We start from the raw sequence: 56,325 nt of genomic DNA, 5'->3' as shown, positions 1-56,325 counted from the left end.
TGATAGACCGCGATCGGCGGCGCATCGAGCGGCAGCGCGTTGTGCGCAATCGATATCCCGAGCGCCTCGCACAACTTGCCCGGCCCCGAACACAGCAGGCGCTCGTCGTGCAGCCCGCGCCGCCGCCGCATCGCCGGAATGCCATGGGTCGGTTGCAGGGCGCGGATCAAAACGGCGGCTGCGGAGCCGTTCTTTTCGCACACAAAGTTCATGCACCAGTGGATTCCGTAGGAGCGATAGACGTAGGTAAAGCCGGGCGGACCGAACATCACCATATTCCGCGGCGTCGGGCCCCGATGGGAATGCGCCGCCGGCTCCGTATGGTGATAGGCCTCCACCTCGACGATGATGCCGCCGACCCCGTCGACCAGCAGCGTCGCGCCGATCAGGTCGGGCGCGACGTCATGCACGCTGCGCGCGAAAAACGAGGGCTTGAGCGGCTTGCCGAGAATAGGCGGGTTCGGGGTGTCGGATGTCTGGCTCGAAGTCATTTTTCAGGCGGCAATCGGGGGCGGGCGGGGCGCTTTGGGATATGTTACACATCTGACTGATATGGCGAAGCGGGTTGCAGCGCTCCGCCGGGCAGATTACCTAACACCTCCTGTACAACGGATCATTCATGGTCGTCGTCCTCGATACTGTTTCCGCCAATCCTGTCCGGCCCCGCCATCCGGAAAAGGTCAACCGGCCCGATGCGCTGTCGCCGCCGAAACCGGATTGGATCCGCGTGCGTGCGCCGAACACACGCGGCTATGCGGATACGCGCCGGATCGTCAAGGAGAATGGCCTGGTCACGGTCTGCGAGGAGGCGGGCTGCCCGAATATCGGCGAGTGCTGGGACAAAAAGCACGCCACCTTCATGATCATGGGCGACACCTGCACCCGCGCCTGCGCCTTCTGCAACGTCAAGACCGGAATGCCCGGCGCGCTTGAACCGTCCGAACCCGAATATGTGGCCGAAGCGACGCGAAAGCTTGGGCTGGCGCACGTCGTCGTTACTTCTGTCGATCGCGACGATCTCGACGACGGCGGAGCGGAGCATTTTGCGCAGACCATTCGCGCGATCCGCGAGCGCTGTCCCGCGACGACCATCGAAATCCTGACGCCGGATTTTTTGCGCAAGGATGGCGCGCTTGAGAAAGTCGTTGCTGCCAGGCCCGACGTCTTCAACCACAATCTCGAAACCGTGCCGTCGCGCTACCTGACGGTACGGCCCGGCGCGCGCTATTTCCACTCCATCCGTCTTTTGCAGCGAGTGAAGGAGATCGATCCGACGATCTTCACCAAGTCCGGGATCATGGTCGGGCTCGGCGAGGAGCGTCACGAAGTCTTGCAGGTGATGGACGACCTGCGCTCGGCGGACGTCGACTTTCTCACCATCGGGCAATACCTGCAGCCGACCCGCAAACATCATGCCGTGATGCGCTATGTGACGCCGGAAAAGTTTTCCGGCTACGAGACCGTCGCCTACACCAAGGGCTTTCTGATGGTGTCGGCGAGCCCGCTGACGCGCTCGTCGCATCATGCCGGCGAGGATTTTGCCAGGCTGCAGGCCGCGCGCGCCGCGCTGGTGCGCTAGTCGCGCGTTTTATGCAACGCATCCTCGTCATGGGATCGTCAGGGGCCGGCAAATCCACATTCGCGCGCAAACTCGCCGCGATCACGGGTATTCCCGCGATTTCTCTGGACGCCATGTACTGGAAGCCCGGATGGATGCCCTCCGAGGACACCGAATTCGATGCGCGCGTGACCGATGCGGCGAATACGCCGCGCTGGATCATCGACGGCAACTATCTCTCGCATGCCGGCAGCTTGCGGCGGGATCTCGCCGACACTGTGATCTGGTTCGATCTGCCGCGTAGGACCTGTATGATCGGCGTCATGATCAGAATCATGACCAGCTACGGGCGGGTGCGGCCAGAGATGGCGCCGAAGTGTCCGGAAAGGCTCGATGCCGAATTCCTCCATTATGTCTGGACCTTTCGTCGGAAACAGCGGCCACGGTTGGCTGATTTTCTTGAAGCCTTGCGATTCGATCAGACCCTGACGCGCTTCATGCGCCGCTCTGATGCGGATCGTTATCTGCATGATCTTTCCGCATCAGGGAGCCTTCACTGATGCCGACGTTCTCCAGCAAGCGCCGCGTGCGATACAGTTCGGAACAGATGTTCGATCTTGTCGCGGATGTCGAACGCTATCCGGAATTCGTACCGTTGTGTCAGTCGCTGAAGGTGCGGCAGCGGACGTCTGCGCCGGATGGCAAGGAAGTCGTGGTCGCCGATATGACCGTGTCGTTCAAGCTGGTGCGCGAGAGCTTCACGAGCAAGGTGACGCTCGATCGGCCGAACCTCAAAATTCTTGTCGAGTATCTCCGGGGGCCGTTCAGCCATATGGAAAATCGCTGGACCTTCGAGCCGAAGGCGGACCAGTCCTGCGATGTCGGATTCTTCATCAGCTATGATTTCAAAAGCCGGATGCTGGCGATGCTGATGGGTGCGATGTTCGATGCTGCGTTCCAGCGCTTTGCGTCGGCATTCGAAAAGCGCGCAGACGCCGTTTACGGAACACCCCGCACCGCGGGATAATGCAACGTCTGTTCAGCTTGTCTTCGGAGGGGTTTTTCGCGGCCCTGTGGAGTGCCGCCGCTCGCCGGTCCGGCGCAACGGTAGCCGCGCCTTGCGTGGATGCAGGCGACTGGCGCTTTCGCGCCGGACTTTTGCGGGTGGCTTTGGACCACGCGCCAGTTCCATCAGCATCCGCAGGGCCTCAATGACCGAACGTTGTCGCACCGAACTGCGGCCGATCGCGCCGAAGCGGCATTCGCGATGAGTCAGGCGACCGTCCCGCGCTGCGGCCGCGAAATGAACAAGGCCCACGGGCTTGCCCGGCGTCGCGCCTCCTGGTCCTGCGATTCCGGTAATGGCGACGGCCAGATCGGTGTCGGCGCGTTCCAGCGCGCCAATTGCCATGGCGGTTGCGGTTTCCTTGCTGACCGCGCCGAAACTGTCCAGCGTGCTGGCCTTGACGCCCAGCATCGCGCGCTTGGCGTCGTTGGAATAAGTGACGAAACCTCGATCGATCACATCGGAGGAGCCGGGAATATCGGTCAACGCGCCGGCCACCAATCCGCCGGTGCAGGATTCGGCTGTCGCAATGGTAAGCTTGCGCATCCGGCAAAGATCGAGCAGCGAACGCGAGAGCGCGCGAACGTCGCTGCCGCCCATGTCAGGCGCCCCCGCTTTTTTCGTTCCAGGGCAGGCGAATAGTCGCGCTAGCCGTCGCAGCGATTCCTTCCTCGCGTCCGGTGAAACCGAGACGCTCGCTTGTGGTCGCCTTCACGGCCACACGCGAGATCGCGACGCCGGTAATTTCCGCGATGCGTGCCCGCATCGTTTCGCGTAGAGGGCCGATCTTGGGCCGCTCGCAGATCATCGTGACTTCGAGATTGGCGACGCGGCCGCCACGCGCCGCGACGCGTTCGATGGCATACTTCAGAAATTTGTCGGATGCCGCGCCCTTCCATTGCGGATCGCTCGGAGGGAAATGCGATCCGATGTCGCCATCCGCGAGCGCGCCGAGAATGGCATCGACCAGCGCGTGCAGGCCCACGTCGCCATCGGAATGGGCGAGGAAACCGCGATTGTGCGGGACCTTCACGCCGCACAGCATGACGTGATCGCCGTCGCCGAACGCGTGGACGTCGTAGCCGGTGCCGGTCCTGATATCGCCGAGCGCGGCTGCGAGGCGCGCTTCCTCGCGCACGAAATCTTCCGGAGTCGTCAGTTTCATGTTGGCAGCATCGCCTTCAAATGTCGCAACCGTCAATCCCACCCATTCCGCAAGCGCGGCGTCGTCGGTGAAATCGTCGCGGCCCTCGCGCGCGGCGCGGCGATGCGCATCGAGGATCACATCGAAACGGAACGCCTGCGGCGTCTGCGCGATCCGCAACGTCGCGCGATCCGGAGTCGCGTTGACGGCGCCGGACGCATCGACCTGCTTGATGGTGTCGGTCACGGGAATGACGGGCACCGCCGCGCCGGTGATGTTGGCGGCCTCGATCGCACGCCTGATAAGTGCCTGCGTCGCGAATGGCCGGGCGGCATCGTGAATCAGCACGATGTCCGGCGCGTCGACGGCCAGCGCCTCGAGGCCGGCATGGACGGAGGCCTGGCGCGTGGCGCCGCCATTCGCCGGAGGCCGGTAGCGAAACCCGGCGACGGCCTGATTGAACATCTCGGTATCGTCGGGGTTCAGCACCGGCTGGACTGCGAAGACGTCGGGGTGTCCGCAGAACGCCTCCATTGCCCGCGAAATCACGGTCCGTCCGCCGACGGTCCGGTATTGCTTGGGGCCGCCGGCGCCGGCGCGAAGTCCGCGGCCTGCTGCAACAATGATGGCGGCGGTTCGTAGGGAGGTCGGCATTGGAATCGACAGGCACAAATGACGTTGTGGGACGGAAATTCCGTTCAGGTCACTGCCCTTACCATGCTTGGAACAAAATCAGCAGGTTTCCCAATGGGTCGTCCCGGAATATTTGTGTTGCAGCGCACTTGCAACATGCAAGAAATTGGCTAAACTGTAGGCATTAGATATTTTTGCCCAAATAATTGACAATTTCAGGGCGGCTGCAACAGCTTCAAAAGCTTATGACATCCAACCCGATCCGCCCCGCATCAGATCAAAAGCCGCTCATGATCGGGAATATTCCAGTCGCCAGTCGGGTCTTTCTCGCGCCGATGTCGGGCATTACTGACCGGCCGTTCCGCCGTCTTGCGGAATCGCTGGGAGCGGGCCTCGTGGTTTCCGAGATGACTGCCAGCGACGATCTCGTGCGCGGGCGACCGATGTCCGTGCTCCGCTGCGAAGCGACGGAATGCGGACCCCACGTCGTTCAGCTCGCGGGCTGCGAGACGCACTGGATGGCGGAAGGCGCGCGCATCGCCGAGGCAGCGGGCGCCGATATCATCGACATCAACATGGGTTGCCCCGCCCGTCACGTGACAGGCGGCCAATCGGGTTCGGCGCTGATGCGCGATCTCGACCACGCCTTGCGGCTGATCGAGGTGACGGTCGGCGCTGTGAAAGTGCCGGTCACGCTCAAGATGCGGCTCGGGTGGGACGATCGCTCGCTCAATGCGCCGGCGCTCGCACGGCGCGCCGAATCCGCCGGCGTGCAGATGATTACAGTTCACGGCCGCACGCGTTGCCAGTTCTACAAGGGTCGCGCCGACTGGCAGGCGGTGCGGGCGGTGAAACAGGCGGTCCGCATTCCTGTTGTGGTCAACGGCGACATTACCTCGTTCGAAGCGGCCGTCGCGGCGCTGCAGGAATCGACGGCCGATGCCGTCATGGTGGGGCGTGGTGCGCAGGGCCAGCCCTGGATGCCGGGTCAGATCGGACGCCGGTTGGAGACGGGCGTTGCCGAACCGCCGCCGTCGCTCGCGGACCAGTTGGCGTATATCCGCGCGCTTTATGACGATCTGCTTCGGCACTATGGCCTCCGCATCGGGCTTCGTCATGCGCGAAAACATCTCGGCTGGGCACTCGGGATCGCGGCGGCGGACGGAAACGTTTCCACGTCCGTCCTCAACACATGGCGGGAGAAAATTCTGACCGCCGACGATCCAGCCGGCGTGCAACGCTCTCTTGTCGATGCATTCGAGGATTTTGCATGGAGTGCCGCGGCATGACATCGCTTGCGGAGAGTGCGCGGACCGCGCCATCCGACGGCGAGGCTGTTCTCAACGCGCTCCCGAACCCGGTGCTGCTGGTCGCGCCTGATGGCCGGATCGTCGAAGCCAACGCGGCCGCGGAATCTTTCTTTGAAATGTCGGCGCAGTTCCTGCAGCGGCAGCCGCTGAAGGAGGTGGTCCCGTTCGGCAGCCCGCTGCTGACGCTGATCGATCAGGTGCGAAACACCGGCTCGCCGGTGAACGAGTTCAGGGTCGATCTCGGCACGCCGCGGATCGGCCGCGACCGCCAGGTCGATCTGCACGTCGCGCCGCTGACGGAACGGCCCGGCAACGTCGTGGTGATGATTCAGGAGCGCACCATGGCCGACAAGATGGATCGCCAGTTGACCCATCGCAGCGCGGCGCGCTCGGTGACGGCGCTCGCGGCCATGCTCGCGCACGAAATCAAGAACCCACTTTCCGGCATTCGAGGTGCGGCGCAGCTTCTCGAGCAGGGAGCAACGTCGGAAGACCGGATTCTGACCCGCCTGATCTGCGACGAAGCTGACCGCATCGTCACGCTGGTTGACAGCATGGAAGTGTTTGGCGACGAACGGCCGGTGACGCGAGGTCCGGTCAACATTCACTCGGTGCTCGATCATGTCAAACGGCTTGCGCAGTCCGGCTTCGCGCGGAACCTCAGGTTTGCTGAAGATTACGATCCGTCACTGCCGCCGGTTCTCGCCGATCGGGATCAACTGATTCAGGTTTTTTTGAACCTGGTCAAGAATGCCGCGGAAGCCGTTGCCGATCTGGGAGGCGAGGGAGAAATCCAGTTCACGACCGCATTCCGTCCCGGCCTCCGTCTGTCGGTGCCCGGCAACAAGTCACGCGTGTCGCTGCCGCTGGAATTTTGCGTCAAGGACAACGGCGTCGGCGTAGCTGAGGACCTGTTGCCCCACCTGTTCGATCCGTTCGTAACCACAAAGCCGGCCGGAAGCGGGCTCGGACTTGCGCTGGTCGCCAAGATCGTTCGCGATCACGGCGGCATCGTCGAGTGCGAATCCCAACCACGCAAAACCATCTTCCGCATCCTGCTGCCAATGTTCGACACCGGTTCAAAACACGGGCCAGGCGACGATGCTGCCGTGCCGGACATGTCGTCATGTGCCTCACGCGATCCATGAGGATGAAAGATGCCCGCAGCCCACATACTTGTCGCAGACGATGACGCGGCCATCCGCACCGTACTCAATCAGGCGCTGTCGCGTGCCGGATATGAAGTGCGCCTCACAGGCAACGCGGCGACGCTGTGGCGATGGGTCAGTCAGGGCGAGGGGGACATTGTCATCACCGATGTCGTGATGCCGGACGAGAACGCCTTCGACCTGCTGCCGCGCATCAAGAAGATGCGGCCGAACCTGCCGGTCATCGTGATGAGCGCGCAAAACACGTTCATGACTGCGATCCGTGCCTCCGAGCGCGGCGCGTATGAATATCTTCCGAAACCGTTCGACCTCAAGGAACTGGTCGCGATCGTCGGCCGCGCGCTCGCCGAGCCCAAGGAGCGCGCCGCTAGCCGCGGCGGCGAGAACGAGTTCGATTCCATTCCGCTGATCGGACGCTCGCCCGCCATGCAGGACATCTATCGCGTGCTGGCGCGGCTGATGCAGACTGACCTGACGGTCATGATTTCCGGCGAATCCGGCACCGGCAAGGAACTGGTCGCGCGCGCGCTTCACGAATACGGCAAGCGGCGCAACGGTCCGTTCGTCGCCGTCAACATGGCGGCGATCCCCCGCGACCTCATCGAATCGGAGTTGTTCGGCCATGAGCGCGGCGCCTTCACAGGCGCCAATACCCGCGCTTCCGGTCGTTTCGAGCAGGCCGAAGGAGGGACCCTGTTTCTCGACGAAATCGGCGACATGCCGATGGAGGCGCAGACGCGTCTGCTGCGCGTGCTTCAGCAGGGAGAATACACCGCTGTCGGCGGACGCACCGCGATCAAGACCGATGTCCGCATCGTCGCAGCAAGCAACAAGGATCTTCGCGTCCTGATCCAGCAGGGATTGTTTCGCGAGGACCTGTTTTTCCGCCTCAACGTGGTGCCGCTGCGCCTGCCGCCGTTGCGCGAACGCATCGATGACCTGCCGGATCTGATCCGGCACTTCTTCGCCCTGGCCGAAAAGGATGGCCTGCCGCCCAAGAAGCTCGACGCCCTTGCGCTGGAGCGCCTGAAGCGCCATCGCTGGCCCGGCAACGTCCGTGAACTGGAAAATCTGGCGCGCAGGCTCGCGGCGCTCTATCCGCAGGACGTCATTACCGGACAGGTGATCGACGGCGAACTTGCGTCGCCTCCCGTCGTCTCTAGCAGCAGCGGGCGCCCGGGCGTCGACAGCCTCGGGGGAGCTGTCGAGATGTACCTGTCGACCCATTTCTCGGGCTTCCCGAATGGCGTTCCGCCGCCGGGCCTGTATCATCGCGTCTTGCGGGAAATCGAAGTGCCGCTTCTCACCGCAGCTCTGGCCGCGACCCGCGGCAATCAGATCCGGGCGGCTGACCTTTTGGGTCTGAACCGCAATACGCTGCGCAAGAAAATCCGCGATCTGGATATCCAGGTTTACCGGACCGGCGGATAGCAGCGGCCGCATTCAGCCGATTCGCTTATGGTTGTTGTCGAATTGGCGACTTATCCAAAGCTTATCCACCGCGCGCAAAGAAATGCGCCGCGGAAATGTCTCAATTGCGCAACAATGTTGTATGATTGCATCAGGTTCGCTCTCGGATATCGGCCGGATTAGCCAGCGAGCCTTCGAAAGCTCAAACCATTTCCCAGGATGACTAGCGCAGACACGCGGGCCCCATCCCACGATCCGTCATTTGCCGAGCCGCGCGGCTGGACCCTGCGCCGGCTGCTGGCCGCGGTTGCGATCGGCCTGGCGTTGCTGTCTGCGTTCCTGACCTTCGTCGTTCTGGTCGGTCTCACGCCGATCGAGCCGAACCACCGGGTCGTCGTCACCTTCCTGCTGATCGACGCCGGCGCCATCCTTCTGCTCGTGGTCATCATCGCCGGCGAAGTCTGGCAAGTGGTTCAGGCGCGCCGGCGCGGCCGCGCCGCAGCGAAACTTCATATCCAGATTGTGAGTCTGTTCTCGGTGATCGCGGTACTGCCGGCGGTCCTGGTCTCTGTCGTCGCCAACGTCACCATCGATCGGGGCCTCGATCGGCTATTTTCCGGTCCGACCAAGGAGGTTATCCAGAACTCGCTGATCGTGGCCAATGCCTATCTGCACGAGCACGCCCAGCTCATCCGCGGCGATATCATCGGCATGGCCAACGATATCTCCAACGCGCGGCCGTTGTACGATCAGGACCGGGCGACATTCATGCAACTCCTGACGTCGAATGCGAAAGCCCGCAACCTCCCGGGCGCGATGCTCATTGACAAGGACGGCAACGCGCTGGTGTCTGCGCAAACCGGCATCGAGCGGACCTACACCACGCCCAATCCGGATTTTCTCAAGGACGTCGGGGAGGACGAACCGCAGATCGCCGTCTTTCCGGAGGCGAACTATGTCGCCGCCGTCATCCGGCTTCGCGCGTTCGACGATAAATTTCTTTATGTCGCGCGCCTGCTCGATCCTCATGTCGTCGCGCAACTGAAACAGACCGAGGCGAGCGTGGCCGAATATGCCACGATCGAGGCTCGACGCCTCGGCATTCAGGTGGCGTTCGCGCTGATGTTCGCGGTGATTGCGCTGACGATCCTGATGGCGTCGGTTCTGCTGGGTCTGAATTTCGCCGACCGCTTCGTCGCACCCGTCCGTCGGTTGATGAACGCAGCCAATGTTGTGTCCACCGGCGACCTGAACGTGCAGGTGCCCGTCCTCAAATCTGAAGGAGATCTCGCCCAGCTTGGTGAAACCTTCAACAAGATGACGGCCGAGCTGCGCACCCAACGCGACGAACTCGTCAGTGCTAGTGGCCTGATCGACAGCCGGCGTCGCTTTATCGAGGCCGTGCTGTCGTCGGCAAGCGCCGGCATCATCGGCGTCGACGGTGCCAACGCCATTGGGGTCCTCAACCGTTCGGCAGAGAAATTGATCGGGCATTCTGAATCGGAAACGCTGGGGCATCCGCTGTCCGAGGTGATTCCGGAACTGAACGATCTCATGCGGTCCGCGAGGGAAGGGACCCAGCGGCTGGTGCAGGGGCAGATCACCATCAACCGAGATGGTAACGAGCGCAACATTTCGGTACGCGTCAGCGCCGAGCAAACCAGCCAATCGCGCGACAGCTATATCGTCACGCTGGACGACATCACCGAACTCGTGACCGCGCAGCGCACCTCGGCATGGGGCGACGTGGCCCGGCGGATCGCTCATGAAATCAAAAATCCGCTGACACCGATCCAGCTTTCTGCCGAGCGCATTCGACGCAAATTCGGCAAGGCGATCACCGACGACAAGCCGATCTTTGAGCAGTGCACCGATACGATCGTGCGCCAGGTCGAGGACATCAGGCGTATGGTCGACGAATTCTCGCGTTTTGCGCGGATGCCGAAGCCGGTGATGGAAGGCGAGGACGTCGCCGATACGGTTCGTCAGGCCGTGTTCCTCATGCGCGTCGGGCATCCCGAAATCGACATCGAGGCCGATATCAAACACGATCCGATGCGCGCCCAGTTCGACCGGCGGCTGATCTCGCAGGCGCTGACCAATATCATCAAGAACGCGGCCGAAGCCATCGAGGCAGTTCCCCCCGAGACATTAGGGAAAGGACGGATCGACGTTATCGCCGCGCGCGATGGCGACAACATCGTCATCGACGTCATCGACAACGGCATCGGCCTGCCGAAAGTTGCACGTTCGCGGCTGCTTGAGCCGTACGTCACCACGCGTGAAAAGGGCACCGGCCTCGGCCTCGCGATCGTGGGGCGCGTGCTGGAAGATCACGGCGGAAAACTCGAACTCAACGACGCTTCCGCCATAAGACCGGGAGCGCGCGGAGCCTGGATACGATTGCGGTTTGCCGTATCCGGGCGCGCGAACGACGACGCCAACGAGGGCGACGGAGCGGCTGGCGCCGATACGTCGACCGGCGATGAAGCGAAAGCACAGGTTGCAAGCGGAAACTGACTAGGCGGATCCAATCCATGGCACACGACATTCTGATAGTGGACGACGAGGCGGATATTCGCGACCTCGTTGCTGGTATCCTGGAAGACGAGGGCTTCACGACTCGAACCGCACGCAACAGCGATGAGGCGCTCGCGGAGGTGTCAAGCCGCCGTCCGCACATGGTGTTCCTCGATATCTGGCTGCAAGGCAGCAAGCTCGACGGACTACAACTGCTTGAGATGATCAAGCAGGATAGTCCCGACATGCCGGTAGTCATGATCTCCGGCCACGGCAACATTGAAACGGCCGTCGCGGCGATCAAGCGCGGCGCCTATGATTTCATTGAAAAGCCGTTCAAGTCCGATCGTCTGATTCTGGTGGCGACGCGCGCGCTCGAAACCTCGCGTCTCAAGCGCGAGGTCAGGGAATTGAAGCAACTCGCACCGGCGGCAGGTACGCTCGTCGGCCGTTCCCCGTGCATGAACCAGCTTCGGCAAACCATCGAGCGGGCAGCGAAAGCGAACAGCCGGATCATGATCGTCGGCCCGTCCGGATCCGGCAAGGAACTGGCTGCGCGAACGCTTCACAATCAGTCAAGCCGCTCGGAGGGACCGTTCGTCGTCATCAACGCAGCGGCGATTACGCCGGAGCGAATGGAATTCGAACTATTCGGGATAGAACAGACGGACGGCCAGCAGCCTCGCAAGACAGGAGCGCTGGAAGAAGCGCACGGCGGAACGCTGTTCATTGACGAGATCGGCGACATGCCGCGCGAGACCCAGAACAAGATCATGCGCGTCCTGGTCGATCAGACCTTTCAGCGCTCCGGCGGGGTGAACAAGATCAAGGTCGATGTGCGCATCATTTCGTCGACGGCGCGAAACCTGGAGGAGGAAATCGCCGCCGGGCGTTTCCGGGAAGATCTCTATCATCGGCTGTCGGTCGTGCCGATCCGGGTTCCGCCGCTATCCGAACGCCGCGAGGATATTCCCGAACTGATCGAATTTTTCATGGACCATATCTCTGCCACGAGTGGGCTGCCCAAGCGCAGGATCGGCGATGACGCCATGGCCGTGCTGCAATCGCACGTCTGGCCGGGCAACGTCCGGCAGCTTCGGAACAACGTCGAGCGGGTCATGATTCTGGCCGGCGGTGGACCGGAGGTGATCATCACCGCCGATATGCTGCCACAGGATGTCGGCTCGATGGTTCCGGCGATGCCGACCGGCATCAACGGCGAGCATATCATGGGCCTGCCGTTGCGCGAGGCTCGCGAGGTGTTCGAGCGTGACTACCTGATCGCCCAGATCAGCCGCTTCTCCAACAACATCTCGCGGACAGCGGAATTCGTCGGCATGGAGCGCTCGGCGCTGCATCGCAAGCTCAAGGCGCTCGGCGTCAGCTAGATGTCGCGCATTGCTTACGTCAACGGCCGCTATCGCAATCTGCGCGAGGCCTGCGTCAACGTCGAGGATCGCGGCTATCAGTTCGCGGACGGCGTTTATGAAGTCTGCGAAGTGCGCGGACGAAAGCTGGTGGATTTTCCCCGGCACATGACGCGGTTGCAGCGATCGTTGCGCGAATTGCGGATCGTTGAGCCGATGCCGCTCTCGGCGCTCGGCGTCGTCATGCGCGAGGTCGTACGACGCAACCGCGTGACCTATGGGCTGGTTTATTTGCAGGTGACCCGTGGCGTGGCGCGGCGCGATCATGCGTTTCCGCCGACTACAGTGGAGCCGAGCGTCGTCGTCACGGCGCGTGCGCTCAACTACGCGAAAAATCAGCAGACAGCAGCTAACGGCATCAAGGTCGTCACCGTGCCTGAAAATCGCTGGCCTCGGGTGGACATCAAGTCGGTATCGCTATTGCCCAATGTGCTGGCAAAGCAGGAAGCGCGCGAGAAGGGTGCTTACGAGGCCTGGTACATCGGAAGCGACGGTTTCATCACCGAGGGCGCCTCGAGCAACGCCTGGATCGTGACCAAAGACGGCCGGGTCGTCACCCGTTCCGCCGAGAGCGGCATTCTTGCTGGCATCACCCGAGCAGTGCTCATGGAGGTCATGGCGGCGCTTCAGATCAGGCTGGAGGAGCGTCCGTTCACGCCGGCGGAAGCGCGCGATGCCGCGGAGGCTTTCCTCACCTCGGCCTCACAGATCGTCATGCCCGTCGTGGCGATCGACGGTCAGATCGTGGGAAATGGCCGCCCGGGTGGCGTTGCCAGGCGGCTGCGGGAAGAATTTCACCGTTTTTCAGCATTTTCCTGATGGTTTTTGCCTATCCGGGCGAACCCGCGGCCCGAACCGGCTTGCCTAACCTCATGCTCTGTCTTCTAATCAAAAGCGCCGGGTCCACGGAGGATCTCAGAGGGTCCCGGCGGCCAGGAGACGCTCCGGGGAGAGCTGTGTTCCGGTTCCCAAAGAACAAAACGAAACTGCGGGATAATAAAAATGGCGATAGACCGCGCACAAAACCTTCAGGACACCTTCCTCAATCACGTTCGAAAGACCAAGACGCCCTTGACGATCTTTCTGGTGAATGGCGTCAAGTTGCAGGGAATTGTCACCTGGTTCGACAATTTCTGCCTGTTGCTCAGGCGGGACGGTCATTCGCAGCTTGTTTACAAACACGCGATTTCGACCATCATGCCGGGCGCTCCGATCCAGCTATTCGAAGGCGGCGAGGACGCTCCGCTTTGAACAATATGAAAGTTTCCTGATTGGAACCCCGGCATCCCGAGGGGAGCATCGACCGTTCAGGGCCGATGCAGGGTAAAGCGACCGGGCGGGCGATTGTCATAGGCCCTTATCTGCGGATACGGCGCGCTGACGCTGACATGCCGCAGGCGGGGCATGCCACGCGCGATACCGATGCCCGGCTGGACGAAGCCGCCGGCCTCGCGCGCGCGATCGACCTCGACGTCGCCAAGGCGATCATCGCGCCGGTCAACCAGATCAGACCTGCGACATTTCTCGGCAAGGGCAAGGTCGAGGAATTTACCGGCTTGATTACCGCCGAAGGCGCCGATCTCGTGGTGATGGATTGCGCGCTGTCGCCGATCCAGCAGCGCAATCTGGAAAAGGCCTGGAGCACCAAGGTGCTCGACCGGACCGGGCTGATCCTCGAAATTTTCGGTCGCCGCGCCAAGACGAAAGAGGGCGCGCTGCAGGTCGAACTTGCCCACCTCAACTACCAGCGCAGTCGTCTCGTACGCTCTTGGACTCACCTTGAACGACAGCGCGGCGGCTTCGGCTTCATGGGCGGTCCCGGCGAAACCCAGATCGAGGCCGACCGCCGCCTGATCGGCGACCGCATCACGCGGCTGGAGAACGAACTGAAGAAGGTGCAGGCGACGCGGCGGCTGCATCGCGCCGGGCGAAAGCGCGTGCCTTATCGCGTGGTCGCGCTGGTCGGCTATACCAATGCCGGAAAATCGACGCTGTTCAACCGGCTGACGCGCGCCGACGTACAGGCCGCCGACATGCTGTTCGCAACCCTCGACCCAACGCTCCGCGCGCTGACGCTGCCCCATGGCGGCAAGGCGATGCTGTCGGACACCGTGGGTTTCATATCCAATCTGCCGACCCAGCTTGTCGCCGCGTTTCGCGCGACGCTCGAAGAGGTGATGGAGGCAGACGTTATCCTCCATGTTCGCGACATTTCACACGAAGATGCGGAGGCACAGCAGCACGATGTCGAGGCCGTGCTGCGTCAGCTCGGCATCGATCCCGGACAAGGAGCTCGTATTCTCGAAGTCTGGAACAAGATCGATCGCTTCGACGCGGATCAGCGAGAAAATCTGGAAAACATCGCGGCGCGCCGCTCGGCTGAAGTGCCGTGCTTCCTTGTCTCCGCCGAAACCGGCGAAGGGCTCGATAGGCTGCTGGCGGCGATCGAAGACCGGCTCGCGGCGACCCGAACCACGCTGGACCTGTCGGTCGATGCCTCCGACGGCGCGGCGATCAGTTGGCTGCACCGCAATTCCGAGGTGCTCGCCAAGGAACTGCGCGACGGCCGTTATGACATGACCGTCCGCGTCGACGAGACCAAACGCGACATTCTCGTCAACCGATACGCCGCGATACCGCACCCTCTTTGATGAGCTGCGTAGTCCCGCCACTCCCGCAAGACCGGCCCGCGCCGGACGGACTTGACCGGCAAGGTGGCGCATTATTCGATGCGACTTAAATCATCGCAGGAAACTCTCAGGAGAGGCCCGTGAGCTATCAGAACACATCGCTGCTGATCGACGGCAAATGGCGTCCCAGTGCATCCGGAAGAACCCTCGCTGTGCTCAACCCTGCTACCGAGGAACAGATTGGCACGGTGGCCCACGCCGATCGTTCCGATCTCGATGAAGCTCTCGCCGCGGCCGAGAAGGGCTTCAAGGTCTGGCGTGCGGTCGCGCCTTTCGAGCGCGGCAAGATCATGCGAAAGGCGGCGGCCTTGATGCGGGAGCGCGCCGACAATATCGCAACGCTGATGACGATGGAGCAGGGCAAGGTCCTCGCCGAGGCCAGAATCGAGACGCTGGTGGCGGCCGACGTCATCGAATGGTTCGCCGAAGAGTCCCGTCGCGCCTATGGCCGGGTAATTCCGGCGCGCGGTCCCGGCATCTACCAGATCGCGATCAAGGAGCCGGTCGGGCCGGTGGCTGCTTTCACGCCGTGGAATTTCCCGATCAATCAGGTCTGCCGCAAGCTCTCGGCCGCGCTTGCCGCCGGCTGCTCGATTATCGTCAAGGCTCCAGAGGAAACGCCGGCGTCTCCCGCCGAACTGCTGCGCGCGTTCGTCGATGCGGGCGTGCCCGATGGCGTCATCAATCTCGTGTTCGGCGTGCCCGCCGAAATCTCCGAATATCTGATCCCGCATCCGGTCATCAGGAAAATATCGTTTACCGGCTCGACTGTGGTCGGCAAGCAGCTCGCCGCACTCGCCGGTCAGCACATGAAGCGCGCAACCATGGAACTTGGCGGCCACGCGCCAGCCATTGTGTTCAACGATGCCGATATCGCAGGCGCGGTGAAGATCATCGCCGGCGCCAAGTTTCGCAACGCTGGTCAGGTCTGCATCGCACCGACGCGGCTTCTGGTGCAGGACAAGGTATACAAGGATTTTGTCGGCAAATTCACCGAAGCCGCCAAGGCGATCAAGGTCGGCAACGGACTCGATGCCGATTCAAAAATGGGCTCGCTCGCGAACGCGCGCCGCGTCGCCGCTGTCGAGGGCTTTGTGCAGGACGCCATCGGCAAAGGAGCCAAGCTCGCGGCTGGCGGACATCGCATCGGCAACAAGGGTTACTTCTTCGAGCCGACTGTGGTGACCGACGTGTCGAAGGACGCCCGCGCCATGAACGAGGAGCCGTTCGGCCCGCTGGCGCTGATCTCGCAGTTCTCGACCTTCGACGAGGCCGCGAAGGAGGCGAACCGCCTGCCGTATGGGCTCGCGTCCTATGCCTTCACAAGTTCGACCAAGACCGCGACCGCGATTGGTGCAGAGATCGAGAGCGGTATGGTAGCGATCAACAATGTCGGGCTCGCTTTGCCGGAAAACCCGTTCGGAGGCGTCAAGGATTCCGGCTACGGCTCCGAAGGTGGCATCGAGGCGATGGAGACCTATCTCATCACCAAGTTCATCAGCCAGACCGGCGTGTGAACGGGGCCTTAGCTCTAACTGCTTAAACCCTTTTCCTGAGCTTTGGCCTCATTCCATAATGCATCCATCTCGGCGAGAGACGCATCCTCCAGCGAGCGGCCCTTCGCGACAAGAGTCTGTTCGATATAAGCGAAGCGCCGCTCGAATTTCGCATTGGCTCCGCGAAGCGCCATTTCAGGGTCGGCATCGATATGACGCGCGAGGTTGACCAGCGCGAACATCAGATCGCCGGTCTCAGACGCGATGTCGGATTTGTCGCCGCGATCCAGCGCCGCCTCGATCTCGTCGGCTTCCTCGCGGATCTTGGCGAGTACGGCCCGAGGATCGTTCCAGTCGAATCCGACAGTAGAGGCCTTCCACTGCAGAGCCATTGCGCGCGCCAGCGCGGGCTGTCCGGCCTTGAGGCCCGCGAGCAGACCTGAGGCCGGCGTTTCCTTCAGCGTTTTGCGCGCGGCGCGTTCGGCTTTTTCTTCCGCCTTGATGCGTTCCCATGTTCCCTTGACGTCCGACGGCGCGATGTATCCTGAACTGTCGGGAAATACATGCGGATGCCGTCGGATCATCTTGCGCGTGATCGCTTCGACCACATCACCGAACGAAAAGGCGTTTTGCTCCTCGGCCATGCGCGCGTGCAAGACCACCTGCAACAGCAGATCGCCGAGTTCGTCACAGAGATCGACCAGATCGTTGCGCCCGATCGCCTCCGCCACCTCATAGGCTTCTTCGATGGTGTAGGGCGCGATGGTTGCGAACGTCTGTTCGAGATCCCACGGGCAGCCGGTGCCGGGCGTTCTCAGTTGCGCCATGATTTCGATCAGGCGTGAAATATCGCGGGAAGGGGTCATCAAGTCACCGACAGCGAGGAATGTGCATCCTCTATGCCGTAACCCACGCCGCCGTCCCAGCAAAAAGCAGACGACCGGCCGCGCAATCCCCGCTGATTGGCGCGTGAAGGCGAGGAGTGCTATTGGCTTTGCCATGACCGATCAGCCCGCCTCCCGCACCGCGCTGGTGCTGTTTTCCGGAGGACAGGACTCCGCGACCTGTCTCGCCTGGGCGCTGCACCGTTTCGCGCGGGTCGAGACGCTGGGGTTCGATTACGGCCAGCGCCACGTCATCGAACTCCAATGCCGGGACAACCTGCTTGCAGGCATGAGATCGCTGCGTCCGGACTGGACCGGGAAGTTCGGCGAAATCCATACGCTTGCCATTCCGACGCTCGCGGAGATTTCCGACACGGCGCTGACCCGCAACGTCGCGATCGAAATGGGCGAGGGCGGATTGCCGAATACATTCGTGCCCGGCCGCAATCTCGTATTCCTGACTTTCGCGGCGGCGCTGGCCTACCGGCGCGGCATCTCCGATATCGTCGGTGGCATGTGCGAGACAGATTATTCGGGCTATCCGGATTGCCGCGACGATACCATCAAGGCGCTGCAAACCGCGCTCAGTCTCGGGATGGACAGGCAGTTCGAACTGCACACGCCCTTGATGTGGCTTGACAAGGCCGCGACCTGGTCGCTGGCGCATGAACTCGGCGGGGCAGGGCTGGTCGATCTGATTCGCGAGCACTCGCATACCTGTTATCTCGGTGAGCGCGGTGCGCGGCATGACTGGGGCTATGGCTGTGGCGAGTGCCCGGCGTGCCGACTGCGCGCAAAAGGCTGGCACGAATATGCGGGGCGGACGGCTTGATGGAACTCTCCAGGCGGACATGGCGGTGGGCACATATTATCGTCGCAGCGACCGGCCTGTCCTCCTCGTGAAACCGCAGGCCGTGTTATAGTGTTGCAGTCGACTCGATATGCGCAGGCGTGTTAAACAGATATCGCTGGCTTGGGACGAAGTAGGCCATTGACCTTCACTTCTATCAACGATCGATCTGTTCGCCTGCGCGCCGCGCGCAGCAGGATCGCAGTCGTGTTTCTGATCGTGGCTTATTTGTTGTCGGGCGCCTTGCATCAATGCTTCGACATCGACGTGACCGCTCCCGAAGGCCGGATCGTCGTCTCGATGACACCGGACCATGCGGATACGAATGGACCCGGAATGGTCGCAGACCATCACTGTCACGGTTGCTTTCCTGTTTCGTTGCCCAGTCCGCCGTTGCTCGCTGTCACCATTGCACCTGAAGGTGCCGCGATTCCGAAGGTGCTTTCGCACGCTTCCGATCTCGTTCCCGGCATCGACACTCCGCCACCAAAACGCCTGACCTGAACGTGTTCGCGGGCGCATTGACGCCCTGATTCCGCCGTTCGTCAGGATCTTCCATGCTATCGAAATCCGTCGCGCGTCTTGCGGGGGCGATGACACTGTTGATCAGCCCGTGGCTGATGGTGCCGTCGCATTCGCAAACGCTCACGCTGAAGACCGCGCTTCAACGCGCGCTTGCCGCCAATCCGCGCCTGACCGCCGCCGAGCGCGATGTCGGAATCGCAACTGGCCAGCGCATTCAGGCTGGCGCGCTGATCAATCCCGAAGTGTCCTATGAGCAGGACAACTCGTTCGGCTCAGGGCGTTATCGCGGGACGAAATCGGCGGAGAGCACGCTCCAGATCAGCCAGCTCTTTGAACTTTTCGGCAAGCGCGATGCGCGAATTGCCGTCGGACAGGCCGGCATCGAGGCCGCTGCCATCCAGCGCAAAGCCGTGCGTCTCGAAGTTCTGTCGGAGACGGCCGTCGCCTTCCTGAGTGTCCTCGGTGCACAACGTCGGATCCGAATTCTGGACGAGCAGATCGCCGCAATCGACAAGCTGACGCCATTGCTGCACCGGCGGGTAGACGCCGGCGCTTCGTCACCCGCCGAAGTCGGCCGGGCGGAAGTCGCGTCCGCACTGGTGAAGGCGGATCGCGAGCGAGTCAGTTCGACCCTCGCCAGCGCCCGGCGCGAACTGGCGGTGCTGATGGGTGACATCGCTGCGAAATTCTCGGCGGTTTCCGGGCGGCTGGATGATCTGGGGCGGCCTCCGTCCTTTCAGGTCGTCGTCACCGCGATCGATTCGAATCCGCAACTGATGCGCTGGACCGCCGTCTACGCGCAGCGCAACGCCGAACTGCTGCTCGCCCGGTTGAAGCCCTATCCGGACGTTCGCCTGAGCGCCGGCTGGCGTCATTACGACGCGACCGGCGACGATGCTGTCAGGCTCTCGTTGTCGGTTCCCATTCCGGTTTTCGACCAGAACCAGGGCAACATCCTGTCCGCTCAGGAAAGTCTCGCAAAGACGAGGGCGGAGCGCGAAGCCAATCGCAACACGCTCATCGTGCTCGCCGGCCGCGCCTACGATTCGCTGCAGGGCTCGTTGCGCGAGTTGAAAGTGCTGCGCGATGTGGCGATCCCGAAATCGAGACAGGCAGCCGACGCCATCTTCGAGGGATACGGGCAGGGACGCTTCACGCTGCTCGAAGTGCTCGATGCGCAAGCAAGCGTCACGCAGGCGCGCCTGCGCGAACAGGAGGCCCAGCAGAATTTCCATATTGCTGTCGCCACCATCGAGGGACTGGTAGGCAATCCATTTGCGCTGACACGGGAGAGCGCAAGATGAAGATGCTGTCGATAATTATTGCCGCTGTTGCGGCTCTCGCGGTCGCAGCCATCGGCTATCGCATGATGGGGCTGACGAAACCCGCTGCGCCGGTTGCGCGGACCAGCCATCAGAGTGAGAAAGCCGCAAATGGCCATGTCGAGCAGGACGAGCACGGTGCCGACCGCATTCTGATCAGCGACGTCAAGCTCGCGGCTGCCGGTGCGGTGCTCGCCAAGGCGGGTAAGGCCACGCTCAGCGATACACTGTCCTTCAACGGCGTGCTGCGCGCCAACCAGGAGGCGGTGGTTCAGGTGACGCCGCGTTTCCCGGGCATCGTTCGCTCGATCAGCAAACGGATTGGCGATACGGTCGCCAAAAACGATCAGCTTGCGTCGGTTGAAAGCAACCAGAGTCTCACCGTCTATGACCTGAAAGCACCGATCAGCGGCACCGTGATCGACCGCCAGATCTCGCTCGGCGAATATGCTTCGGAACAGAAGCCGTCCTTTGTCGTCGCCGACCTGTCGACGATCTGGGTCGACCTGTCGATCTACCGTCAGGATCTGAATCGTGTCCGCAACGGAGACGAAGTGCTGATCGACCCGGACGACGGCGGCGCGGACATCAAGGGTCACATTTCCTACGTCGCGCCGGTCGGATCGAGCGATACGCAGACGGCTATCGCCCGGATCGTTCTGGCAAATACCAGTGGACGCCTGCGTCCGGGACTGTTCGTCACCGCGCGGCTTGTGCTGGCGAAACGCGACGTGCCAGTTGCCGTTCGCGTGGGTGCGATACAGACGCTGGAAAACAAGACGGTCGTGTTTGTACGGGAAGGCGGGGACAAGATCGAGGCTCGTCCGGTCGAACTTGGAGAATCCGATGCGAAATTCGTGGAGATCCGTGCGGGGCTTTCGGCGGGAGAACCCTACGTCGCCGAAAACAGCTTCGTCGTAAAAGCGGAAATGGGTAAAGGCGAGGCCGAGCATGATTGATGCCGTCCTCGCTTTTTCAATCCGCCAGCGCTGGCTGGTGATCCTGTTTGCCCTTGGCGTTGGAGCCGTCGGAGCCTGGAATTTCACCCGCCTGCCGATCGATGCCGTGCCGGACATCACCAATGTCCAGGTGCAGATCAATACGCGCGCGCCGGGCTACTCCCCGCTGGAAACCGAACAGCGCATCACGTTTCCGGTCGAGACAGCGATGGCTGGTCTTCCAAAGCTTGACTATACGCGATCGAGTTCGCGCTACGGCTTGAGCCAGGTCACGGTCGTCTTTCTCGATGGCACCGACATCTACTTCGCACGGCAGCTTGTCAACGAGCGCATCCAGCAGGTGAAGGACCAGTTGCCTCCCGGTGTCGAGGTCGCGATGGGGCCGGTGTCGACCGGGCTCGGTGAGATTTTCATGTACACCGTTGAGGCCCGGCAAGGCGCGAGGGCGCCCGGCGGCAGTGAATACACGCCGAGCGAGCTGCGCACGATTCAGGACTGGATCATCAAGCCGCAACTGCGCACCGTTCCCGGCATAATCGAGGTCAACACCATCGGCGGATACGAACGCCAGTTTCATGTGTTGCCGGATCCGGGTCGGCTGATGGCCTACAATCTGGGATTCCGCGACGTGATGACGGCTCTCGCGGCCAATAACGCAAACGTTGGCGCGGGCTATATCGAGCGTAACGGCGAACAATATCTCGTTCGCACGCCGGGGCAGGTCGCCAATATCACCGAGATCCAGGACATCGTCATCGGATCACGCGCCGGCATTCCCGTCCGCATCCGCGACGTGGCCGACGTGCGGGAGGGCAAGGACCTGCGGACAGGAGCCGCCACGCTGGACGGCAAGGAGACCGTTCTCGGCACGGCGATGCTGCTGATCGGCGAGAACAGCCGCGCTGTTGCGAACCGCGTCGCGGCCAGGCTCGGCGAGATCGCACGATCACTTCCCGACGGCGTGATCGCGCGGACCGTTTATGACCGGACCGACCTGGTCGACGCGACCATCAGAACCGTGCAGAAAAACCTGATCGAAGGCGCGCTTCTCGTCATTGCGGTGTTGTTTCTCATTCTCGGAAACATCCGCGCGGCAATCGTGACGGCATGCGTAATCCCGCTGGCGATGCTCTTCACGATCACCGGGATGGCCGAGACGAGAGTCAGCGCAAACCTGATGAGCCTCGGTGCCATCGACTTCGGCATCATCGTCGACGGCGCGGTGATCATCGTGGAGAACTGCATGCGGCTTCTTGCCGGGGAGCAGCGCAGGGTGGGGCGGCTTCTGTCGCTCGACGAACGTCTGCGGACGATTCTCGACGGGTCCCGCGAGGTGATCAAACCCAGCCTGTTCGGCATCGCGATCATAGCGGTCGTGTACCTGCCGGTGCTGACGCTCACCGGTGTCGAAGGCAAGATGTTCACACCGATGGCGCTCACCGTGCTGATGGCGTTGCTGGGCGCCGCAATTTTCTCCGTTACTTTCGTCCCTGCGGCCGTTGCGATTGTGATGACCGGAAGAGTTTCCGAAAAGGAGAACCTCTTCATGCGCGGGGCAAAGCAGGCCTACCTGCCGCTGCTCGAAGGCGCGATGCGTCATCGGCGTCTGGTGGTGTCGGGCGCTGTCGTCATGGTGCTGGCGAGCGGCGTCGCCGCGATGCGCATGGGCGGTGAATTCATTCCATCGCTCGACGAGGGAGACGTCGCCATCGCCGCGATCCGGATACCCGGGACCAGTCTGACGCAGTCGCTCGATCTCCAGATGGCGCTGGAGAACCGGATCAGGAAAATTCCGGAAGTGAAGGATTTCTTCGCGCGGACCGGCACCGCCGAGATCGCCACCGATGCGATGCCGCCATCGATGTCCGACGGCTACGTCATGCTGAAACCGCGCGAGGAATGGCCAGATCCGTCGAAGCCCAAGTCCGAACTGGTGGAGGAACTCGAAAGAGCCGCGAACGAGATTCCCGGCAGCGCATATGAAATTTCCCAACCGATCCAGTTGCGCGTCAACGAACTGATTTCAGGCGTACGCAGCGACGTCGGCATCAAAATCTTCGGCGACGATCTGGACATTCTCCAGGGCGCGGCGAAACAGGTGCAATCCGCGATCACGACTATTCCTGGCGCGACCGACGTCAAGGTCGAGCAGGTCGCGGGGCTTCCAATCCTGACCGTCAGGCTCGACCGCGGTGCGTTGTCGCGCTATGGCCTCAACACCGCTGATGTCCAGAACGTCGTGGAGATTGCGATCGGCGGCAAGAGCGCCGGCAAGCTGTTCGATGGCGACCGGCGTTTCGACATCGTGGTCCGCCTTCCTGAAAACCTGCGAGGCCGTCTGGAGGCGATCCGCGCCATTTCCATTCCGCTGCCTCCGACCGAGAACGCAGTCGCGGAGAGAACGGCGGTCGCATGGTCGGCATCAACTGCGCTCCAGATGCGCTACGTGCCGCTTTCGTCGGTGGCAACCGTCGAAGTCGCGCCGGGTCCCAACCAGATCAGCCGCGAAAACGGCAAACGTCGCATCGTCGTCACCGCCAACGTTCGCGAACGGGACCTCGGATCGTTCGTGGCCGACGCGCAGCGCGCAGTCGCGGAGAAAGTCAGGCTGCCGCCCGGCTATTGGATCGGCTGGGGAGGGCAGTTCGAACAACTCGTCTCGGCAACCAAACGCTTGACGATTGTGGTGCCGGTTGCGCTGGCGCTCGTCCTGTTGCTTTTATTCATGAGTTTTGGATCGCTCGCCGATGCGTTCCTGGTGTTCAGCGGCGTGCCGCTGGCCCTCACCGGCGGCGTTCTGGCGCTGCTGCTGCGCGGCATCCCGCTGTCCATCAGCGCCGGCGTTGGCTTCATCGCGCTGTCAGGCGTCGCCGTCCTGAACGGCATCGTCATCATTTCTTTCATCGAACGGTTGCGGCGTGAAGGAATGTCGGTGTTCGATGCGGTTTATCAGGGCGCCTCGACGCGGCTGCGACCAGTCCTGATGACGGCGCTGGTCGCATCCCTTGGGTTCGTGCCGATGGCAATCGCGACCGGCGCGGGCGCCGAAGTACAGCGACCCCTGGCAACCGTCGTGATCGGCGGTATCGTCTCGTCGACCATCCTGACGCTGCTGGTATTGCCGGCGTTGTATATTCTGTTCCGGAAAGACTCCGACCCGGCGCCTGCGAACGATCTGTCCGCAACCGCGTCGTCGTCGGGGCGGCAGGATGGATAGTTCGCGATCAGCGCAGCAATCAGACCGGCTTCGCCCTTGAAATGTCCAATAAAGAAGTCAGGCAACCCTCGGCAAGCCAACCGCCTACAGGCTTCCTACCTATCGCTGCAATCCTTCCTGTAATTCGCATAAGGTATATTATGGAATATTTATTGCACTAGATCCCAACGGCTTAGCGGAGTTTTTTGCAAACCGTGCTGCAATCGATTCAGTTCCTTGCTCGAAATAGCGCTTGCAGAATGAACTCCGCACGGAGATCGTGACCGCGCGATCGGCGGGAATTGCGCGAAGAGTTTGACGTGAGAATCGCGAAGTGATGACCAGACACGGCGCTTTGCATCGTGGACTTGTACTGCACAACAACAAACGTCAGGGAGACGGTTCAGATGGGCTTTTCGCGTCGTACAGTGCTGAAAGCGTCGGCGGCGACGGTCATCCTGGGCAGCGTCGGCGCGCCATTTGTGGCACGCGCACAGAAGGCTGAGTTTTCTTACAAATACGCAAACAATCTGCCGGAGTCGCATCCGCTGAACATCCGCGCCAAGGAAATGGCGGCTGCGATCAGGACCGAGACCGACGGACGGGTCGATTTGCAGATTTTTCCCAGCAATCAGCTCGGTTCCGATACCGATGCGCTCAGTCAGATACGTTCTGGCGGCGTTGAGTTTTTCACCTTGTCGGGCCTGATCCTGGCCGCGTTGGTGCCGACAGCATCGATCAACGGCATCGGTTTTGCATTTCCAGATTACGCGACGGTTTGGAAAGCGATGGATGGCGAACTCGGCGCATATATCCGCGGCGAAATCACCAAGTCCAATCTCGTCGTGATGGACAAGATCTGGGACAACGGATTCCGGCAGACCACGTCGTCGATCAGGCCGATCAACGGGCCGGGCGACTTCAAGGGATTCAAGATACGCGTGCCGGTTTCGCCGCTCTGGACCTCGATGTTCAAGGCGCTCGATGCTTCGCCCGCCTCGATCAATTTCAACGAGGTCTATTCGGCCTTGCAGACGAAGATCGTCGAAGGTCAGGAAAATCCGCTCGCGCTGATCGCGGTCGCCAAACTTTATGAGGTGCAAAAATACTGCTCGCTGACCAATCATATGTGGGACGGCTTCTGGTTCCTGGCCAATCGCCGCGCATGGGAGGCGCTTCCGGTCGACATCCGCGCTATCGTCGCGAGAAACATCAATGCAGCGGCGGTCAAGGAACGCGAGGATATCGAGAAGCTGAATGCGACGGTCCGTGCCGACCTCGCCGCCAAGGGGCTGATCTTCAATCAGCCTGAACCCGGCCCGTTCCGCGACAAGCTGCAATCCGCCGGTTTCTATTCCGAATGGAAAGGCAAGTACGGCGATCAGGCGTGGTCGTTGCTGGAGAAATCGGTAGGCAAGCTCGTATAAAAGCCGGCCTCGGACGCAAGGGAGTCAAAATGGCTCGCGCCGAAGGCACGGAAGCGACGGCGGACGGGGAAACGCCGGATTTTGCGCGCCGGCGCTCGCTGGCCGCGTCGCTCGACGCATGTCTCGGATATCTCGTCGAAGTGCCGGCCGCCGCGCTCGTCGTTGCGGAAATCGTCGTATTGTTCGCAGGCGTGGTTTCTCGCTACCTGCTTCACCGGCCCCTCATCTGGTCCGATGAACTGGCGTCGATCCTGTTCCTGTGGCTGGCGATGCTGGGCGCGGTCACGGCATTCCGTCGCGGCGAGCACATGCGCATGACCGCGTTGGTCGCGCAGGCTCGCCCCGCACAACGCGCCTTCCTTGACGCAGTCGCTGTCTGTGCGGCCCTCGCCTTTTTGATCCTGATAGTCCGGCCGTCGTGGGATTATGCCTATGAGGAAAGCTTCATCACCACGCCGGCATTGCAGATTTCCAACGTGTGGCGCGCGGCGGCGCTGCCGGTGGGCATCGGCCTGATGGCTGCCTTTGCGCTGCTACGGCTCGTGCGCATTTGCAATATGCGGACCCTGCTCGGCGCCGCCGCGACCGTCATCGTCGTGATTTCCGCATTCCGGCTAATGCAGCCGTGGTTGTTGCCATTAGGCAACGTGAACCTGGTGATCTTTTTCGTCGGCGTGGCCGGACTCTGCGTATTCGCGGGCGTGCCGATCGCCTTCGGATTTGGCCTTGCGATCTACGGATATCTTTCGCTGACCACGCGGACGCCGCTGATAGTGTTGGTCGGACGGATGGACGAGGGCATGAGCCATCTCATCCTGCTCGCCGTCCCGCTGTTCGTCTTCCTCGGCCTGCTGATCGAAATGACCGGGATGGCGCGCGCCATGGTGGCGTTTCTTGCCAGCCTGCTCGGTCATATTCGCGGCGGTCTTCACTATGTGCTGATCGGCGCGATGTATCTGGTGTCAGGCATTTCCGGTGCCAAGGCGGCGGACATGGCGGCCGTGGCTCCCGTGCTGTTTCCGGAGATGAAGAAGCGCGGCGCCGAACCGGGCGACCTCGTCGCCCTGCTCGCGGCCACCGGCGCCCAGACCGAAACCATTCCGCCGAGTCTGGTGTTGATCACGATCGGTTCGGTGACCGGCGTCTCGATCGCGGCGCTGTTCACCGGCGGATTGCTTCCGGGCGCTGTGCTGGCGGTCACATTGTCGGCGCTGGTGTGGTGGCGGCACCGTGGCGACGACCTGAGCCACATTGAAAAGACCGGGGCCGGCGAGATCGCACGGACGTTTGTCGTCGCCCTGCCCGCGCTGGCGCTGCCGTTCGTGATCCGCGCTGCCGTCGTCGAGGGAATCGCGACCGCAACAGAGGTCTCGACCATCGGTATCGTCTATGCCGTTTTCGCCGGCCTGTTGCTCTACCGTCGGTTCGACTGGCGAAGATTGCTGCCGATGCTGATTGAAACTGCCTCCCTGTCGGGTGCGATCCTGCTCATCATCGGAACGGCAACCGGCATGGCGTGGGGACTGACCCAGTCCGGCTTTTCCCGGACGCTCGCGGCCACGATGACCGGCCTGCCCGGTGGCGGCGTCAGCTTCATTGCCGTCTCGATCGTCGCCTTCACCGTTCTCGGCAGCGTTCTCGAAGGTATTCCAGCGGTCGTTCTGTTCGGCCCGCTGCTGTTTCCCATCGCCAGGGCCGTCGGGATTCACGAGGTCCACTACGCAATGGTCATTATCCTGGCCATGGGCATGGGCCTGTTCGCGCCGCCTTTTGGCGTAGGGTATTATGCCGCCTGCGCCATCGGTCGCGTCGATCCTGCCGATGGGATCAGGCCGATCTGGGGTTACATGCTGGCATTGTTGATCGGCTTGATCGCCGTGGCCGCATTCCCATGGATTTCAATTGGATTTCTGAAATAAATACCAGAGAGTTGGTCAGCCTTCCGTCTCTGTTTTCTGATATAGATAGAGCAGAAAATAAAAAATCCTTCGCAAGGCACTGAAGGGTAAAAGATATGGTCGAAAATCAATACAGTATTGGTCTGGACAAAAACCCCGCCAACTTCGTGCCGCTGTCGCCGCTGAGCTTCCTTGAGCGAAGCGCGTCGGTGTATCCCCGCCTGCCGAGCACAGTCTACGAGGGACGCATCTTCACCTGGGCTGAGACCTATGCCCGCTGCCGGCGCTTTGCATCGTATCTCGCAGGACGGGGAATCGGGCGCGGCGATACCGTGGCGGTGATGTTGCCGAACATCCCCGCGATGAACGAGGTTCATTTCGCCGTGCCGATGACCGGCGCCATACTCAACACGCTCAATATCCGTCTTGAGGCGGCCTCCCTCGCCTTCATGCTGGATCATGGCGGCGCCAAGGTCATTCTGGTCGACCCGGAGTTCTCCGCCGTCATCGCCGCGGCGCTGGCGCTGATGACCGGCCCTAAACCCTTCGTCATCGACGTCGATGACGCGGCTTTTTCGGGAGGCGAGCGCATCGGCGAAATCGAATATGAGGCGGCCGTCGCCGCGGGCGATCCGGATTTCATCGCCGTGCCGCCGCAGGACGAGTGGGATGCGATCGCGCTGAGCTACACCTCCGGCACCACCGGCAATCCGAAAGGCGTCGTTACGCACCATCGCGGCGCTTACCTCAATGCCGTCAGCAATATCCTGGCTGGTGGACTGGGGCAGCATCCGTCCTATCTCTGGACCCTGCCCATGTTCCACTGCAACGGCTGGTGCTTCACGTGGAGCGTTGCCGCAGCGGCGGGCGTAAACGTGTGCTTGCGCAAGGTCGATCCTGCCAGGATTTTCGAACTGATTCCGAAGCACAGCGTCACCCACATGTGCGGCGCGCCGATCGTCTACAACACCCTGATCAACGCGCCCGGCGCGCCCAAGGGCAAAGCCGCCCGGTCGGTCGTCGGGCTAATCGCCGGCGCTGCGCCCCCCGTCGCCGTGCTCGAGGGTGCGGAAAGCATCGGCATCAAGCTCACCCATGTCTATGGGCTGACGGAAACGTACGGTCCCGCCGCGGTCTGTGCCGAACAGCCGGGTTGGGACGACCTCCCCGGCGATCAGCGCGCCCAGTTCAAGCGACGGCAGGGTGTTCCTTACCCGCTCGAGGAAGCCATCACCGTCCTTGACCCGGAGACCATGCGCGAGGTGCCGCGCGACGGCGAGACCGTCGGCGAGGTCATGTTCCGCGGCAACATCGTGATGAAGGGATACCTCAAGAACGAGAAGGCGACCAGAGAAGCCTTCGCGGGCGGATGGTTTCATACCGGCGATCTCGGCGTGCTCGATGAGGACGGCTACGTCATCATCAAGGATCGCTCCAAGGACATCATCATTTCCGGAGGTGAGAACGTTTCCTCGCTCGAGGTGGAAGACATCCTGTACAAGCACCCTGCCGTGCTGTTTGCCGCCGTGGTCGCCAAACCGGACGCCAAGTGGGGCGAGGTGCCTTGCGCCTTCATCGAACTGAAAGACGGCGCGCACGCGACCGAGGCAGATATCATCGCCTTTTGCCGCGAGCACATACCGGGATTCAAGACGCCGAAGGCCGTGGTGTTCGGGACGATCCCGAAAACCTCGACTGGAAAGATCCAGAAATTCCTGCTGAGAAGTCAGGTCAATTCGGCGAAGGCGATCTCGGCTTAAGCCGTTTGCCCTGCTATTCGAGCGTCGAGATAAGGCCGGGGTCGCCGATCTGAAGCCGCATCCCGTCATAGGCCGGCACGACATTTTCCGGCAACTCGTGGCGCAACACCTCGTAGTCCAGATCGGCGTGCATGTTGGTGATGACGGCGCGCTTGGGCTTGAATCGATCAATCCACGACAGTGCGTCCGCGACGCTGAAATGGCTGGGATGCTGCGCGTATCGCAATGCGTCGATGATCCACAGATCGAGACCTTGCAGCGCCTGCCAGCTTTCATGCGGAATGTCGTGCACGTCGGGCGTATAGGCAGCGTTGCCGATCCGGTAACCGAGCGCTGGAATGTTGCCGTGCTGCACGTGAAAAGCCAACAGCGTGAGGGTGCCGCCCTTGCCGTCGATCGCCTGGCTTTCGCCTGCCTCGATGGAGAGGCTGTCCAGGATGGGCGGATAGCCGCTGCCCTCGGGCGACACGAAACAGTAGGAGAAGCGCGCCAGGATTTCCTTGGATGTCGACTGATTGAGATACACCGGAATCCGCTGGCCCTGATGCAGCACGATCGAGCGCAGGTCGTCGATTCCATGCGTCTGGTCGGCATGCTCGTGCGTGAGAAACACCGCATCGATGTGATCGACGTTGACGTCGATCAACTGCTCGCGCAAATCCGGCGACGTATCGATCAGGACACGCGTTGTCCCCTGTTCCGATGCGCGCTCCACCAACAGTGAGCAGCGACGTCGGCGGTTTCTCGGATTGGTGGGATCGCAGGCGCCCCAGCCGAGCGCAGGACGCGGTACGCCGGCCGACGATCCGCAGCCGAGAATGGTCAGCGTCACCGTCATGCGATTACCTCCCCACGCGGCACTTTTGAAAACAGCCGGAAGAAATTCTCCGTGGTCTGCCGCGACATTTCCTCGAGCGAAACGCCGCGAACGTCGGCCAGCACCCTGGCGGTCTCCACGACATAGGAGGGTTCGTTGCGCTTGCCGCGAAATTTGCCGGGCGCAAGATATGGCGCGTCGGTCTCGACCAGAATGCGCTCCCCGGGCAATTCAGCAGCGAGCGCTCGCAGCGTATCGGATTTCTTGAACGTCAGAATTCCGGTGAAACCGATATATAGCCCAAGCCCAACGGCCTTTATCGCGAGTTCGCGGCCCCCGGTATAGCAATGCAGCACGCCGCGAAACGGCCCCTTCGCCATTTCATCGTCGAGAATGCGTCCGCAATCCCCATCCGCCTCGCGGGTATGGATGACCAGCGGCAAACCGGTGGCGCGGGCGGCGGCGATGTGAGCACGGAATCCCCGCGCCTGTGCCTCGGGCGAGCCGTGCTCGTAGAAATAATCAAGCCCCGCCTCCCCCAGCGCCACGACTTTCGGATGTTGCGTCTGTACGGCGAGTTCGTCCGGCGTGATGCCGTCCTCTTCATCGGCGTGATGGGGATGTGTGCCGACCGAACAGTAGACATTCGAAAACCGCTCGGTGATCGCGAGCAGTTTTGCGTGTTCCCTTACGCGAGTGGAGATCGTCACCATGCGCCCCACCCCCGCCGCTTCCGCCCGCGCGACAACGGCGTCGAGCTCATCGGCGAAATCAGGAAAATCGAGATGGCAATGACTGTCGACAAGCATCTGGTTTGCGGTCAGGTCTCGGACGGTTCAACATAGCGGGGAAACACGGGGACCGGCGGCGGCAATGTCGTGCCCGGCCTGATGCGGACGTGGCCGCCGAGCATTGCAAAATTTCGTTCGTTCGCGGGAATGCCGAGAATGTCGAGCATCTTGGCGGATGCGGCCGGCATCGCGGGCTGAGCGAGGATCGCGATCTGGCGCACCACTTCGGCGGTGACGTAGAGCACCGTCTTCTGCCGTGCCGGATCGGTCTTGGCCAGCACCCAGGGCGCCTCGCCGGCGAAATAGCGGTTGGCTTCGGCGACGACGGCCCAGATCGCGTTGAGCGCCTGATGAATCTGCTGAGTGCTCATCGCTTCTCGCGCGAGCGCGATCATTCCATCGGCCTGCGCAAGGATCGCCTTGTCGGCGTCGCTGAAATCTCCGGGCTCGGGCAGCACGCCCTCGTGCTGCTTGGCGATCATCGACAAGGAACGCTGCGCAAGGTTGCCGAAGTCGTTGGCGAGGTCGGCATTGATGCGCGCCACGATCGCCTCGTGATTGTAGCTTCCGTCCTGTCCGAACGGCACTTCGCGCAGGAAGAAGTAGCGCACCTGATCGACGCCGTATTGCGCGGCGAGATTGAAGGGATCGACGACGTTGCCGACCGACTTCGACATCTTCTCTCCGCGATTGAACAGAAAGCCGTGGGCATAAACACGCTTCTGCAGTGGGATGCCCGCCGACATCAGAAAAGCCGGCCAGTACACGGCATGAAAGCGGATGATGTCCTTGCCGATGATGTGAACGTCGGCAGGCCAGTAGCGCCAGTTTCTGGCGTTCTCGTCCGGAAAACCGACGCCGGTGATGTAGTTCGTCAGCGCATCGACCCAGACATACATGACGTGCTCGGGATCGTCCGGCACCTTGATGCCCCAGTCGAAGGTCGTGCGCGAGATCGAGAGATCCTTCAGCCCGCCCTTCACGAAACTGACGACTTCGTTGCGGCGGGAATCCGGGCCTATGAAATCCGGCTGGCTTTCGTACAGCGCGAGCAGCCTGTCGTGATAGGACGACAGCTTGAAGAAATAGCTCTTTTCCTCCACCCACTCGACCGGAGTGCCCTGTGGGCCGCGCCGCACATTGTCTTCGCCGACGACGGTCTCGTCCTCGGCGTAATAGGCTTCGTCGCGCACAGAGTACCAGCCGGCGTAGTTCGACAGATAGATGTCGCCGTTTGCCGCCATGCGCTTCCAGATTTCCTGGACCGAGCGATGATGTGCGGATTCCGAGGTGCGGATAAACCGATCGAACGAGATGTTTAGCGTCTCGTCGAGCTTGCGCAGCAATTCGGCGTTCCGTGTAGCGAGTTCAAGCGCCGATATGTTTTCGCGTTGCGCGGTCTGCACCATCTTCTGGCCGTGCTCGTCGGTGCCGGTCAGAAAGAAGACGTCCTTGCCATCAAGCCTCTGAAAACGCGCCAGCGCATCCGTGGCGATCGCCTCATAAGCATGACCGATATGCGGCGCGCCGTTCGGATAAACGATGGCTGTCGTGATGTAGAACGTATTGCCGCTCGACGGCTGCGCGATTGAAGGTGCCGGAGTCACAGCCGTATCAGATGGGACCGGCGCTGCGAGTTTTGCCGCCTTCGCCGGACGCTTCGTCACCGGCCGTTTTGCCGCGGACTTTTTTGTCACGGCTCGTTTTGGGGTTCTTTTTTTCGTCGCGGCTTTTTTTGAGGTTTTTGTTGTGGGCTGTTTTCTTGCCGTCCGCTTGACCGTCTTTTTCTTTGCCGCCTTTTTGGCCTTCTTCGGCGCGCGCGCTGTTGTCTTCGCCTTCGCGCCAGGCTTTTTTGATTTTCCGGTCTTCCTGGCGCCGGTCGTCTTCTTGCCGCGCTTCTTCGCGGCTGCGACGCGACGCTGTTTGCGCGGCTTGACGCGGGATTTTTTTGTCGTTTTTTTCTTAGCGGAAGCCACCACAAATTCCTTATGAATCAAGCTGAATCGAAAATACTCTTGGGCGGAGCGTTATTGTCGCGTTGCTTCTGCCAGAAGCCCGAACACCGAAAAAACCAGCGGTTTCCGCTCGAGATTATAGGTCTCCGTCTCGCGCGCGGCGTTGTTGATCTTTTCCCATACCTCCGCGAGCCGTGCAAGACGAGGAAGATTGACGTTCGCATCGCCGGCACGAAGACGTTCGCCGATCCACCGATCGACGCTGTCAATGAAAGCGCCGAGCGCTGCGCGATCGCTGCCGCCGAGCGCGTCACCCAGCGCGTGCAGTTCGCGCGGGTCGACCTGCGGAAGGCTATCCAGCAGCACCGTCGTCCGCTGATGGAGCTTCAGCGCTCCGCCCCCCATCAGCGCCAGCGCCCGCGCCACGCTTCCCTCCGCTGCGTCGGCGGCTTCCCGCAACGATGCATCGTCGGGCGCGATTCGCCCTGCTTCGGCCGTGGCACGAATCACATCGGCGGTCGCAAGCGGCCGCAGCATCAGCTTGCGGCAGCGCGACTGGATCGTCGGCAGCAGTCGAGCCGGTGCGTGGCTGACCAGAAAGAATAGTGATTGCCGCGGCGGCTCCTCGAGCACCTTGAGCAGCGCGTTGGCGGCGTTGGGATTGAGCTCGTCGACGGTATCGACGATGCACACCCGCCAGCCGCCAACAGCCGAGGTCGAACCGAAAAAGGCGATTGTCTCCCGCGTCTGTTCCACGCTGATGACCGTGCGCATCACACCCTTGTCGTTGGCAGTCCGCTCCAGCGTCAGGAGACCGCCATGCGTGTCGGCTGCGACATGGCGGACAACCGGATGCGTCGGGTCAAGTTCGAGCGTCTGCGCCGATTGCACGTCGGACAGTGCGGGATCGCCGTGCGCAAGGACAAATCGCGCCATCCGGTAGGCCAGTGTCGCCTTGCCGATCCCGGGCGCGCCCCCGATCAGCCACGCGTGCGGAATACGACCGCCACGATAGGCATCGAGCAACGTTCGCTCCGCCTCGCCGTGGCCGAAAAGCGCGGTGGTTTCGCGCGGATGCCTGACCGACATCTCCGCGGAAGTGGAGCGGGCGATCATGCGCGTGTGACTTCTTTGGCAGGATTCAGCACGCGATCGCGCAGCGCCGTCCATACGGCCGCGGCGACGGTTGCGACGTCGGCATTGGCATCGATCACCACGCAGCGTTGCGGGTCGCTGGCGGCGATGTCCCGATAAGCGTCGCCAAGTTGCCGGTGAAACGCAAGGTCTTCGGCCTCAAAGCGATCCGCCGCGCGGCTGCCGCGCCGCGCGGCGGCGCGCTGCATGCCGATCTCCACCGGGATGTCGAGGATCACAGTCAGGTCGGGCTTGAGGTCGCCGATCGTGACGCGCTCCATCGCGTTCAGCACGCCGGGCAGCACCTGTCCCAACCGCCCCTGATAGGCGCGCGTCGAATCCGCAAACCGGTCGCAGAGCACCCAGACGCCCTGCTCCAGCGCGGGCTTGATGACAGTATGAACATGATCGTCGCGCGCGGCCGCAAACAGCAAGGTTTCTGCGTCAGTACCGAGCAGCTTTCCCATGCCGGCCAGAACGAGGTGACGAATGATTTCGGCGCCCGGCGAGCCTCCGGGTTCCCGCGTGACGATGGTGCGCAGCTTCGCAGCGTTCAGGCGTTCGGCGAGGATCTTGATCTGCGTCGACTTGCCGGACCCCTCGCCACCTTCGAAGGTGATGAAGCGCCCGCGCACCGAGCCCGCATTGGCCGCGGCCTCGATCATCAGAGTCTCTCGGCGCCCGAGCGCACCATTCCGATGACAAGCTCGATCGCGCCGTCCATCGCGCGGCGCATCGTCGAGCCGACGCTCACGGCGTTCGTGGCATGAACCGGCGTTTCGACCGCGACTTCCTTGCCGCGCCATATCTTGACCAGTCCGATGGACTGCCCCGGCGTGACTGGCGCGTGCACCGGTCCGTCATAGACGATGCGTGCGAGCAGTTTGTCGTTACCGTTCTTCTGGACCATGACCTGGACCGGCTCTGACGCCGCGACCCCGACAGTGCCGCTGTCGCCCCCGAACACCTTGGCATAGCCGATCGGCTGTTCCGCTGCGAACAGGGTCCGGACCTCGAAATTCCGAAACCCCCATTCCAGCAATTTCTTGGCTGCGGACGCGCGGTCATCCGCGCTCTCCAGGCCATTCACCACGACAATCAGCCGCGTGCCGTTCTGAACGGCCGAGCCGACCATGCCATAACCGCCCTCCTTGGTGTAACCGGTCTTGAAACCGTCAGCCCCTTCCATTGCGGTCAGAAGCGGGTTGCGATTGAACTGGCGGATCTTGTTCCAGGTGAATTCGCGCTCGCCGAACAGCTTGTAGAATTCCGGGTACGTCAGGATGATGTGGCGCGCCAGAACCGCAAGCTCGCGAACCGACATCTTGTTGCCGGGATCCGGAAGGCCGTTGGAATTGGCGAAGGTCGAGCGGGACATGCCCAGTTCCCGCGCCCGCGCCGTCATTTTCTCCGCAAAGGCGCTCTCATTATTTGCGATGCCTTCCGCCAGCGCCATGCAGGAGTCGTTGCCGCTCTGGATGATCGCGCCATGCAGGAGATCATCGACCGAAACGCGACTGTTGATCGCCGCGAACATGGTCGATCCGCCGGCAGGCGCCCCGCCCTTGCGCCAGGTGTTCTCGCTGATGAGGAACTCGTCGGTAAGCTTGATCTGGCCTTTTTTGATGGCGTCGAATACGACCTCCACCGTCATGAGTTTCATCATGCTGGACGGCGCCCGCAGTTCGTCGGCGTTCTTCTCGAACAGCACGCTGCCGCTGTTGGCCTCGATCAGAATTGCGGTCGGTGCGCCGGTCTCAAAGACCTCTTCCTTTTTGGCGCCCTGCACGCTGTTGTTGGCGGCAAGCGCAACACCCCCAATCCCGATCGCGAGGATGACGATGGCGGCCGTCAGACCGCGCCACGCGAATTCCCGGCGTTTGTCATGCGTGAAAAATCTGGTTGTCATGCGCCGCGTTCCGCAGAGCCCGTTCCGGAGCCTTCCGCTTGTACCGGACCCAGAAGCAGGAGGTCTATGGTTTTGAGCAGACGCGTCTTCTTCGCGTGAACCGGTATCCATCCGCGGGGTCAGAGTCCGAGAACATCTTCGCTCGTAAACGCTATAACAGTTGACACCGTCACGAACAACACATGCGGTGCCGTTGGAACGTCAGAGTGGCTGGAGGCTTGCGGGCAAGCGGCGCCTAGTAGAGTCCGCGTCCCGAAAGCAGTTCGCTTGGTCCGCGCGAATCGACCGGCGCATAGGCAGAGACTGGGCGGACACCATTCGCCTCATCATCGCTGCTGGTGTCGTAGGAAACCGCCCGCGGATTTTCCCGCACCTGCGGGTGTGATCGGACGCGGCCGGACGCCGACATTTCGGACGTCGCGTTGATCGAGGCGACGTCCATCGAGGTATGTCCAAGCGTATAAGGCCGTCCGTCCGGCGTCGGCACGTCGCCGCGGATCGCGCGTCCGGATGACTCAAGATCAGGCACGAACGGCCGCGCCGATGCAATCCTGACCGTGGATGGCGAGGGAGCCGGTTCGCCGGTCCGCAAGGTCGCCATCAATTGCCGGTCATCCGAACCTTCGAGCGGCGCCCGTCCGACATATTCGACCTTCACCCGCGCGACGCCGTTTCGTTTGAACTCCAGCAACTCGGCAGCCTTGTTCGAGACGTCGATCAACCGGTTGCCATGATACGGCCCGCGGTCGTTGACACGAACGACGAGGGATTTGCCGTTGCCGAGGTTGGTCACCCGCGCGTAACACGGCAAGGGCAGCGTCGGATGCGCGGCGGACAGCGAAGTCATGTCGAAAACTTCGCCATTGGCGGTCAGGCGGCCGTGGAAATCGTCGCCGTACCACGAAGCAAGTCCTTCAGCACGATAATGGGTGTTTTCTTCGGGGACGTACACGCGGCCGGCGACTGTGTAAGGTTTGCCAACCCGGTAAGTTCCGCCGCCTTTCGGAACCGGTTCGCCAAAGGCGACGACGCGCGGACTGCTCGAAACTCCGTATTTTGGATCGATCCGGCTCAGTTTGCCCGATGAACTGCAGTTGGCCAGCATCAGACATGCGCCTGCGGCCGCTATTGCGTGCGCAGCACGTCCGATTCGATACGAATCTGATTTCCCCATCCGTCCCCAAGGCCTTTTCCGGAGCACCATGCCGCGCATCCAAGCGCCGATCTGCATGATACGGCCCGGGCTCCCATCAAGCCAGGGAACATATCTCCGCGCAAACACGGCGGAAATGGGGAGAGACCGCGGCAGGCCAAACGGGTGGTAAATCAAAGCTTGCTGCCCGGCACGATCGAGCCGCCCTCCACGCCGGGCTGATCGAAAGAGACGCCGACTCGGTTCTTCTTGATCCAGATCACCCGACAGCGCCGAACCACGCGGTCCCGCTCGGTCATAAGTTGGAAATCCGACGGGACAAAAGAAGGGTCCGGAACTTCGAGCGCGGCCCCATCGGCTGATACGTTCAACAGACGGCACCGTATGCTCAGTCCGCTCGTTGAAATATAGGCCGGTTCGTCGCTCTCGACGCGCGGATGTTTGCGGCGATCTTCCATCGGTGATTTCATCGTCTGTAGGAACACATCGCGTCCGATTACGTGGCACCATGATGTCGACGCGAACGCGGCTTCAATCCGGGCGAGCGAATTCTATCGCGGCCAGCCTAACGAAACACAAATGCGCATGATATTCAGGCGCGATCGTGGCATCTTACATATATTTCAATAACTTATTTCAATATTCTAACAAATTTGATTGCCGATAGATTTTTTTGGATGGTTTAATGCAATAATTCAGGAGGACAACGTTCGCAAAGTTCACGGTTGCCGTGCCGCTTAAGGCCCCCTTCCGCGTACCGAGCAAGCTACTTCAATATTCTCATGAGGATTAAAAACGAAGCTCATGAGACATTCGAGGTATCTTGATAAGCTTTTAGCTTGTCAGTTCCTGAAGCGAATCCTGGAACGATGGGGCTCCCTCTTCCTTGTCTCGATGATGCGAACCCCGGTTGCGCTCTTCCTGGACCCGGGGAAGCAAATCATCAGAAGGGCGCTATGAAGATCAGAGCGGCGTCAGTGTTCGCCCTTCTCTGCATCAGCCAAGCGGCTCATGCGGGCTGTTCATGTCAGTGCATAAATGGTCGAATGCAGCCGGTCTGCTCCAATCTCGATGTCGCGCCTCTGTGCCCCCCGACGTTTTGCCCAGTGGGGGCTCCCTCCATCACGCCACCTCAAGTACCGACGGCCCCCCAGGTCGGCACGAGATCATGTCGGCAAATCAGGACGTGCGACCCACTTGGAAATTGTCAATGGCAGCAGGTTTGTGGTTGACGGCTTGCGGTACAAGTGACGCTGGGTTTATCTCGCACGGCCAGCCGGAGTGCATTTCGCTAATAGTTCACGGAGACGACGGGATCGACCGCAACACAGCATGTGCACCGGCGCCATCCCACGTAATACGTCGGCCCGGGGCTCCAGCCGCCTGCGAAGAAAGGCACCGTCAATGGGGTTGCGCCACGCACACCCTCGACGAACGCGCACCGAGCGGATAGGTGGCGCTGCCATCGATGGTGGTGATGATGATGATACGAACCGGGATCGACAACCCGCGGCCAGCTTCCGAGGTCTGCTGCTTGAACAGTAACTGTCGAAACGGCCACTGTGACGGTCGCTAGCAAGAGAGTTCGCAGTTGCCCCACTGATCCACCTCAATATTGCGAATCCGTTCGCTTATTCTGCACCATGTCCGGGTATAGCGAAAGCCCCTTGCCCGGAAGCGGTCCGGATCGGCGCCGAGACGTGGCGTCGGATCGCCAAGGCGCTTGACGCTGCGATCCGGTCTGGCGTCAATGACGATGGCCCCGTCAAAACGGTGAGACGTCGCCGGCAGTTATCTCTATCGCCAATCCAGCGTAACCGTCGCTTTCGGGCTCATTTCGACAGTTGATGATGCCTTATTGCCGGCGTCGAGACTCGCATGCGTGACGATTGGGCTCACGATCGCATTGCGCTCGGCAAGATCGTGCGATAAGCGATTGAAACTATTGATCGGAAGGGTGGCCGAGTGGTTTAAGGCACCGGTCTTGAAAACCGGCGTGCCCGCAAGGGTACCGTGGGTTCGAATCCCACCCCTTCCGCCAGTCTTCTATGGACGCGCTTTCTCACGTCCATCAATCGGCGAAGCAGATTACCAGCTTCCGTTGAACAACTCGACGCGGACTGCGCCTGCGCCGTCCATCGCCATGCTGACTTTATGCGTCTGTCCTGATGCTTGAGCGAACGGCCGATTACTGCGATTAAGCAAGCTTACCCGAGGTTCGTACCGGTTGACGACTGACGATCGCCCCGGGCCATAGCTGACGCGAATCTTATGACAATAGTGACAAACGCGGCAACGAGGATGGTGTCAGTTGGCGCGTCGATACCGTTTTTGATTTCGACACGCCGAGATACATATCAGATGAACGTTTTGATCTGGCGCAAGGATAAGCGGAAACCGTGGGTCATGCGCGCGACTAGCGTCTGCTGATCTCGATCGGTGATGCTGCATCCTTGTTCTGGAATCCTCCATGGCGCAGACCGCACGAGAGCGCTAGCGTGGTTCGGTCGACGGCTTGAACTTGACCAGCCCGACCACATCAAAGGTCAGCACGATCAATTGCGCGCCGCCAAATATCAACACCAAATAGAACTTCGATGGTCCATCGCCTGAAGAGCTGAAAGCCGCTGCGATCACTACAATCACGGCGCTCGCGGCATTGATAAGCAATGCCTTGGCGATCGAGTTCGGCCATCTTTTGGTGATCAGCCAAATCGGGCGGGATATCAGAAAGGCCGCAACTAGTGCCCCGGCGATAAGAACAAGCATCGATCCTCCAATTTTCTTCTGGTTCTAGGCAAATACCTGTTCGCCTCCAAAGCCATGGATTTCTTAGCAAATCAGTGCTGGGATGGTCGAGGGCTTCAGAATTTCCGAAGTGGCCGGGGAGATTACATTCATCGCGGGAGCGATCGCGATATTGCCCTTTTTGCCCTCCCCGATCTAGAGTTCCGCCGGAAAGACGGTGCCGTTTGCTTTCACGGCAGGCGCGATCTTTCCGTTTCGCTGTTGGAGGCACGATAACACCATGCCCATCTTGATGTTTGGCGCTATCATCGGCTGCGGCCTGCTCTTTTATGCCAGCTATCGCTACGTGCGATCCCACCCGACGCGCAAAGAGGAAGAGACGCCCAAAGAGATTGCGAGGGACGTCGCGAAAGACGATGAGCAGCCGCGCAGTTGAGGATTTGATCGAAGATCATTGGAGTTTTGATTGAGGAAACGCGACAATCTTCGGGAACGAAATTTTTTCTATTCAGGCGACTTCCCATTTGCTTTGGCGGACTGATCAACCGGGATTCGCAGAATTCGCAAACGAGATAATCGTTTTCATCACTTGGCAGCGCTTCTGATGGGATCAGAAACGGGGCTCTACGATTTGTTTGCTCATTTTCTTGGCGCTACCGATACTTCGCCCGAAAACGCCATAGTGGTGCGCGAACTCTTCGCCTCATCGATGATTACGGGTGCTGACGAACGGCGGCGTCGCAAAGACAAAAAACCGCCCATTTGAGTCTGGATACATTGCACCGGGATGCGTATGGGGACGGACGCGTCAGAATCTGCGGACTCGTGGCCGCGGCGTCCCCGTCTCAATTGGGGAGATAGCGGGTGAGTGCAAGCGATCAAACCGACACTCTCGAGACGGTTGCGACCCTCGACGACCAGCCGGAAATGTCCGAGGAGCAGGATGCGGATAACGCATCCGAATCGGAGACGATGGACGCGCCCGAATTTGGCGTGGCCGAGGAAATCCTGACGACGTCGCCGGTCATGCCCGAGCCTTCCTCCGGTGTCGATGGCCCACACGACGACGCCTACACGAAGTTCGGGCCCGGCCCGCTCACCGCCGTCCGTTTCAAGTGGACGACGCGCCGCGACGAAAACGGCGACTATTTCGTTCACGAAACGATTGGGGAGAGCTCGTACCCTCTCATAAGTGGACCAATGACAAAAGAAGCCGCGATCGAGTTGGTCGATGACCGCGAACGCGCCGCTCGCCGGCGGTTCGAAGAACTACGAAGCGAGATGGCGGGTGGAGAGATTGGCCGGCGCGTCGACAAGTAGTCTCCCCGGCCACGCGGACCGCCGCGATTTCGGTAGGAAGCCCTTTGGCCCCTGCCCGAGAGAGCGCACCGCTCATCATGAATGGCGGGCTGCGAGGACGTCTGACCGCAAAGTGACGTGAATCACACTCCAGCGAGCTCGCTACGGATAAGGTCGACCACCACAATCCGAACCGGACTGGAGGTCCCATGAAAAAGCTCGCCATCGCCACCGCGTTGCTGCTCTCCACCTCGACCGCCCAGGCGGGTCAGAACTATTCGTTCGAGATCGGCGGGCGCACCGTGCGAATCCACGCGCCGCGCGGCTGCGACTCTCCCTCCTGCATCTCGATCTCAATCCCGGGCCTCTACGACTCCGGACACAGCGATTTTGTCGACGATGCGTCCGACGCCCGGGAGTCCGATCGCCGAGACACGACTCGAGCAAGCGTGCCCGCGATCCCTCCGCAATCCGCCGCGCCAGCAAGTCCGCCTCTCGCGACTTCTAACGCGGCTGCTCCCGCTGTCGCGGCGCCCGCACCTGTTCAACAGACGCCGACACAGGTGGCAGTTCCTGCCGCGACTGGCGTTGCCATACCGGCAGCCCAGTCCCACACGACAGCGTCGCCGGCCATTGAGCCGGAGAAGACCAGCCTCGCCGCCACCTCCGCGCCGGTCGCGGAGCCGGTTCAGCCACCTCCGCCCCCGGCCGCTGAACCGGTCGGACCTCTCGGTGTATGGCTGACCGAGAAAAAGGAAGGGCGGGTCCGGATCGAAGAATGCGGGACAAACCTTTGCGGCTATTCGGTGGATTCCCGCACCGGCCGGAACAAGGAAAAGGTTTTGGTCAACATGAAGCCCACCGGCTCCAGGTGGAGCGGGAAGATCTATGATCCGAAAAGCGGCAGCACCTACAGCTCCACCGTGGCGATGAAGGGCAAGGATGGATTGCGCGTCCAGGGCTGCGCATTCGGCGGGATGTTCTGCGGCGGCCAGACCTGGACCCGGTTGAATTGATCGATCAGGCTGCCGCGTATCGACGATGAGAGCCCTGCCCGCATTGGCCGGACTCTTTCGTCAACCGCCGGCTTTGCCGGTATATTGCGCATCGGTGACGTGTTCCATCCAGGTGACGGCGCTTCCGTCGAGGGCCTCGTGCACCGCGATGTGGGTCATGGCGGTATTTGGCGCCGCGCCGTGCCAATGCTTTTCACCCGGTGGAATCCACACGGTATCGCCGACACGTATCTCGCGGATCGGCTCACCTTCGGTTTGCACCAACCCGATGCCGGACACGACATACAAGGTTTGGCCGAGTGGGTGGGTATGCCATGCAGTACGCGCGCCGGGATCGAATGCGACGCTCGCGGCGAGGACGCGCGAGGGCGCATTCGCGGCTGCGATGATCGGCTCGACCATGACCGTGCCTGAAAAATACTCCTTGGGCCCAGGGTTCGCCGGCCGTGACCCTGCCTGATGAATATCCATGTTAGACCTCCTGACTTATTGCATAAGCTACGACGGCGCGCCGGGTTCGTTCCATTGCTGCGAGAAGTCTCGCACGTTCCCGCCGATTACAACATCCTGTGAACTCGCCATCAATAATTCATTGGATTTGCCTACACTGTTCCCACGATATCACCTTGGGCGAAACCATTGATCGGTCATGACCGCGCCTTTGCTCCCGCCACGCCTTCTGCCAAGCGGCGACGCCGCCATCACGGTGGAGTTCGGCCGCGTCATCGATGAGCAGGCGAGCCGTCGCGTGCTCGCCCTCGATCGTGCGCTTGCGGACGCGCCGATCGACGGTGTCACGGAAACCGTGCCGACCTACCGGTCGCTGCTCGTTCACTACGATCCGGTTCGGATCGGTTTCGATGAGCTCGGCGAACGCCTGATGGCACTCGCCCGGTTGCCTGTACAGCCGATAACCGGAGTCCGGCGCTGGCGTATCCCCGTCGTTTACGGCGGTGAGCATGGCATCGATCTCGAAGACGTCGCCAGGACGTTGAACACCACGCCGGACGACATCGTCGCGCGTCATGTCGCCGGCGACTATCGTGTCGCCATGATCGGATTCACGCCGGGCTTTTCCTATCTCAGCGGCCTTGACGATTCACTCCAAATGCCACGGAGGCAGAACCCGCGCCTGCTCACACCCGCCGGCTCAATTTCGATCGGCGGTCTTCAGACCGGCATCCAGTGTCTTGCCGGCCCCAGCGGCTGGCATCTGCTCGGCCGGACCGCCGTGCGCACTTACCAGCTTCACCGCGATCCGGTTTTTTTGCTCGAGCCCGGAGACGCCGTTACGTTTTATGCGATAGACGGCAGGCAGTTCATCGAACAGGATCGCGCCGCCGCGCGCGGCGAGTTCGTCGCTGAACTGGTGACGCCATGAGCAAGCTCCTCGTCAGCGCCGTTGGGCCTGCGACATCGGTACAGGACGGCGGGCGCTACGGCGCACAGCGCTATGGCCTGCCGCCGGGCGGCGCGATGGATCGTCTCGCGCTGGCTGTGGCCAATTGCCTCGTCGGCAATCCGCTCTTTGCGGCTGTGATCGAAGTCGGGCCGCTCAGTGCCGGTTTTGTTGCCCGCGAAGGCAAGGTGCGCGTTGCGCTGTCCGGCGCCGAAAGACACGTCGAGGTCGCGGGCCATCCGCTGCCGTTCAATCAATCCTGCACGCTCAATGACGGCGACACCCTGACGCTCGCCGCCGCGCGCGGCGGTACCTTCAGCTATCTCGCCATAGAGGGCGGAGTAAAGGGCGAGCCGACGTTCGGCAGCCTCGCAGTCAATGCGCGTGCGGGTCTCGGCTCTCCCTTTCCGCGGCCGTTGCAGGTGAGCGATGCTTTCGATGTCGATGCGGCAAAACCAGCCGCCGAGCGGCGGGTCCAGCTTCCCGCTCTCTCCGGCGATCCGATCCGTGTGGTGATGGGGCCGCAGGACAACGAATTCGGAGAGGCGAAGGGTCTGTTTCTCGAAAGCGAGTGGAAGGTTTCAGCAATGAGCGATCGCATGGGCTATCGCCTTGAAGGTCCGGCCATCACGCATCTGCACGGCCACAACATCGTTTCCGACGGCACCGTGAATGGCAGCATTCAGGTTCCCGGCAACGGGCAGCCGATCGTGCTGATGCCGGATCGCGGCACCAGCGGCGGCTATCCGAAAATCGCGACTGTCATCTCTGCCGATCTCGGACGCCTCGCGCAAATCCCCGCCGGCCGCAGCGTTCGTTTTGAAGCGGTCACTGTGGCCGAGGCACAGGCCGAAGCGCGCGCGATGGCGGAGTTCCTGCGAACATTGCCGGACCGGGTACGCAAGGTGCGCGATGGTGACATCACTGACGCGCTGCAGAACGCCAATATCGCAGGCTCTGCGGTGAATGCATTCGACAGCGAAGCGTGACAAACTTGGCCGCCTAAAGGCCGCAACAATCCGCTCTATATCGGAATAGAAAACTCATGACGATCGACCTCAACTGCGATCTCGGCGAAGGTTTTGGGGTCTGGCCGATGGGGAACGATGCCGCAATGCTCGACCTTGCGACGTCCGTCAACGTCGCCTGCGGCTTTCACGCCGGAGACGCCGATACGATGAAGAAGACGGTCGATCTCGCCAAGGCGCGCGGGGTCAGCATCGGCGCGCATCCGGGATATCGCGACCTGCACGGTTTCGGGCGGCGGCCGATCCTCGGTCTCACGTCGTCAGAAATCGAGAACCTCGTCGCCTACCAGATCGGCGCCCTGCAGGCGATCGCGACCATGGCCGGGCATCGGGTCACGCATGTGAAGGCGCACGGCGCGCTCTCCAACGCCGCCTGCGAGGACGACATGACCGCGCGTGCGATCGCCTCGGCGATCAGGGCGGTCGATCCCGATCTGGTCTTCGTGGTGCTCGCGAATTCCCGCCTCGTTGCCGCCGGCGAAGCCTTTGGCCTGCCGATGGTCCATGAGGTGTTCGCCGATCGCGCTTACGAGGATGACGGATCGCTGGTGTCGCGCGCTAAACCCGGCGCCGTCCTTCACGACGCGGACGCCATCGCCCAACGCGTCGTGAAAATGATTCAGTCGGGAGAAGTGATCTCGATCTCCGGCAAGGCGATCAGGATGCGGATGGATACCGTCTGCATCCACGGCGACACGCCGGGCGCGGTCGACATCGCGCGAGTACTGTGCAAGGCGCTCAAGGATAACGACATCGCGATTGCGCCGTTCAAGACGGCAAAATAACCTGCCTAGATCAGAACGGGTGAATCGAAAGCGAACCGAATACCACGGCGGCAATCAATGCCAGCGAGCCATATAACGCAAAGGTCTGGACGCGTAACATCGTGCGTTCCGCCACGCTACGAGCGGCCACGTTAATGCGAGTCTCGTCGGATGGTTGGTACATCTTCGGTCTCCGGCCCAACACGCGCTACAATGAACGACGCTTCCCGCCGGCGGCAAGATCGGTGACGAAATAACGATGGGATTGCTCAAAACCGCTGATTTCCGGACGGAAATTCTCCACTAGGCACGTCCGTGAAAAATTCTGTTCGCAATCATTCGGTCCCGTGACGGCTACTGCGGCTTGAGGATCGCGGCTCCCGTCGTCTGGCGACCTTCAAGGTCGGCATGCGCTTTTGCCGCGTCTTTCAAGGCGTAGGCACGATTGATCGGAACGTGAAGCGTTCCGTTGATCACGGCGGCAAATAGCGTATCGGCGCCTTCCAGCAGGTCTCTGCGCGTCGCCACATAGTCGTTCAGTTTCGGCCGCGTCGCGAACAGCGACCCGTGATTGTTGAGTTCGGTCAGCGCGAACGGCGGCACCGGCCCTGAAGCGTTGCCGAAGCTGACGAACAGGCCACGCGGCCGGAGGCAAGACAAGGAGCCTGGAAACGTGGTCTTGCCAACGCCGTCGTAAACCACGTCACAGAGTTCGTTACGACTGATCTGCTTCACGCGCGCGACGAAATCCTCTTCCTTGTAAAGGATGACGTGATCGCAACCATTGGCGAGAGCGAGGTCAGCCTTGGCTTGAGATCCGACGGTGCCGATGACGTTCGCGCCGAGCGCCTTCGCCCACTGACAGGCGAGAAGCCCGATCCCGCCTGCTGCCGCGTGAATCAGCACGCGATGACCGTGCTCAACCCTGAAGGTCTTGTGCAGGAGATACCATACCGTCAGGCCCTTGAGCATGAGCACCGCGCCCTGCTCGTAGGTGATGTGGTCCGGCAGCTTCACCAGTCTGTCGGCCGGAATGTTTCGCTCGGTCGCGTAACCGCCGAGATTGAAATAGTAAGCAACGCGATCGCCGGGATGAAAGTCGGTGACGCCTGGCCCGACTGCCACGACTTCGCCGGCGGCTTCGTTGCCGATGACGAACGGTTTGGACGGCGCCTTGTAGAGGCCGGTGCGATAATAGACGTCGATGAAGTTCAGCCCGACAGCGTGTTGCAGAATGCGAACTTCGCCCTGCCCCGGCGCAGGTAGGTCCACTGCTTCATAGACGAGCGCCTCGGGGCCGCCCACCTGATGAACGCGCACCGCCCTGGCCATCGGTCTCTCCCTGCCGCTCCCGCGCTACCGTGAGCGAAAGGCATTGAGCCTGCGTTGTCAACACGACCGCCGGAAAAAACTCAGCGGCCAGGCTTGCTGCGGTTACGCCGGGCGAGCACGTTGAACAGTTCGACCAGTGCAGAGAATGCTATCGCGAAGTAAATATAGGCACGCGGTATGTGGAAATGGAATCCGTCCGCCACGAGGGCGACGCCAATCAGCACCAGAAACGCCAGCGCCAGCATCTTGGTCGTCGGATGCTCTGCGACAAACCGCGCCACGGGCCCCGACGATACGTACATGATGTAGCAGGCGATGATCACGGCAGCGATCATGATCTCGAGATCCTTCGCCATGCCGATTGCGGTTATGATCGAGTCGAGAGAGAACACCAGGTCGATGATGATAATCTGCACGATGATCCAGAAAAACGCTCTCGATTTCGATGTGCCCGCCTCCTCGAATTCTCGTGCCTCGACCTCGCCGTGAATCTCGTGTGTTGCCTTGGCGATCAGGAACAGTCCACCGCCGATCAGGATGATGTCGCGCCAGGAGAATGCAAATTCCTTCACCGTGAAGACTGGCGTGGTCAGCCCGATCAGCCAGACCAGTATGCTCAGCAGAAGAATGCGAAAGATCAGCGCCAGCGCCAGGCCGATCTGACGAGCCTTCTTCGCTTGCGCTGGCGGTATCCGCGATACGATCACCGACAGGAAGATGACGTTGTCGATTCCCAGCACGATCTCGAGCGCCGTCAGCGTCAACAGCGCAGCCCATGCTTCCGGACTGGACAGCAGTTCGATCATTGATTTTTCAACCTCAGGAGACGGATCGTGGCATCGCCGCAGACAACATAAAGTGCTATCGCGCACAGTGCTGCGGTGACCGGCATCGTCACATTGAAGTCCCTTGCGACGGTCACGATAGCCAGCGCCGCCCATACAGCGATCAGCGACAGGTTGAGGCCGCGCAGCCGCTTCACCCGCACAGGATGCAGCACCCTGATGGGTATGAACGTCAAAACGATGAGTGCGGCGATACCGAGCGTCGAGATGGTAGGCGGCGGGTGCAGCAGGAACAGGTAGAATGCAGCCGCATTCCATAGCGCCGGAAAACCGCGAAAGTGATTGTCTGCCGTCTTCATCCGGCGATCGGCGAAATAAAGCGCGCCGCTGATAACGATACCCACTCCCAGTAAAGGCGCCGCGATCGGCAGCAGCAGGCCGCTCGCGATCACGGCATAGGCGGGAACGAACACGTAGGTTACGAAATCGACCACGAGGTCCAGCACCTCGCCTGACCAGTTCGGCTGCACGGCTTCGACGTTTAGCCGCCGCGCGATGGGTCCGTCGAGGCCATCAATCACGAGCGCAAGACCGAGCCACGCGAACATGGCTGCCCAGTGCTCCCGCACGGCCTCAAGCAGCGCAAGCAGCGCAATCCCCCCGCCCGCCGCCGTAAAAACATGAACGCAGAACGCGGCGGTACGCGATGTTCCTGGGTCGGGCGGATGTTGCCGGCTTGACTGGCTCATTGACCCATCTTGCTATCAGGAATCGCGCCGGTTTGCATAACGGGTCTTGCGGCGTTACGCCGCTCGAATGACAGGGAACATGACCCCGCCAGCGTTAACAATGTGCGCTGGCGGGCTTGAAAATGTCGCTCCGAATGCCGATTGTCGACGGATGAACGAAAGCACGAAGGCGGACACCGTTTACGACGTCGCAGTGATCGGCGGCGGGCCTGCCGGATTGGCGGCGGCGATCGCGCTATCCGATGCCGGCGCCCGCACAGCGCTGATCGCCCGGCGCGTCGCCTACGGCGATAACCGGACAACGGCGCTGCTTGGTGGCTCGGTCGATTTCTTGCGGCAGCTTGACGTATGGGCTCGTTGCGAGGCCGATGCTGCGGCTCTCCACATCATGCGGCTCGTCGACGATACCGGACGTCTTATCCGCGCCCCGGAGGTGCGTTTTTCGGCCGAAGAGATCGGACTTGATGCATTCGGCTACAACATCGGAAACCGCGCGCTGATGACGGCCATGGAGGCGCGAGCCGCCGAAGCCGGTAACCTCACGCGGATTGACGGCGAAGCGGAGCATGTGACGCCGGACGATGCCGCGGTCACCATCACGACGCGGCAGGGAGAGCTGATCGCTCATCTTGTCGTCGGAGCAGACGGACGTCAGTCGCTTTGCCGCAAAGCCGCCGGGATCGACGTCACGCGCCGCTCACTCGATCAGGCTGCATTGACGTTCAACATCGCTCATGCCCGGCCGCACAAGAATGTCTCGACCGAATTTCACACGCCGCATGGACCCTGCGTTTTTGTGCCATTGCCGGGGGACCGTTCCAGCGTCGTGTGGGTCACTTCTCCCAAGGAGGCGGAGCGGCTCAAGGAACTCAGCGACGATGACCTGGCCGAAACCGCCGAACGGCAATTGCATTCGATTCTGGGACGGCTCCGTGTCGAACCGGGCCGGAATCTGTTTCCTCTCGCGATAGAGCGACCTGCGCGTTTTGCAGGCAACCGCATCGTGCTGGTCGGTGAATCCGCCCATGTTCTACCACCGTTCGGCGCCCAGGGCCTGAACATGGGTCTGCGTGATGCTGCTGACATCGCAAAGGTCGTCCGTGACGCACTATCGTCCGGCGAGGACCCCGGATCGCCTCGCACCCTTGCGCGTTTCGAAACGGCGCGGCGCAGCGATGTGCTGAGCAGGACGTTGGCGATCGACCTCGCCAATCGGTCGCTGCTGAGCGAGTTCCTTCCGATTCAGACCGCTCGCTCGCTCGGACTGCACCTGATCGGCGGGATTGGCCCGCTCCGGCGTCTTGCCATGCGCGAGGGCCTCGCGCCGTCATGGCGGAAACCTCCGAGGGAAACGCGATCCGGCCGGCAGTGAACGGCCGCGTTGACGATCCGTGCGGATCACGAATGCGAAACGGTCGCTCACCCCGCACCGGAACCCCCGATTCTCCCGCTTGCCTCTAGCTTCGGCCTCAATCCTGGTCTATTCGACGAGGATGGGAAAAGCGCGCATCGCCAGGTTTCAGATCGGCCAGATCGTTCGCCACCGGGTTTTTTCGTTCCGGGGCGTGATTTTCGATATCGATCCGGTCTTCAACAACACCGAGGAATGGTGGCTCTCGCTCCCGGAAAGCGTCCGGCCGCACAAGGACCAGCCATTCTACCATCTGCTCGCCGAAAATGCTGATTCCGAATACGTGGCCTACGTGTCCGAGCAGAATCTGTTGCCGGACGACTCCGGCAAACCGATCCGGCATTCGCAGGTGGGAGAGATTTTCGTCAAGGACAAATCCGGCAGCTATCGCCCGCGCAATCCTTCGCTCAATTGAAGCTATAGCGTTTTCAAGCGAAGTGGCTACCGGTTCGCGTAAAGAAAACGCGTCAAATCAAAAACACAGAGCTCCGCTTCCATCAGAAGCAGAAGGGCTCTAAGCTTTTCATCCGTTATCTCGACAAAAAAGGCGCTCCATCGAGCGCCTTTTCCGTTTGCCTTCCCGAAGAGCGCCAGAGTCCGTTTCAACTACGCTGAATCAGACTCGTCGCTTATCTTTTTGTTTGAGCATGATCTTTTCCGAAAACCGGTTTCCACTTTTCGGGATCATGCTCTTATTGCTTGGCGGCAGGGGCTGAGCCCGCATTCTGCTGGGTGGCCTCCAGCTTCGCGCGCGCTTCAGCGGCCCGCTTTTGCAGCTCTTCCTGCAGCTTCTTCTGGGTTTCCTCGAACACCTTCGGATCGGTCGGCGGGCCGTCATAAGCCTTGGCGAATTCCGCCAGAGGCAACGGCAGCGTCAGCGGCGCGCCGTTGGAGTTGATCGCCTGAACGATCAGGTTCTGGCCCTTCTTGAGGTTCGCGAGCATGTCCGCCGTCAGTTCGTAATCGGACATGCAGCCATTGGCGAAGCAGATAACGTAAGGGCTTTGCTGCGGCGGATTATTGTCGATGATGATGCGTGTTCCGTGGACGAGCTGCATACCGAGCGGCAGCGTGACGCGAAGTATTTTCTTCGGCTCGCCTTCGGGCTCGATGATGACCGCCGCGATCACCGGCTGGCCGGATTCGATCCGCCCGTCCTTGCCGGTGAAACAGACCTGCTTGGCCTTTGCGTCCTGGCCTTTCAGGCAGAACTTGGTCCAGGGCGCATAAATCAGTTGCACCTGCTGGTCGGCCGGGGCTGCGGCCGGAGCCTGGGCTGCTTTCGGCGGAGCGGCCGTCTTGCCCTTGGCGGCGGGAGCATTCTGGGCGAGAGCGTCAGACATGAAAGGTGCAGCCGCCAGCGTCGCCGCGGCCAACAGGGCGAAGGCCCGTTGGCGCGGCCGGGCCGTCGCAGCCAAGAGACGAAAATTCATTGCGGAAAACCCTTTCTGAACGATGGCGCCCGAACGCCTCGACGCAGGCACCGACACACCGACCGTTGGCGGCTGTCTCTTAGCGAAATGAGGCGGTTACGTGACAGATGGCCCTATCACGTTCAATTGCCCGCGTTCAATACAGGGACGGTCGAAAAGAGCAATGGTAACAGATGTTTTTGGCGTTTTCCGTGCCCGGCAACGGCTGTGGTAAGATTCGGCTGTGCGTCAGGCCGAATCAAACCAGACTCTACGACTGGATCCCATGGCGCGCCGCCGCGACCTGATGGGGCTGTGCATAAGCCTCATGATCGCGCTTGGCGTCATGGGATGGTCTGAGAGCGTTCCGGCAAGTCCGAGTTACGCCATCGCGATGCATGGCAAACCGGCCTTGCCGGCCGATTTCAGCCGGATGCCCTACGCCAATCCGGATGCGCCCAAGGGCGGCCGGCTGGTGCAGGGAGTTCCGGGCAGTTTCGACAGCCTCAATCCATTCATCGTCAAAGGCCTCGCTCTCCAGCAAATACGCGGATTCGTGGTCGAGAGCCTGATGGCCAGAGGCAACGACGAGCCCTTCACGCTTTACGGCCTCCTCGCGGACAGCATCGACACGGACGAGGCACGAACCTACGCCACCTTCCACATCAACCCGCTGGCGCGTTTTTCCGACGGCCAGCCCGTCCTTGCCGACGACGTGCTGTTCTCCTGGCAACTCCTGCGCGACAAAGGACGTCCCAATCATCGCCAGTATTATTCAAAGGTCGCACGGGCGGAAGCGATCGACGAGCGCACGGTCCGGTTCGATTTCGGCGAAACTGGAGATCGCGAACTGCCGCTGATTCTCGGTCTGATGCCGATCTTGCCGAAACACGCGATCGACGCCGCGACGTTCGAGCAGACCTCGATGACGGCGCCTCTGGGTTCCGGGCCGTATCGCGTAACCGCGGTGAAGCCCGGAGCGAGTGTCACCCTGACGCGCAATCCGGATTACTGGGGACGCGCCCTTCCGGTCAATCGTGGCTTGTGGAATTTCGACGAGATCAGGTTCGACTTCTATCGCGAGGCCAACAGTCAGTTCGAAGCCTTCAAGCGCGGACTGTACGATTTCCGCGTCGAGACCGAACCGCTGCGCTGGCACGACGGCTACGATTTTCCTGCCGCCCGGAACGGTCAGCTTGTTCGCGAAGCCATCAAGACCGGCCTGCCCGCGCCGTCCGAATATCTGGTCTTCAATACACGGCGCCCAATGTTTTCGGATATCCGCGTCCGTGAAGCGCTGACGCTTCTGTTCGATTTCGAGTGGATCAACCGCAACTATTTCTTCGGGCTCTACAGCCGCGCCGGCGGCTTCTTCGCCGGGTCGGAACTATCGGCCTATGCGCGCCCCGCCGACGAACGGGAGCGCTCATTGCTGAAGCCGTTCGGGTCGGCCGTGCGGCAGGATATTCTCGACGGCAGCTATCGTCTGCCGGTGACGGACGGTTCGGGTCGTGACCGCAAGGCGCTGCGCGCCGCCCTCGCGCTGCTGTCGCAAGCCGGTTATGAGCTTGATGGGTCGGTTTTGCGTCACCGCCCGACGGGGGTGCCCCTCGCCTTCGAGATTCTGGTGACGACGCGCGACCAGGAACGAATCGCCCTCACCTATGCGCGCGATCTCAAGCGGGCCGGGATCGAAGTGACCGTGCGTTCGGTCGATGCGGTCCAGTTCGACCAGCGGCGGCTCGCTTTCGATTTCGACATGATTCAGAACCGCTGGGATCAATCGTTGTCGCCGGGCAATGAGCAGTCCTTTTACTGGGGCAGCGAGGCGGCCGACATCCAGGGAACACGAAATTACATGGGCGTGAAGAATTCGGCGGTCGATGCCATGATCGCCGCCCTGCTCGAGGCCCGGAGCCGGTCCGAGTTCGTGGATGCGGTTCGCGCGCTCGACCGGGCCCTGATGTCCGGCTTCTACGTAATTCCGGTCTACAACGTCCGAGAGCAATGGATTGCACGCTGGAATCGGATAGAACGACCGGCAGCGACCGCGTTGACCGGATACCTCCCCGAAACATGGTGGCGAAGGCCACCGAAGCCGAGCCAGTAACGCCGTGCTCCAGAACAACACATCGCCCACGCTGGATGAACTCTTCGGCCGCATCCTCGCCCGGCAACCGGATCAACCGGCGCTGATCGATCCGCCCGACAAGTTTCGGGTTACCGGACAACCGCCGCGGCGCCTGACTTTCGCGCAGGCCGACCGGGCCGTCTCGGCCTTGGCGGGCCATTTTATCGAAGCGGGCCTGCCGCCCAATTCGGTGATCGCGGTTCAACTGCCCAACACCGTCGAACTGGCGCTGACCGTGCTCGCCGCGTTTCGCGCGGGCCTGATCGTCGCGCTGCTGCCCCAGCTTTGGCGACAGGCTGAACTGACCGTCGCACTCAACCGTACCGGTGCGCGCGCGATCGTCGCCATGGGCCGCATCGATGGCGTCGATCATGCCGATCTCGCGATGAACGCGGCTGCCGAAGCTTTCTCCATACGCCATGTCTGCGGCTTCGGCAGCGATCTGCCGGAAGGCATGATTCCGTTGGATACCGTCCTCAGCAGTTCGAGCGCCGACAGTTCGCGGCTCGCGGTCCAGGATTCTCGCCGCCCCGCGCTACTGACGTTCGAAGCCTCCGGCTCGGGCTTCCTCGCCGTGCCGCGAACCCACGTCAACCTGATCGCCGGCGGACTCGCGATATTTCTCGAGAGTGGATTGCCTCAAGGAGCAACCATTCTTTCGGCTTTCACGCCTTCGTCATTCGCCGGTCTGGCTTCCTCGTTCGTGATGTGGCTGCTCTGCGGCGGCACATTGGTGATGCATCACCCCTTCGACGAGACCATGATGATGCAGCAGATCGAGACCGAACGCTGCGACACGCTGGTTGCGCCGGCGCCGCTGGCATTGCGTATGGCGGAAGCCGACGTTCTGTCATCGGTGCGCAGCCTGCGTCATCTCGTCGGTCTGTGGCGAACTCCGGAGCAGGTCGGCTCAAGTGCGCTCTGGCCTCAAAACGGGATCCGGATGACGGACGTCTACTTGTTCGGCGAAGCGGGCCTTTTCGGTGTCCGGCGCGCGGACGATGGATCGCCCGCTCCGGTTATGCCGGGTCCTTATCGGGCGCCGCCCGAGGTCCCTGTCTCATCGACGGCGGGTGAGGTCATTCTGACCCCAAAGGGAACGCTCGGACTGCGGGGCCCCATGGTTCCGGTCGCGGCTTACCCCATCACGGACAGGCCGGTCGACCCGTTCGCCCCGCTGACGCCGCCGCCTGATTATGTGGACACCGGCTACGCCGCGCGGATCGATCGCACCACGGGCGGTATCGCCATAACGGCCCCGCCCTCCGGCGTTCTCGCTGTCGGCGGCTACCGGTTTCTTGCGGATGACCTGCAGGAATGGGCGCGGCGACTGGGGCAGAACGCGATGCTGACCGCCCTTCCCGACCGCCTCAGCGGCCATCGCCTCGCCGGGCGGGCCGGGGATAATGCGCGCGCCCGCGAAGCATTGACAGAACTTGGGCTGAACCCCTTGATGGTGGAGGCCTTTCGCGATCGGCCTGTGAGCGGCTGATCGAATCCGGCGGCATTCATTGACGCGGCATTAACAGCGGCAAACTAGGATCGCGGACATCGGCGCGTATTCGAGTTTCGCAGGAATGTCCCATCAAGGCCCGCTCATCATCGTCTCCTCGGGGAGTCATCAGCCGTCCGCAGCGTCCCTTCCCGGCCTGAACATCCTTCCCGTTGTTGAAACCGATTGGTCCGATTCGTCGGGCGCAGTTGCGCGGCTACATCCCGCGGCGGTCATTGTCACCACAACAGAAAACGAGAGCCCGGCCTTCGACCGTCTCGCCAGCCAGGTGGCTGCGATGCAGCCGTATGTTCCGCTGATCGTCGTCAATCCGGCTGCGCCATCCCCGGACAACGCAATTCCGTACTCATCCGCGAGCGGCGATTTCGACCGGCTCGGCGCGCGCCTTAACGCCGCCCTGCGGATACGGACATTGCACGCGACCGTGCTTCGGCGGCTCGCGAGCAATCCGGCTGCACCGATACGCCAGCCGGCCGATGACCCGATCCATGACGCGACCGTTCTCCTGATAGGGCGTGGCGCCACCTATCCGGCGCTGTCGGTTGTTTTCGGCGAACAAGTCGGCGTCGTCGGCGCGCTTAGCATCGAGGCGGCGGCGAAGCATCTCAATGCGCGCAGCATGGACGGCATCATTATCGGAGAAGGATTCACCGGGCGTGTCGTCGAGGCGCTTCTTACCGTGCTGGCGGAAGACACGCGCTTTCGCAATCTGCCGATTGCCGTCACGTCCGGAAATCTTGCAGCCGCATATGACCTTCCCAATCTCGAACTGATGTCAGGTGAGCCAGATCATATTGCAAGCACATTCCTGCCGCTGGTTCGGCAACATGCCTTCGAGGCGCGCCTCTGTCGCACGCTGAAATCGCTCGATGCGGGAGGCTTGCTGGATCCACGAACCGGCCTTCTCACTGTCGATGCCTTTCACCGCGAACTCGATACGGCGATCGATCAGACAAAATCCGATGGAGGGCGGCTTTCCGTTGCGCGGTTCTCGCTCGATCAAAAGCTGGATCGCCAGCTCTTGGATGCGGCACGTATCCTGAGCCGGCTGATGCGGCGGATGGATTTCGGCACGCTCGAAGATGATGGGTCGATCATTGTGGCTTTCTCCGACGTCGATCCGCGTAACGCCCACACCATCGCGCGGCGGCTATCGAGTGTGATGAAGCATACGGCGCACAGCAGCAAACGCGCCCTGCGAGTCGATCCTCATGTCGCCTTGACGGCGTCCCAGCCCCACGACTCCGCAAAATCGCTTCTCGCCCGATTGAACGACGCGGCGCATCGCGCAGCGTCGTAACAGCGTTACGCTGCCTTGCGGTCTTCCGCGAGGTTGGCCAACTGGCGCATGATTTCGGAGGTGCCGGCCAGACGATCCTCCGGCGTTTCCCAGCTCTGGAAGAACACCACCTTCATGTCGGGACGGACTCTTGCGGCCTGACCGTGCTGGCGGATGAAATAGACCAGTCGATCGGGTTGCGCGAACTTGTTGTCGCGGAAGGAAATCACGGCGCCCTTCGGCCCGGTGTCCACCTTCTCGACATTGGCGCGACGGCAATAGGCCTTGATCGCCGCGACCTTGAACAGATAGCGGACTTCATCCGGCAACGGACCGAACCGGTCACGCAATTCCGCGGCAAAATTGTCGATCTCGTCATCGGTGTCGAGGTCGGCCAGCCGACGATACAGCGACAGCCTCACCGCGAGATCGGCGACATAGTCTTCCGGGATCAGG

General features: G+C 61.6%; 53 protein-coding genes and 1 tRNA gene (2 of these 54 only partly in view). 34 read left to right on the top strand and 20 right to left on the bottom strand.

Translation table 11 applies throughout. The features are described 5' to 3' along the window. On the bottom strand, window positions 1-491 hold the 5' portion of the coding sequence (locus ACS3WB_RS05220; RefSeq protein WP_438274508.1) for a DNA-3-methyladenine glycosylase. Its footprint begins 130 nt before the window's first position; the window shows 491 of its 621 coding nt (coding positions 1-491); it begins with the start codon at window positions 489-491; its stop codon lies beyond the left edge, outside the window. A gap of 128 nt (window positions 492-619) precedes the next feature. Between ACS3WB_RS05220 and lipA the strand changes: the two genes are divergently transcribed. From lipA to ACS3WB_RS05205, 3 genes are read left to right on the top strand one after another with little or no spacing between them, the layout of a single operon-like run. Further along, a complete protein-coding gene (gene lipA / locus ACS3WB_RS05215; RefSeq protein WP_438274507.1) occupies window positions 620-1,579 on the top strand; it encodes a lipoyl synthase in 960 nt (319 codons plus the stop codon). 11 nt (window positions 1,580-1,590) lie between these two features. Beyond that, window positions 1,591-2,118 (top strand): DNA topology modulation protein, encoded by a 528-nt coding sequence (locus ACS3WB_RS05210; RefSeq protein WP_438274506.1) that lies wholly within the window; start codon window positions 1,591-1,593, stop codon window positions 2,116-2,118. Next, on the top strand, window positions 2,118-2,585 hold the full coding sequence (locus ACS3WB_RS05205) for a type II toxin-antitoxin system RatA family toxin (RefSeq protein WP_438274505.1): 468 nt from the start codon (window positions 2,118-2,120) through the stop codon (window positions 2,583-2,585). Before ACS3WB_RS05210 ends, ACS3WB_RS05205 begins: the two co-directional genes overlap by 1 nt. A 12-nt stretch (window positions 2,586-2,597) precedes the next feature. On the opposite strand, the gene ACS3WB_RS05200 is transcribed toward ACS3WB_RS05205, so the two are convergent. Both ACS3WB_RS05200 and ACS3WB_RS05195 read right to left on the bottom strand, forming a co-directional pair. Next, window positions 2,598-3,224, bottom strand: coding sequence for a CinA family protein (locus ACS3WB_RS05200; protein WP_438274504.1), 627 nt, complete (start codon window positions 3,222-3,224; stop codon window positions 2,598-2,600). Between the two features lies 1 nt (window position 3,225). Then, entirely contained in the window at window positions 3,226-4,422 is a 1,197-nt protein-coding gene (locus ACS3WB_RS05195) for a bifunctional 2-C-methyl-D-erythritol 4-phosphate cytidylyltransferase/2-C-methyl-D-erythritol 2,4-cyclodiphosphate synthase (RefSeq protein ID WP_438274503.1), read from the bottom strand. Between the two features lie 224 nt (window positions 4,423-4,646). Between ACS3WB_RS05195 and dusB the strand changes: the two genes are divergently transcribed. From dusB to ACS3WB_RS05150, 9 genes are all read left to right on the top strand, one after another. Then, entirely contained in the window at window positions 4,647-5,690 is a 1,044-nt protein-coding gene (dusB, locus tag ACS3WB_RS05190) for a tRNA dihydrouridine synthase DusB (protein ID WP_438274502.1), read from the top strand. Next, on the top strand, window positions 5,687-6,859 hold the full coding sequence (locus ACS3WB_RS05185) for a two-component system sensor histidine kinase NtrB (protein ID WP_438274501.1): 1,173 nt from the start codon (window positions 5,687-5,689) through the stop codon (window positions 6,857-6,859). Before dusB ends, ACS3WB_RS05185 begins: the two co-directional genes overlap by 4 nt. 9 nt (window positions 6,860-6,868) lie before the next feature. Then, window positions 6,869-8,311 carry a nitrogen regulation protein NR(I) gene (gene ntrC / locus ACS3WB_RS05180; protein ID WP_438274500.1) on the top strand — a complete coding sequence of 481 codons (1,443 nt, stop codon included), beginning with the start codon at window positions 6,869-6,871 and terminating at the stop codon, window positions 8,309-8,311. 198 nt (window positions 8,312-8,509) lie between these two features. Then, entirely contained in the window at window positions 8,510-10,810 is a 2,301-nt protein-coding gene (locus ACS3WB_RS05175) for an ATP-binding protein (protein WP_438274499.1), read from the top strand. 17 nt (window positions 10,811-10,827) lie between these two features. After that, complete coding sequence (ntrX, locus tag ACS3WB_RS05170; RefSeq protein WP_438274498.1) at window positions 10,828-12,198, top strand: nitrogen assimilation response regulator NtrX; 1,371 nt, start codon at window positions 10,828-10,830, stop codon at window positions 12,196-12,198. Continuing rightward, a complete protein-coding gene (locus tag ACS3WB_RS05165; protein ID WP_438274497.1) occupies window positions 12,199-13,056 on the top strand; it encodes a D-amino-acid transaminase in 858 nt (285 codons plus the stop codon). Window positions 13,057-13,239: 183 nt separating this feature from the next. After that, complete coding sequence (hfq, locus tag ACS3WB_RS05160; RefSeq protein ID WP_009797508.1) at window positions 13,240-13,488, top strand: RNA chaperone Hfq; 249 nt, start codon at window positions 13,240-13,242, stop codon at window positions 13,486-13,488. Window positions 13,489-13,508: 20 nt separating this feature from the next. After that, window positions 13,509-14,888: a GTPase HflX gene (gene hflX, locus ACS3WB_RS05155; RefSeq protein WP_438274496.1), complete on the top strand. Its 1,380-nt coding sequence runs from the start codon at window positions 13,509-13,511 to the stop codon at window positions 14,886-14,888. Window positions 14,889-15,007: 119 nt separating this feature from the next. Continuing rightward, complete coding sequence (locus tag ACS3WB_RS05150) at window positions 15,008-16,444, top strand: NAD-dependent succinate-semialdehyde dehydrogenase (protein ID WP_438274495.1); 1,437 nt, start codon at window positions 15,008-15,010, stop codon at window positions 16,442-16,444. A 14-nt stretch (window positions 16,445-16,458) separates the two neighbouring features. Here ACS3WB_RS05150 and mazG read toward each other — a convergent pair whose 3' ends face one another. Continuing rightward, window positions 16,459-17,289 carry a nucleoside triphosphate pyrophosphohydrolase gene (mazG, locus tag ACS3WB_RS05145; protein ID WP_438274494.1) on the bottom strand — a complete coding sequence of 277 codons (831 nt, stop codon included), beginning with the start codon at window positions 17,287-17,289 and terminating at the stop codon, window positions 16,459-16,461. Window positions 17,290-17,422: 133 nt separating this feature from the next. On the opposite strand from mazG, the gene queC reads away from it, so the two are divergent. From queC to ACS3WB_RS05105, 8 genes are all read left to right on the top strand, one after another. Continuing rightward, window positions 17,423-18,139, top strand: coding sequence for a 7-cyano-7-deazaguanine synthase QueC (gene queC, locus ACS3WB_RS05140; RefSeq protein WP_438274493.1), 717 nt, complete (start codon window positions 17,423-17,425; stop codon window positions 18,137-18,139). 159 nt (window positions 18,140-18,298) lie between these two features. Continuing rightward, on the top strand, window positions 18,299-18,661 hold the full coding sequence (locus ACS3WB_RS05135; protein ID WP_438274492.1) for a hypothetical protein: 363 nt from the start codon (window positions 18,299-18,301) through the stop codon (window positions 18,659-18,661). A 53-nt stretch (window positions 18,662-18,714) separates the two neighbouring features. Next, window positions 18,715-19,986, top strand: coding sequence for a divalent metal ion exporter subunit IhpA (gene ihpA / locus ACS3WB_RS05130; protein ID WP_438274491.1), 1,272 nt, complete (start codon window positions 18,715-18,717; stop codon window positions 19,984-19,986). Then, on the top strand, window positions 19,983-20,963 hold the full coding sequence (gene ihpB / locus ACS3WB_RS05125) for a divalent metal ion exporter adaptor subunit IhpB (protein ID WP_438274490.1): 981 nt from the start codon (window positions 19,983-19,985) through the stop codon (window positions 20,961-20,963). Before ihpA ends, ihpB begins: the two co-directional genes overlap by 4 nt. Next, window positions 20,956-24,180 (top strand): efflux RND transporter permease subunit, encoded by a 3,225-nt coding sequence (locus ACS3WB_RS05120; protein ID WP_438274489.1) that lies wholly within the window; start codon window positions 20,956-20,958, stop codon window positions 24,178-24,180. The genes ihpB and ACS3WB_RS05120 overlap by 8 nt, the downstream gene beginning before the upstream one ends. Window positions 24,181-24,566: 386 nt before the next feature. Then, window positions 24,567-25,586 carry a TRAP transporter substrate-binding protein gene (locus ACS3WB_RS05115; RefSeq protein ID WP_438274488.1) on the top strand — a complete coding sequence of 340 codons (1,020 nt, stop codon included), beginning with the start codon at window positions 24,567-24,569 and terminating at the stop codon, window positions 25,584-25,586. 29 nt (window positions 25,587-25,615) lie between these two features. Further along, window positions 25,616-27,505, top strand: a complete 1,890-nt coding sequence (locus ACS3WB_RS05110) for a TRAP transporter large permease (RefSeq protein ID WP_438274487.1) — start codon at window positions 25,616-25,618, stop codon at window positions 27,503-27,505. A 95-nt stretch (window positions 27,506-27,600) separates the two neighbouring features. Next, window positions 27,601-29,244: an acyl-CoA synthetase gene (locus tag ACS3WB_RS05105; RefSeq protein WP_438274486.1), complete on the top strand. Its 1,644-nt coding sequence runs from the start codon at window positions 27,601-27,603 to the stop codon at window positions 29,242-29,244. A 13-nt stretch (window positions 29,245-29,257) separates the two neighbouring features. Here ACS3WB_RS05105 and ACS3WB_RS05100 read toward each other — a convergent pair whose 3' ends face one another. Genes ACS3WB_RS05100 through metG form a run of 3 tightly spaced genes read right to left on the bottom strand, consistent with a single transcriptional unit; the run spans window position 29,258 to window position 32,459 of the window. Then, window positions 29,258-30,082 carry an MBL fold metallo-hydrolase gene (locus tag ACS3WB_RS05100; RefSeq protein WP_438274485.1) on the bottom strand — a complete coding sequence of 275 codons (825 nt, stop codon included), beginning with the start codon at window positions 30,080-30,082 and terminating at the stop codon, window positions 29,258-29,260. Beyond that, window positions 30,079-30,870 carry a TatD family hydrolase gene (locus ACS3WB_RS05095; RefSeq protein ID WP_438274484.1) on the bottom strand — a complete coding sequence of 264 codons (792 nt, stop codon included), beginning with the start codon at window positions 30,868-30,870 and terminating at the stop codon, window positions 30,079-30,081. Before ACS3WB_RS05095 ends, ACS3WB_RS05100 begins: the two co-directional genes overlap by 4 nt. 11 nt (window positions 30,871-30,881) lie before the next feature. Next, window positions 30,882-32,459, bottom strand: a complete 1,578-nt coding sequence (metG, locus tag ACS3WB_RS05090) for a methionine--tRNA ligase (RefSeq protein ID WP_438274483.1) — start codon at window positions 32,457-32,459, stop codon at window positions 30,882-30,884. On the opposite strand from metG, the gene ACS3WB_RS05085 reads away from it, so the two are divergent. After that, the gene (locus ACS3WB_RS05085; RefSeq protein WP_438274482.1) at window positions 32,419-32,844 is read left to right on the top strand and encodes a hypothetical protein; all 426 of its coding nucleotides are present in this window, start codon (window positions 32,419-32,421) and stop codon (window positions 32,842-32,844) included. The two genes, metG and ACS3WB_RS05085, sit on opposite strands and share 41 nt — an antisense overlap. 35 nt (window positions 32,845-32,879) lie before the next feature. Here ACS3WB_RS05085 and ACS3WB_RS05080 read toward each other — a convergent pair whose 3' ends face one another. From ACS3WB_RS05080 to ACS3WB_RS05060, 5 genes are all read right to left on the bottom strand, one after another. Then, on the bottom strand, window positions 32,880-33,923 hold the full coding sequence (locus ACS3WB_RS05080) for a DNA polymerase III subunit delta' (RefSeq protein ID WP_438274481.1): 1,044 nt from the start codon (window positions 33,921-33,923) through the stop codon (window positions 32,880-32,882). Beyond that, window positions 33,920-34,606 (bottom strand): dTMP kinase, encoded by a 687-nt coding sequence (gene tmk, locus ACS3WB_RS05075; RefSeq protein WP_438274480.1) that lies wholly within the window; start codon window positions 34,604-34,606, stop codon window positions 33,920-33,922. Before tmk ends, ACS3WB_RS05080 begins: the two co-directional genes overlap by 4 nt. Continuing rightward, a complete protein-coding gene (locus ACS3WB_RS05070) occupies window positions 34,606-35,850 on the bottom strand; it encodes a D-alanyl-D-alanine carboxypeptidase family protein (RefSeq protein ID WP_438274479.1) in 1,245 nt (414 codons plus the stop codon). The genes tmk and ACS3WB_RS05070 overlap by 1 nt, the downstream gene beginning before the upstream one ends. Before the next feature lie 235 nt (window positions 35,851-36,085). Then, window positions 36,086-37,024 carry a septal ring lytic transglycosylase RlpA family protein gene (locus ACS3WB_RS05065; protein WP_438274478.1) on the bottom strand — a complete coding sequence of 313 codons (939 nt, stop codon included), beginning with the start codon at window positions 37,022-37,024 and terminating at the stop codon, window positions 36,086-36,088. Window positions 37,025-37,176: 152 nt separating this feature from the next. Beyond that, window positions 37,177-37,461 carry a PilZ domain-containing protein gene (locus ACS3WB_RS05060; RefSeq protein ID WP_438274477.1) on the bottom strand — a complete coding sequence of 95 codons (285 nt, stop codon included), beginning with the start codon at window positions 37,459-37,461 and terminating at the stop codon, window positions 37,177-37,179. A gap of 1,493 nt (window positions 37,462-38,954) precedes the next feature. Here ACS3WB_RS05060 and ACS3WB_RS05055 point away from each other — a divergent pair. Next, a tRNA-Ser gene (locus tag ACS3WB_RS05055) sits at window positions 38,955-39,044 on the top strand. Window positions 39,045-39,496: 452 nt separating this feature from the next. On the opposite strand, the gene ACS3WB_RS05050 is transcribed toward ACS3WB_RS05055, so the two are convergent. Next, complete coding sequence (locus tag ACS3WB_RS05050; RefSeq protein ID WP_438274476.1) at window positions 39,497-39,772, bottom strand: hypothetical protein; 276 nt, start codon at window positions 39,770-39,772, stop codon at window positions 39,497-39,499. A 259-nt stretch (window positions 39,773-40,031) separates the two neighbouring features. On the opposite strand from ACS3WB_RS05050, the gene ACS3WB_RS05045 reads away from it, so the two are divergent. The 4 genes from ACS3WB_RS05045 to ACS3WB_RS05030 all read left to right on the top strand — a co-directional run bounded on the left by ACS3WB_RS05045 (window position 40,032) and on the right by ACS3WB_RS05030 (window position 42,066). After that, on the top strand, window positions 40,032-40,187 hold the full coding sequence (locus tag ACS3WB_RS05045; RefSeq protein WP_438274475.1) for a hypothetical protein: 156 nt from the start codon (window positions 40,032-40,034) through the stop codon (window positions 40,185-40,187). Window positions 40,188-40,340: 153 nt separating this feature from the next. Next, a complete protein-coding gene (locus tag ACS3WB_RS05040; RefSeq protein WP_438274474.1) occupies window positions 40,341-40,517 on the top strand; it encodes a hypothetical protein in 177 nt (58 codons plus the stop codon). A gap of 161 nt (window positions 40,518-40,678) precedes the next feature. After that, a complete protein-coding gene (locus tag ACS3WB_RS05035; protein ID WP_438274473.1) occupies window positions 40,679-41,071 on the top strand; it encodes a hypothetical protein in 393 nt (130 codons plus the stop codon). A 188-nt stretch (window positions 41,072-41,259) separates the two neighbouring features. Next, window positions 41,260-42,066: a DUF2147 domain-containing protein gene (locus ACS3WB_RS05030; RefSeq protein ID WP_438274472.1), complete on the top strand. Its 807-nt coding sequence runs from the start codon at window positions 41,260-41,262 to the stop codon at window positions 42,064-42,066. Between the two features lie 60 nt (window positions 42,067-42,126). Here the strand turns inward: ACS3WB_RS05030 and ACS3WB_RS05025 are convergent, their stop codons facing one another. Continuing rightward, a complete protein-coding gene (locus ACS3WB_RS05025; protein WP_438274471.1) occupies window positions 42,127-42,537 on the bottom strand; it encodes a (R)-mandelonitrile lyase in 411 nt (136 codons plus the stop codon). A gap of 178 nt (window positions 42,538-42,715) precedes the next feature. On the opposite strand from ACS3WB_RS05025, the gene pxpB reads away from it, so the two are divergent. The 3 genes from pxpB to ACS3WB_RS05010 are packed head-to-tail and all read left to right on the top strand — an operon-like array spanning window position 42,716 to window position 45,278. Further along, window positions 42,716-43,447: a 5-oxoprolinase subunit PxpB gene (pxpB, locus tag ACS3WB_RS05020; RefSeq protein ID WP_438274470.1), complete on the top strand. Its 732-nt coding sequence runs from the start codon at window positions 42,716-42,718 to the stop codon at window positions 43,445-43,447. Beyond that, window positions 43,444-44,454, top strand: coding sequence for a biotin-dependent carboxyltransferase family protein (locus ACS3WB_RS05015; RefSeq protein ID WP_438274469.1), 1,011 nt, complete (start codon window positions 43,444-43,446; stop codon window positions 44,452-44,454). The genes pxpB and ACS3WB_RS05015 overlap by 4 nt, the downstream gene beginning before the upstream one ends. A gap of 56 nt (window positions 44,455-44,510) precedes the next feature. Next, complete coding sequence (locus ACS3WB_RS05010) at window positions 44,511-45,278, top strand: LamB/YcsF family protein (protein ID WP_438274468.1); 768 nt, start codon at window positions 44,511-44,513, stop codon at window positions 45,276-45,278. 10 nt (window positions 45,279-45,288) lie between these two features. On the opposite strand, the gene ACS3WB_RS05005 is transcribed toward ACS3WB_RS05010, so the two are convergent. From ACS3WB_RS05005 to pcsA, 4 genes are all read right to left on the bottom strand, one after another. After that, window positions 45,289-45,441, bottom strand: coding sequence for a hypothetical protein (locus ACS3WB_RS05005; RefSeq protein ID WP_438274467.1), 153 nt, complete (start codon window positions 45,439-45,441; stop codon window positions 45,289-45,291). Between the two features lie 170 nt (window positions 45,442-45,611). Then, entirely contained in the window at window positions 45,612-46,589 is a 978-nt protein-coding gene (locus ACS3WB_RS05000; RefSeq protein WP_438274466.1) for a quinone oxidoreductase family protein, read from the bottom strand. Window positions 46,590-46,669: 80 nt separating this feature from the next. Further along, window positions 46,670-47,395, bottom strand: a complete 726-nt coding sequence (locus ACS3WB_RS04995; protein ID WP_438274465.1) for a TerC family protein — start codon at window positions 47,393-47,395, stop codon at window positions 46,670-46,672. Then, entirely contained in the window at window positions 47,392-48,123 is a 732-nt protein-coding gene (gene pcsA, locus ACS3WB_RS04990) for a phosphatidylcholine synthase (protein ID WP_438274464.1), read from the bottom strand. Before pcsA ends, ACS3WB_RS04995 begins: the two co-directional genes overlap by 4 nt. A gap of 151 nt (window positions 48,124-48,274) precedes the next feature. On the opposite strand from pcsA, the gene ACS3WB_RS04985 reads away from it, so the two are divergent. Then, on the top strand, window positions 48,275-49,495 hold the full coding sequence (locus ACS3WB_RS04985) for a UbiH/UbiF family hydroxylase (RefSeq protein ID WP_438274463.1): 1,221 nt from the start codon (window positions 48,275-48,277) through the stop codon (window positions 49,493-49,495). Window positions 49,496-49,616: 121 nt separating this feature from the next. Continuing rightward, complete coding sequence (hspQ, locus tag ACS3WB_RS04980; protein WP_438274702.1) at window positions 49,617-49,949, top strand: heat shock protein HspQ; 333 nt, start codon at window positions 49,617-49,619, stop codon at window positions 49,947-49,949. Window positions 49,950-50,226: 277 nt separating this feature from the next. On the opposite strand, the gene ACS3WB_RS04975 is transcribed toward hspQ, so the two are convergent. Further along, window positions 50,227-50,967 (bottom strand): invasion associated locus B family protein, encoded by a 741-nt coding sequence (locus ACS3WB_RS04975; protein WP_438274462.1) that lies wholly within the window; start codon window positions 50,965-50,967, stop codon window positions 50,227-50,229. 325 nt (window positions 50,968-51,292) lie between these two features. Here ACS3WB_RS04975 and ACS3WB_RS04970 point away from each other — a divergent pair, with 325 nt between their 5' ends. From ACS3WB_RS04970 to ACS3WB_RS04960, 3 genes are all read left to right on the top strand, one after another. Further along, window positions 51,293-53,056: an extracellular solute-binding protein gene (locus ACS3WB_RS04970; protein ID WP_438274701.1), complete on the top strand. Its 1,764-nt coding sequence runs from the start codon at window positions 51,293-51,295 to the stop codon at window positions 53,054-53,056. Window positions 53,057-53,060: 4 nt separating this feature from the next. After that, window positions 53,061-54,569, top strand: a complete 1,509-nt coding sequence (locus ACS3WB_RS04965; RefSeq protein WP_438274461.1) for an AMP-binding protein — start codon at window positions 53,061-53,063, stop codon at window positions 54,567-54,569. 85 nt (window positions 54,570-54,654) lie between these two features. Then, window positions 54,655-55,890 carry a GGDEF domain-containing protein gene (locus tag ACS3WB_RS04960; RefSeq protein WP_438274460.1) on the top strand — a complete coding sequence of 412 codons (1,236 nt, stop codon included), beginning with the start codon at window positions 54,655-54,657 and terminating at the stop codon, window positions 55,888-55,890. Between the two features lie 5 nt (window positions 55,891-55,895). Here ACS3WB_RS04960 and mfd read toward each other — a convergent pair whose 3' ends face one another. Continuing rightward, on the bottom strand, window positions 55,896-56,325 hold the 3' portion of the coding sequence (mfd, locus tag ACS3WB_RS04955) for a transcription-repair coupling factor (protein WP_438274459.1). 3,098 nt of this gene lie beyond the right edge of the window; only the last 430 of its 3,528 coding nucleotides appear in the window; its start codon lies beyond the right edge, outside the window; it ends in the stop codon at window positions 55,896-55,898.

The sequence above is a fragment of the Nitrobacter sp. genome (assembly GCF_051535215.1).
Taxonomy (GTDB): domain Bacteria; phylum Pseudomonadota; class Alphaproteobacteria; order Rhizobiales; family Xanthobacteraceae; genus Nitrobacter.
This window is presented reverse-complemented; position numbering and strand designations above follow the sequence as displayed.

What these genes read in the sequence shown, in the direction of transcription:
- ACS3WB_RS05010 (WP_438274468.1), top strand. Translation starts at nt 44,511, where the DNA reads ATGACGATCGACCTCAACTGCGATCTCGGCGAAGGTTTTGGGGTCTGG.
- ACS3WB_RS05015 (WP_438274469.1), top strand. Translation starts at nt 43,444, where the DNA reads ATGAGCAAGCTCCTCGTCAGCGCCGTTGGGCCTGCGACATCGGTACAG.
- ACS3WB_RS04985 (WP_438274463.1), top strand. Translation starts at nt 48,275, where the DNA reads ATGAACGAAAGCACGAAGGCGGACACCGTTTACGACGTCGCAGTGATC.
- ACS3WB_RS04975 (WP_438274462.1), bottom strand. Translation starts at nt 50,967, where the DNA reads ATGAATTTTCGTCTCTTGGCTGCGACGGCCCGGCCGCGCCAACGGGCC.
- ACS3WB_RS05095 (WP_438274484.1), bottom strand. Translation starts at nt 30,870, where the DNA reads ATGCTTGTCGACAGTCATTGCCATCTCGATTTTCCTGATTTCGCCGAT.
- ACS3WB_RS05070 (WP_438274479.1), bottom strand. Translation starts at nt 35,850, where the DNA reads ATGACAACCAGATTTTTCACGCATGACAAACGCCGGGAATTCGCGTGG.
- ACS3WB_RS05195 (WP_438274503.1), bottom strand. Translation starts at nt 4,422, where the DNA reads ATGCCGACCTCCCTACGAACCGCCGCCATCATTGTTGCAGCAGGCCGC.
- ihpB (WP_438274490.1), top strand. Translation starts at nt 19,983, where the DNA reads ATGAAGATGCTGTCGATAATTATTGCCGCTGTTGCGGCTCTCGCGGTC.
- ACS3WB_RS05080 (WP_438274481.1), bottom strand. Translation starts at nt 33,923, where the DNA reads ATGATCGCCCGCTCCACTTCCGCGGAGATGTCGGTCAGGCATCCGCGC.
- ACS3WB_RS04995 (WP_438274465.1), bottom strand. Translation starts at nt 47,395, where the DNA reads ATGATCGAACTGCTGTCCAGTCCGGAAGCATGGGCTGCGCTGTTGACG.
- ACS3WB_RS05110 (WP_438274487.1), top strand. Translation starts at nt 25,616, where the DNA reads ATGGCTCGCGCCGAAGGCACGGAAGCGACGGCGGACGGGGAAACGCCG.
- ACS3WB_RS05120 (WP_438274489.1), top strand. Translation starts at nt 20,956, where the DNA reads ATGATTGATGCCGTCCTCGCTTTTTCAATCCGCCAGCGCTGGCTGGTG.
- ACS3WB_RS05165 (WP_438274497.1), top strand. Translation starts at nt 12,199, where the DNA reads ATGTCGCGCATTGCTTACGTCAACGGCCGCTATCGCAATCTGCGCGAG.
- mazG (WP_438274494.1), bottom strand. Translation starts at nt 17,289, where the DNA reads ATGACCCCTTCCCGCGATATTTCACGCCTGATCGAAATCATGGCGCAA.
- ihpA (WP_438274491.1), top strand. Translation starts at nt 18,715, where the DNA reads ATGCTATCGAAATCCGTCGCGCGTCTTGCGGGGGCGATGACACTGTTG.
- dusB (WP_438274502.1), top strand. Translation starts at nt 4,647, where the DNA reads ATGACATCCAACCCGATCCGCCCCGCATCAGATCAAAAGCCGCTCATG.
- ACS3WB_RS05065 (WP_438274478.1), bottom strand. Translation starts at nt 37,024, where the DNA reads ATGGGGAAATCAGATTCGTATCGAATCGGACGTGCTGCGCACGCAATA.
- ACS3WB_RS05000 (WP_438274466.1), bottom strand. Translation starts at nt 46,589, where the DNA reads ATGGCCAGGGCGGTGCGCGTTCATCAGGTGGGCGGCCCCGAGGCGCTC.
- ACS3WB_RS05210 (WP_438274506.1), top strand. Translation starts at nt 1,591, where the DNA reads ATGCAACGCATCCTCGTCATGGGATCGTCAGGGGCCGGCAAATCCACA.
- ACS3WB_RS05185 (WP_438274501.1), top strand. Translation starts at nt 5,687, where the DNA reads ATGACATCGCTTGCGGAGAGTGCGCGGACCGCGCCATCCGACGGCGAG.
- ACS3WB_RS05045 (WP_438274475.1), top strand. Translation starts at nt 40,032, where the DNA reads ATGCCCATCTTGATGTTTGGCGCTATCATCGGCTGCGGCCTGCTCTTT.
- ACS3WB_RS05030 (WP_438274472.1), top strand. Translation starts at nt 41,260, where the DNA reads ATGAAAAAGCTCGCCATCGCCACCGCGTTGCTGCTCTCCACCTCGACC.
- pxpB (WP_438274470.1), top strand. Translation starts at nt 42,716, where the DNA reads ATGACCGCGCCTTTGCTCCCGCCACGCCTTCTGCCAAGCGGCGACGCC.
- ACS3WB_RS05025 (WP_438274471.1), bottom strand. Translation starts at nt 42,537, where the DNA reads ATGGATATTCATCAGGCAGGGTCACGGCCGGCGAACCCTGGGCCCAAG.
- ACS3WB_RS05200 (WP_438274504.1), bottom strand. Translation starts at nt 3,224, where the DNA reads ATGGGCGGCAGCGACGTTCGCGCGCTCTCGCGTTCGCTGCTCGATCTT.
- ACS3WB_RS05005 (WP_438274467.1), bottom strand. Translation starts at nt 45,441, where the DNA reads ATGTACCAACCATCCGACGAGACTCGCATTAACGTGGCCGCTCGTAGC.
- hspQ (WP_438274702.1), top strand. Translation starts at nt 49,617, where the DNA reads ATGGGAAAAGCGCGCATCGCCAGGTTTCAGATCGGCCAGATCGTTCGC.
- ACS3WB_RS04970 (WP_438274701.1), top strand. Translation starts at nt 51,293, where the DNA reads ATGGGATGGTCTGAGAGCGTTCCGGCAAGTCCGAGTTACGCCATCGCG.
- ACS3WB_RS05105 (WP_438274486.1), top strand. Translation starts at nt 27,601, where the DNA reads ATGGTCGAAAATCAATACAGTATTGGTCTGGACAAAAACCCCGCCAAC.
- ACS3WB_RS04960 (WP_438274460.1), top strand. Translation starts at nt 54,655, where the DNA reads ATGTCCCATCAAGGCCCGCTCATCATCGTCTCCTCGGGGAGTCATCAG.
- tmk (WP_438274480.1), bottom strand. Translation starts at nt 34,606, where the DNA reads ATGATCGAGGCCGCGGCCAATGCGGGCTCGGTGCGCGGGCGCTTCATC.
- ntrX (WP_438274498.1), top strand. Translation starts at nt 10,828, where the DNA reads ATGGCACACGACATTCTGATAGTGGACGACGAGGCGGATATTCGCGAC.
- ACS3WB_RS05115 (WP_438274488.1), top strand. Translation starts at nt 24,567, where the DNA reads ATGGGCTTTTCGCGTCGTACAGTGCTGAAAGCGTCGGCGGCGACGGTC.
- ntrC (WP_438274500.1), top strand. Translation starts at nt 6,869, where the DNA reads ATGCCCGCAGCCCACATACTTGTCGCAGACGATGACGCGGCCATCCGC.
- ACS3WB_RS05035 (WP_438274473.1), top strand. Translation starts at nt 40,679, where the DNA reads ATGTCCGAGGAGCAGGATGCGGATAACGCATCCGAATCGGAGACGATG.
- ACS3WB_RS05060 (WP_438274477.1), bottom strand. Translation starts at nt 37,461, where the DNA reads ATGGAAGATCGCCGCAAACATCCGCGCGTCGAGAGCGACGAACCGGCC.
- pcsA (WP_438274464.1), bottom strand. Translation starts at nt 48,123, where the DNA reads ATGAGCCAGTCAAGCCGGCAACATCCGCCCGACCCAGGAACATCGCGT.
- ACS3WB_RS05205 (WP_438274505.1), top strand. Translation starts at nt 2,118, where the DNA reads ATGCCGACGTTCTCCAGCAAGCGCCGCGTGCGATACAGTTCGGAACAG.
- queC (WP_438274493.1), top strand. Translation starts at nt 17,423, where the DNA reads ATGACCGATCAGCCCGCCTCCCGCACCGCGCTGGTGCTGTTTTCCGGA.
- ACS3WB_RS05175 (WP_438274499.1), top strand. Translation starts at nt 8,510, where the DNA reads ATGACTAGCGCAGACACGCGGGCCCCATCCCACGATCCGTCATTTGCC.
- hfq (WP_009797508.1), top strand. Translation starts at nt 13,240, where the DNA reads ATGGCGATAGACCGCGCACAAAACCTTCAGGACACCTTCCTCAATCAC.
- ACS3WB_RS05100 (WP_438274485.1), bottom strand. Translation starts at nt 30,082, where the DNA reads ATGACGGTGACGCTGACCATTCTCGGCTGCGGATCGTCGGCCGGCGTA.
- lipA (WP_438274507.1), top strand. Translation starts at nt 620, where the DNA reads ATGGTCGTCGTCCTCGATACTGTTTCCGCCAATCCTGTCCGGCCCCGC.
- ACS3WB_RS05050 (WP_438274476.1), bottom strand. Translation starts at nt 39,772, where the DNA reads ATGCTTGTTCTTATCGCCGGGGCACTAGTTGCGGCCTTTCTGATATCC.